Genomic DNA, 56,762 nt, shown 5'->3' with positions numbered 1-56,762 from the left:
CTGGTCGGCTTCGAGTGCGCCCCCTGGTACACCGCCGACATGCTCGCCGAGCTGCGCCGCATGGCCGAGGTACACGGCGGCTTCCCGGTGCTGGCGTCCTCCCACGTGCACGGCTACGGGGCGCTGTGGCAGCTGCAGCTGGAGCTGGAGCCGCGGGTGGTGTGCGTCAACGTGCACGACCTGCCCTGGACCAAGGCCTTCCGGGTGACCTGGCCGGCCGACGACGTCCTCACGCTGGCCCCCGACCTCACCCTGCACCGCACCGGCGGGCACTTCCCCGGGCACTCGGTGCTGCACGACTCCCGCCGCGGCATCCTGTTCTGCGGCGACTCCCTCAAGGTCGACCTGGACGAGGCCGGGGCACCGGTGGCGCTGTCCGCGCACAAGGCCTTCCACGCGCAGATCCCGCTGTCGCACGGCGAGCTGCGGGAGATGCTGGCCGTCGTCGGGGTGCTCGACTTCGGGACCGTGACCACGCCGTTCGAGATGGTCCCGGGGGTCACCACCGACCACGTCGTGCACCTGGTGCAGCGGCTGCTGTCCGGCCCGCCGGACGCCGCGCCCGTCCCGCTGGCCGAGCTGTGACCACCACGGAGGTCACGCCCTCGCAGCGGTACCGGGACTCCTTCCCCACCCCGGTCGACGAGTTCGCCATCGAGGGCCTCGACGTCCTCGACGTGCCGCTGCACAGCGCCGTCCTGGCCCCGACGCCGGCGCACCCCGGCGGCAGCGGGCTGGGCTACGGCGCCACCCGCGAGGAGGCGCGCACCGGCGCGCTGGGCGAGATGGCCGAGATGGCCCTGTCGCTGCGCGCCCACCAGGGCGTGCAGCGGGAGCAGGGCTCGTACACCGAGGTGGCCCGGCGGCACGGCCGCGACCGGGTGGCCGACCCGCGCACCCTGTGCCTGGAGGCCGGCAGCGCCTACGCCGACGACCGGCCGCTGCAGTGGCTGCCGATGACCCGGCAGCGCGACGGCGAGACGGTGCTGGTGCCCGCGGAACTGGTCGCGTCGGCGCCCGACGACCTGCCCGGCGCTCCGCCGCCCGGTGGCTGGCTCACCACGGTCATCACCAACGGGCAGGGCGCGGCGTTCGACGCCGACCGGGCGGTGGCGCACGCGCTGCTGGAGGTGCTGCAGCGCGACGGCAACGCGACGGCCTTCCGCGCGATGGACCGCGGCGTGGTCGTCGACCTGGCCGGCCTGCGCGACCCCGACGCGCTGGCCCTGCTCGACCGGCTGGACGCCGCCGGCATCGACGTGGTGGTGAAGCTCGCGGCGACGGACTTCGGCGTGGTCGACGTGTACGCGGTCGGCTGCTCGCGGGACCTCTCCGAGCCGGTGCCGGTGATGGCCACCGCATGCGGGGAGGCCGCGCACCCCGACCGGGACACCGCCGTCCGCAAGGCGCTGCACGAGTTCGCCTCCGCGCGCAGCCGCAAGGCGTTCATGCACGGCCCCTACGACGTCGTCCTCCCCGCCACGCCGGCCGGCTACCTGGAGCACTGGCGCGGCGGGCACCCGCCGGAACGGCTGGTCGAGGAGGACCGCGCGCTGCAGGCGATGCTCGAGTGGACCCGGATGGGCACCGCCGCGCTGGTCGACCTGCTGCAGGACTCGGTGCTGTCCCGGCGGTCGAGCGTGGCGCTCACCGACCTGCCCACCTGGTCCGGGGAGGACCTGCACGCCTCCGTCACCGGCGCGGTGCAGGCCGCCGGCCTCGACGTGCTGGTCGAGCTGCAGCCCTCGGCCGGCGACGCCGTGGCGGCCAAGGTGCTGGTGCCCGGCCTGGAGGTGGAGACGATGTCCTACGGACGGATCGGCGAGCGCGGGGTGCGGCGGCTGGTCGAGCACGACGAGGGGCTCGCCGTCGTGGGGGCCGACCCGGGCGGCTGGGCGCGGGTGCACCTGACCGCCGACGCCGAGGAGCGCCTCGGCGGCCCGGCCTGGTTCGACCGCGCCGGCGCCGCCCGGCGGGTGGGCGCGCTCTACGCGCTGTACCGCGAGCCCGGCCGGCACACCGTCGCCGAGGTGCTGGCCCGGTGACCGGCCTGCGGTACGCCTACAACACCAACGGGCTCACCTCGCACCGGCTCTCCGACGCGCTGCCGTTCCTGGCCGACACCGGCTACGCGGGGGTGGCGCTCACCCTGGACGTCGTCCACCTCGACCCGTTCGCGCCGGACGCCTTCGCCCGGGCGGAGGAGGTGCGGGCGCGCTGCGACGAGCTGGGCCTGGGCGTGGTCGTGGAGACCGGCGCGCGGTACCTGCTCGACCCGCGGGTCAAGCACGAGCCGACGCTGGTCACCGCCGACGCCGAGGGCCGGGCGCGGCGGCTGGCCTACCTGCGGCTGGCCTGCGACCTGGCCGAGGTGCTGGGCGCGGAGGCGGTGAGCTTCTGGGCCGGCGTGCCGAAGCCGGGGGTGGACCGCGACGCGGCGTGGGGCTGGGTGGTCGACGGGGTGCGCGCGCTGGTCGACAGCCACGGCGGGCGGTCCTACGCGCTGGCCGTGGAGCCGGAGCCGGGCATGCTGGTCGAGGACTGCGACGGCTGGGCCGCCCTCGCCGCCGAGGCCCCCGGCATCTCGCTGGCCCTGGACACCGGGCACTGCGTCGTCGCCGGCGGGTACGAGCCGCAGGAGGCGGTGACGGCGTTCGCGCCGCGCCTGGGCACGGTCGCCGTCGAGGGCATGCGCCGCGGCGTGCACGACCACCTGCCGCTGGACGAGGGGGACGTCGACCTGCCGGCCGTGCTGCGGGCGCTGCGGGACGTCGGGTACGAGCGGCTGGTCACCCTGGAGCTGTCCCGCGACGGGCACCGGGCGCACGAGATGGTGCCGCGGGCGATGGCCACGCTGCGGGATGCCGAGGCAGCGGCGGAGGCGGCGGCGTGAGGGTGTGCTTCGTCAGCCGGCGCTACTGGCCGGCGGTGAGCGGGATGAGCGTCTACGCGGAGAACCTGCTGCGCGAGCTGGTGGCCCTTGGCCACGAGGTGGTGCTGGTCAGCCAGTACCGGGACGACGAGGCCGGCACCCGGGTCTACGGCGGCGGCCCGCCCCCGCCGGCCCGGGTCCCGGCCGGCGTGCAGGTGCACGCGCTGCCCAGCCGCGGGGAGACCGTCGCCCCCGCCGACTGGGAGGGTGACATCGCGGAGATCGTCCGGACGGTGCTGGACCTGCACGCCGAGCGGCCCTTCGACGTGCTGCACGCCCAGTACGGCTACCCCCCGGGCCTGGCGGTGCTGGCCGCGGCGCGGGAGACCGGGCTGCCGGCGGTGGTGAGCATCCAGGGCGGCGACGGGCACTGGGTGGGCACCTGCTGCACCACCCACGCCGAGGCGATGCGCACAGTGGTGGACGCCTCCTCGGCAGTGCTGATCGGCAGCGCCAGCTTCCGCGACGAGGTGGTCGGCAACCTGGGGTCGGACCCGGCGCGGTTCACCATCGTCCCGGGCGCCACCGACACCCGGCGGTTCACCCCGGCCGAGCGGCCGCTGGGCGCGCTGCGCGAGCCGCCGGTGCTGCTGTTCCACGGCCGGGTGGACCGCCGCAAGGGCGTGCTGGACCTGCTGGAGGCCCTGCCCGACGGCGTCCGGCTGGTGGTCTCCGGCATCGGCCCGGACCTCGACGAGGCCCGCGCGCGGGCCGACGGGCGGACGACGTTCCTCGGCTACGTGCCGCCCGACGAGGCGCCGGAGGTCTACCGCTCGGCCGACGTGTTCGTCAGCCCCACCTACAGCGAGGGGTTCAGCAACACGCTGCTGGAGGCGATGGCCAGCGGGCTGCCGACGGTGAGCACCGACAGCGTCGGGGTCGTGGACTGCCTGCGGCACGACGAGAACGGGCTGCTGCACGCCCCGGGCGACGTCGCCGGGCTGCGGGCGGCGCTGCACCGGCTGCTCGCCGACGGCGACCTGCGCGCCCGGCTGGCGACCACCGCGCTGGAGGAGGTGCGCCGGCTCTACTCCTGGCCGGTGCTGGCGCGCTCCATCGACGCGGTCTACGGCGAGGTGGCCGGCAGCACGCCGTCCGCGGACTGGTCGATGCCGTCGGGGCCGGACCTGTCGTGCCGGTTCCGCTCGGCCGCGCACCTGCTGTGAGGGTGCTCGCGGTCAGCCCGCACCTGGACGACGCGGCGTTCAGCGTCGGCGGCACGCTGGCCGCGCTGGCCGACGCCGGGCACGAGGTCACCGTGCTCACCTGCTTCACCGCCACCGTGCCAAACCCGGCCGGCTTCGCGCTGGCCTGCCAGCTGGACAAGGGGCTGGGCCCCGACGTCGACTACCTGGCGCTGCGCCGCGCCGAGGACGCCGCCGCGATGGCCGTGCTCGGTGCGACCCCGGTGCACCTGGGGCTGCTGGAGGCGCCGCACCGGGGCTACACCAGCGCGCCGGACCTGTTCGCCGGCGTGCACCCCGGGGACGACGTCTGGCGCTCGGTGGCCGAGGAGCTCACCCGGCAGGACGCCGACCTGTGGCTGGCCCCGCAGGCGCTCGGGGGGCACGTCGACCACCTGCAGGTGCTGCGGGCGGTGGCGGGGCTGGACCGGCCGGTGCTGTGGTGGCGCGACAGCCCCTACGTGCTGCGCGACCCGGCCGCCGTCCCCGGACCCGACCTGCCGGCGGGGCTGGCCCAGGTCCGACTGCCGCAGGACCTCGAGCGGCGCGGCGAGGCGTGCGCCCGCTACGCCACCCAGCTCGGCTTCCAGTTCGGCGGCGCGACGCAGATGCGGGCGGCGCTGGCCGGGCTGCCCGAGGTGCTGCTGGGCGGGGCGCGGGCGCGGGCAGTGGTGGCCGGTGCGGCGGACGGGGCGGCCCGGTGAGCTGGCTGGTCACCGGCGGCGCCGGGTACGTCGGGGCGCACGTCGTGCGCGCCATGGCCGCGGCCGGCGAGCGGGTCGTCGTCCTCGACGACCTGTCCACCGGCGACCCGGCGCGGCTGGTGGCGGTGCCGCTGGTCGTCGGCTCGGTCCGGGACCGCGGGCTGGTCCGCCGGGTGCTGCGCGAGCACGCCGTGCAGGGCGTCGTCCACCTGGCCGGGCGGGCGGGGGCCGAGGAGTCCGGAGCCGACCCGCTGCCGTACTGGACGGAGAACGTCGAGGGCACCGTCGCGCTGCTGGAGGGCTGCCGCGCCAAGGGAGTGGCGCGCGTCGTGCTGTCCTCGACCGCGGCCGCGTACCCGGAGGCCGACGGGACCCCGCGCTCCCCCTACGGCCGCACGGCGCTGGCCGCGGAGTGGGCGGTGCGCGACGGCGCGGCGTGGGGCTGCGCCGCCGTCGTGCTGCGCTGCTGCGAGGTGGCCGGGGCCGCGACGCCGGAGCTCGGTGACCGGAGCCCGACCGGTCCCCTCGCACCGGTCTTCCGGGCGGTGGACGAGGGCCGGCGGCCGGTGCTGCACGGCGACGGCCACCCGACCCCCGACGGCAGCCCGGTGCGCGACCTGGTGCACGTCGCCGACGTCGCCGACGCCCACCTGGCCGCGGTGCGCGCGCTGACCGCCGGCTCTCCGGGCGGCACCCACGACGTCGGCCGCGGCGAGCCCAGCAGCGACCGGGAGGTGCTGCGCCTGGTCGGTGAGGTCACCGGCGCCGACACCGAGCCCGAGGTCGTCGCCGCGCGCCCCGGCGCGCCGGGGCGGCTGGCCGCGGCCGACCGGACCGCCCGCGAGCTGGGGTTCCGCGCCCGCCGCGACCTGCGGTCGGTGGTCGCGAGCGCGTGGGCCGCCTGGCGGGCGCAGCAACCGTTCTGACCGGCCGTCCACGCACGACGGAGGCGGGCCACCCCCTGCGGCCCGGTCCGCTCTAGCCTCGCCGGGTGGCCCACGACCTGCAGCGGCTGGTGCAGCTGCGCCTGCTGGAGCTGTCCTCGACCGCCCAGGCGGCGTCGCGGAGGGCCCAGTGGGCGATCGCGCCGGAGACCATCACCCGCATCGCCGACGGCCGGCACTCGGGGATGGTCAGCGAACGCCTGGCGGCCGCGCTGGCCCGCGCCCTCGACGTCCCGGAGAACCGGGTCCGCCGGCTGGCCGGCCTGCCCCTCCTGGAGGACCCGCGCGCCGACATCTGCACCGGCCCGCACCTGCGGGTCGTCCGCGACGACGGCCGGCCCGCCTAGCCTCCTGGGCCGTGCCGTCGGCACGCTGCGTCCCGTCACGGTGACGGGACGCTGCGGGCGGGCGGGGTGTCGGGCGGACGCACCGTTCCGTCACGCGGCGGTCACCCGCCGCAGTCCAGCATCCGGGGGTCACGTCCGCCCCGCCGAGGAGCGCCATGCCGAACGCCGTGCCCGACGCCCGCCGCACCCTCCCCCGACCGCTGACCGGCCGGGTCGCGCTGACCGCCGCCCTGGCCGGCGCGCTGGTCGTGCCCGCGGCCGTGGCCGCCGCCGACACGGGCGCCCCGGCTCCGGCCCCCGCGGTGGACGCCGCCGGCTCGGGCACCCTGCCGGTGCGCGGGCTGGACCTCGACGCGCTCACCATCCCGGAGCTGCAGGAGCGGATGGACGGCGGGCAGCTCCGCGCCGTCGAGCTGGTGCGGGCCTACCTGGACCGCATCGCCGCGGTCGACGGGGAGCTGGGCGCGGTGCTCGCGGTCAACCCGCACGCGCTGGAGGAGGCCGCGGCCAGCGACCGGGTGCGCGGCGGGCACGGCGCGCGCAGCGCCCTGGAGGGCATCCCGGTGCTGCTCAAGGACAACGTGGACACCGCCGACCTGCCGACCACCGTCGGCTCGCGCGCCATGCTCGGCAGCGCGCCCGACGACGCCACCATCACCCGCCGGCTGCGGGAGGCCGGCGCCATCGTGATCGGCAAGGCCAACCTCTGGGAGTGGGCCAACTTCCGCGGGACCACCTCCACCAGCGGGTGGAGCGGGGTCGGCGGGCAGACGGCCAACCCGTACGTGCTCGACCGCAACCCGTGCGGTTCGTCGTCCGGCTCGGCGGCCGGGGTGGCCGCCTCGCTGGCGCAGGTCTCCATCGGCACCGAGACCGACGGGTCGATCGTCTGCCCGGCCGGCAGCACCGGCATCGTCGGGCACAAGCCCACCCTCGGGCTGGTCAGCCGCGACGGCATCGCGCCGATCTCCGCCGAGCAGGACACCGCCGGCCCGATGGCCCGGCACGCGGTCGACGCCGCGCTGCTGCTGGAGGTCGTCGCCGGCCAGGACGACGCCGACGCCGCGACCGCGGAGATCCCCGAGGACCTGTCCGGTGACCTCGCCGACCTGGACGCCGACGCCCTCGACGGCGCGCGGATCGGGGTGTGGACGCTGACCGCCGAGCAGGCCGAGGCCGTGGACGACGGCACCGAGGCGGTGTTCGCCAACGCGGTCAAGGCCGTCGAGGCCGCCGGGGCCACCCCGGTGCCGCTGGAGCTGGCCTACCAGGCCGAGATCGGCGCGGGCGAGTTCCCGGCGCTGCTGGCGGAGTTCGAGCGGGACCTCGACGCCTACCTGGCCGCCACGCCCGGCGAGCACCCCGAGGACCTCGCCGGCCTCATCGCGTTCAACGAGCAGGACCCGGTGGAGCTGGCCTACTTCGGCCAGGAGCTCCTCGAGCAGGCGCAGGCGGCCACCGTGCCGGAGGAGGACCCGGCGATCCGGGCGACCCGCGAGGAGATCCGCCGGCTGGCCCGGGCCGCGATCGACGAGGCCCTCGCCCAGGGCCCCGGGCACGAGAACGACCTGGACGCGGTGATGGCGCTGACCAACACCCCCGGCTGGGTCACCCGCTACGAGCACCTCGACGGCGTCGGCGACGCGTTCGTCTACGCCTCCTCCACCCCGGCCGCGGTGGCCGGGTACCCGAACGTCACCGTGCCCGCCGGGTTCGCCGGCCCGCAGGAGGCGCTGCCGGTGGGCGTCAACTTCATCGGCACCCGCTGGGACGACGCCGACGTCCTGGACCTGGCGTACTCCTTCGAGACGGAGGTCGACGCCCGCCGGGCGCCGGGCTACCTGCCCACCGTCGGGGACTGACGGTCAGCTGGTCCTCCCCCGATGACCACGACCGTGCGGAGGTGACCGGCGTGCGGACGACGCTCGCGCTGGACGACGACCTGCTGGCCGAGGCCCAGCGCCTCACCGGCACGACGGACACGAGCGCGCTCGTGCGCGGCGCTGCGGGCGCTGATCGAACGGGAGAGCGCCCGTCGACTGGCCCGACCGGGCGGCACCGAACGGAGCTGACCGCCGCGCCCCGCCGCCGGTGAACCTGGTCGACCATCTGCGGGAGAGCCACGCCACCCTGGCCGCCACCCGGCTCACCCCGGACGTCCGGCTGTGGACCCGCCACCGGCGACTGGCCACCGCGGCGGCCCGGCTGGACCTGCTGGTCGAGCCGTCCGCGCCGGCGGGCACCGGCCCGGACGGCGGCTGACCCCGTCCGGACGGCGTGTCCGGAAACCGCCGGTCCGGGCTCCCTGGCGCTGTCATGCTCAGGACGTGACCTCCTCGCTGGACCCCGAGCGCTGCTACCGGGCGGTGGCCAGCCGCGACGCGCGCTTCGACGGCTGGTTCGTCACCGCGGTCGCCACCACCGGCATCTACTGCCGCCCGTCCTGCCCGGCCCGCACGCCGCTGCCCGGCAACGTCTCCTTCTTCTCCACCGCGGCGGCCGCGCAGGGCGCCGGCTACCGCGCCTGCCGCCGCTGCCGGCCCGACGCGGTCCCGGGGTCGCCGGAGTGGGACGTGCGCGCCGACGTCGTCGCCCGCGCCGTCCGGCTGATCGGCGACGGCGAGGTCGAGCGCTCCGGCGTCCCGGGGCTGGCCGCGCGGCTGGGCTACTCCGAGCGCCAGCTGCACCGGCTCCTGGTCGGCGAGCTCGGTGTCGGTCCGCTCGCGCTGGCCCGCGCCCAGCGCGCGCAGACCGCCCGGCTGCTGCTGGAGACCACCGACCTGCCGGTGTCCGACGTCGCCTTCGCCGCGGGGTTCGCCAGCATCCGGCAGTTCAACGACACCGTGCGCGAGGTCTTCGCCACCACCCCGACCGGGCTGCGCCGCACCCGCGCCACGGCCCCGGCCGGCACACCGGGCCGGCTGACCCTGCGGCTGGCCGCCCGCGCCCCGTACGAGGCCGCCGAGGTGCTGCTCTTCCTCGGCGCGCACGCCGTCCCCGGCCTGGAGGAGTGGGACGGGACGACGTTCTCCCGCGTGCTGGACCTGCCGCACGGCCCCGGCGTCGTGCACCTCTCCCCCGCCGCGGACGGCGGCCCTGCGGTGACCGCCCGGCTGCAGCTCACCGCCCTGCGCGACCTCGGGACGGCGGTGGCCCGCTGCCGCCGGACGCTGGACCTCGACGCCGACCCGGCCGCGGTCGACGGCGTCCTCGGCGACGACCCGGCGCTGGCCGCGTCGGTCGCCGCCGCACCCGGCCGCCGGGTGCCCGCCGCGCCGGACGCCGCAGAGCTCGCCGTCCGCGCCGTCCTGGGCCAGCAGGTCTCGGTGGCCGGCGCTCGCACCCTCACCGCCCGGCTGCTGCGCGCCGCCGGCACCCCGCTGCCGGAGCCGGTCGGCACGCTGACCCACGCCTTCCCCTGGCCGGCCGCCCTCGTCGACGCCGACCTGACCGCCGTGGGCCTGACCGGCGCGCGCCGGCGCACCGTGCACGCGCTGGCCGAGGCACTGGACACCGGGGCGGTGACGCTGGACCCGGGCGCCGACCGCGCGGAGGCCGGCCGCTCGTTGCTCGCCGTCCGCGGCATCGGCCCGTGGACGGCCGCGGTGGTCGCGATGCGCGGGCTGGGCGACCCCGACGTGTGGCTGCCCGGCGACCTGGCGCTGCGCCGCTCCCTGGCCGCTCTCGGCAGCTCCGACGCCGACGCCGCGACCCGCTGGCGGCCGTGGCGGTCCTACGCCGTCATGCACCTGTGGGCCCTGGCCGCACCGGCCCTGTTCACCCGCCCGCTCGCCACCACCCCCGATCGGAGTGCCTCGTGACCGCACCCGCCCGCACCGCCACCCTGGACACGCCGCCAGGACCGTTCACCGTGGTCGTCGACCCGGACGGCACCGTGCTCGCCAGCGGCTGGACCGCCGACGTCGGCGAGCTGCTGCCCGTCGTCCACCGCTCGCTGCGCCCGGCGGAGGTGCAGCCGGCCGGGCACCTGCCCGTGCTCGACGCGGTCGCCGCGTTCGTCGCCGGGGACGTGTCCGCCGTCGACGGCGTGCCGGTGCGCCAGCGCTCCGGGCCCTTCCTCGAGGACGCCTGGCAGGTCCTGCGCACCGTCCCGGCCGGCACGCCGGACACCTACGCCGCCTTCGCCGCGCGCTGCGGCCGGCCGGCGGCGGTGCGCGCGGCGGCCAACGCCTGCGCCCGCAACGCCGCGGCGCTGTTCGTCCCCTGCCACCGGGTGCTCGGCTCCGACGGCGGCCTGGGCGGCTTCCGCTGGGGGACGCCGGTCAAGCGCTGGCTGCTCGACCACGAGGCGGCGCACGCCCCCGAGAAGGACCCCCGTGCCCCCCACCACTCGCATGCTCGCGGTGGGCCCCTGCACGGGGGCCGACCGCTGGTCGCGCCATCCGCAGGATCGTCTCTCCCCTGAGGCACCCTCTGCGTGTGGACGCCGTCTCGCTGCTCACCGGCCTCGTCCTCGGCGCGCTGCTGGCCACCGCGGTCACCCTCGGCGTCGTCGCGCTGGTCGCCCGCACCCGGCCGGCCGACGAGGGCCTGGAGCCGGTGCACGAGTCGCTGGACCACCTGCACCGGCTGCTGGCCGGCATCGAGCGGGACCGCGCCACCGCACACGGCGAGCTGCGCGAGCAGATGGGCACTGTCGGGCAGACCTCGGCGATGCTCCGGCAGGAGACCGCCGCGCTGGTGACCGCGCTGCGCACCCCGCACGTGCGCGGCCGCTGGGGCGAGGTGCAGCTGCGCCGGGTGGTCGAGGTCGCCGGGCTGCTGGAGCACTGCGACTTCGTCGAGCAGCCCTCCGGCACCAACGACGCCGGCGCGGGGGTGCGCCCGGACCTCGTGGTGACCCTGTCCGACGGCCGGCAGGTGGTGGTCGACGCCAAGGTGCCGTTCACCGGCTACATCGAGGCGGTGCAGGCCGAGGACGCCGGCGTGCGCGCGGAGCGGGTGGCCGCGCACGCCCGCCAGCTGCGCACCCACGTCGACGCCCTCGCCGCCCGCCGCTACCCCACCGCGTTCCGCCCGGCAGCACCGTTCACCGTGCTGTTCGTGCCCTCCGACGGGTTCCTCACCACCGCGCTGGAGGCCGAGCCCGGCCTGCTGGAGCACGGGTTCGCCCGCGACGTCGTGCTGGCCACCCCCAGCACGCTGCTCGCGCTGCTGCGCACCGTCGCCCACTCCTGGCGGCAGGAGCGGCTGGCCCGCGACGCCGACCAGGTGCTCGAGGTGGGCCGCCGGCTGCACGCCCGGCTCAGCACGCTGTCCGGGCACCTCACCCGGCTGGGGTCGGCGCTGTCCTCGACGCTGACCCGCTTCAACGAGACGGTCGGCTCCTACGAGAGCTCGGTGCTGGTCGCCGCCCGCCGGTTCGACGACCTGGGGGTCGCGGAGTCACCGGTGCCCACGCCCGAGCCGGTCGAGGCGACGGTGCGCACGCTGCGCCCGGCCGAGCTGCCCCGGCCCCCCGAGCTCTCCCCGCCGGCGGCTGCCCCTCGGCCCCCGGCGGTGGAGCGCGACGGCACCAGCGGCTGACCCGCACCGGGCGCCGCTCCGGTGCCGCCCCGTCACACCCGCCCCGCCGTCCCCGCCGTGGCGCGCGTCCCGGGTCGCGCTTTGGCACTTCTGCACAGCACGCACCGGCGCCGTCCTGCCCTGCGGGCGCCCCGGCCGTCGCTACCGTTGCCCCTCGGACGCGGCGACCTCCGGCGGGGTCGCCACGAGGGGACGGGAGGGCCACCATGGCCACGGTGAACAGCGCCAGCACCTGGCGTGAGCCCGGGGTGCGGTCCGACCGGCGCCCCGGTGCCCGCCCCGGGCCCGCCGACGCCGTCTCACGGATCGGGCGCCCGCCGGTCCCGCCGCCGCCGCCGCGGATGCGGTCGGCCGACCTGCCGCCCTTCCCCGAGGACACCGGCCGCGCCGCGCGCGGCCGGGACGTGGCGCGCGCCCGGGACGGCCGGCCGGCCCCCGGGAACCCCCGCGTCCCCCTCGAGCGGGCCGCGCCGCCCGCCCGGGACGCCGGACGCGGCACGCCCCCGGTGCCGCCCGCGGCCGACCGCCGGCGGCTGCACGAGGACCACCTCCGGACCGCACGCGACCGCGACGAGCCCGACGCCCGCACCCCCCGGCCCTCCGGGGCCCTCCGGCCGGCCGGTCGGGAGGCGGCCGAGCGCGGCAGCCGGCTGCGCGGCGCGGTCGCCGTCCTGGCCGTCTTCCTGGTCACCCTGGCCGGCGCGGCCGTCGAGTCCTGGATCAGCACCGGCCTCGGCCCGGGGACGCTGGCGCTGCTCACCCTGACCAGTGCCGCGGCCGCGGCCGTGGTGCGCCGCCGGGACCTGCTCACCACACTGGTCGCCCCGCCGCTGGTCTACGTGGTCGTGGCCGTGCTGAACACCGCGCTGGCGCCGTCGGCGTCGCTGAACCTGGCCTCGGTGGCCACGCTGCTCATCCGCGGCTTCCCCGCCATGGCGATCGCCACCGCCGCGGCCGCGGTGGTCGGGCTCGTCCGCTGGGCCGCCCGGCGCTGACGAAGGACCTCCCTGCCCCCCGCGAAGGACCCCCTCGCTCCCCGCCACTCACGAGCTCGCGGCGGGACCCGACGAGGGGGCCGTCCGACGCTCGCGGCGGGACCCTGCAGGAAGGCCGCGGCGGGTGCTGTCACGCGGGGTCGCCGGCCGGCCGGGACCGGTCCGTGCGCAACTCCCGCGGCAGCGCGAACACCAGGCGCTCCTCGGCGGCCTTGACCGTCTCCACGTCGGCGTACCCGCGCTCGGCCAGCCAGTCCAGGACCTCGCCGACCAGCACCTCGGGCACCGACGCGCCGCTGGTGACGCCGACGGTGCCGACCGCCTTGAGCCAGGCGGGGTCGATCTCGCTGGCGAAGTCGACCAGGTGCGCGGCGCGGGCGCCGGCCTCCAGTGCGACCTCGACCAGCCGGACGGAGTTCGACGAGTTGGTCGAGCCCACGACCACCACCAGGTCGCACTCGGCGGCCATCTGCTTGACGGCCTGCTGGCGGTTCTGGGTGGCGTAGCAGATGTCGTCGCTCGGCGGGGACTGCAGCCCGGGGAAGCGGGTCTTCAGCTGGTCCACCGTCGCCAGCGTCTCGTCGACCGACAGGGTGGTCTGGGACAGCCACACGACCCGGTCCGGGTCACGGACCTGCACGGCGGCCACGTCGTCGGCGCCGTCGACGAGCTGGATGCGCTCGGGGGCCTCGCCGGCGGTGCCCTCGACCTCCTCGTGGCCGCGGTGGCCGATGAGCAGGATGTCGTAGTCGTCGCGGGCGAACCGCCGGGCCTCCTGGTGCACCTTGGTCACCAACGGGCAGGTGGCGTCGATCGTCCGCAACTGGCGGGCGGCCGCCTCCTCGTGCACGGCCGGGGAGACGCCGTGCGCGCTGAAGACGACGACCGAACCCTCGGGCACCTCGTCGGTCTCGTCGACGAAGACCGCCCCGCGCCGCTCGAGGGTGGCCACCACGTGCTTGTTGTGGACGATCTGCTTGCGGACGTACACCGGTGCACCGTGGATCTCCAGGGCGCGCTCGACGGCCACCACCGCCCGGTCGACGCCGGCGCAGTACCCCCGGGGGTCGGCCAGCAGGACGCGTCCGCGGTGATCAGCCATGCCCCCATGGTATTGGAAGGACCTCCGTGTCCCCCGCCACTCGCGAGCTCGCAGCAGGACCCTGCACGGAGGCCAGGAGCCGGTGTCCGCAGGCTCACACCCGGACCCTGCGCGAGGGCCCACCCACCGGGCGAGACCTCTACCACCATCGGTGTGTCCTTCGCCAGGGCGCGGGTGTCGGGCGCGGCGTTTCGGGGCAGGGTGGGGCCATGTCGCGTGAGATCCCCTCGTCCGTCCGCGCCGCCGTGGGCCTGGCCGCCACCGTCCTGGACGACGCCGTCGCCCTGCCGCGGACCCTGACCGGCCTGCCCTTCCGCGTGATCGGGCTGGCCATGCAGGCCACGATGCGGGTGCAGCAGCACTATGCGGGTCTCGTCGCCCGCGGCGACGAGGTGCTCACCGGCCTGCGCGGTGAGGCCGAGCCGGGCATGGCGACCTTCGACGAGGAGCTGCCCGAGCCGTCCGCCGGTCGCACCTCCGCCTTCGACCGCGCCCCGGGCTTCGACCGGGAGACCCCCTTCGACCGGGCCGCCGTGGCGGTCGACGACGAGGAGGTGGCCGAGGAGGCCGCCGCCCTGGTGGACGACGAGCTGTCCGGCCTGCCCGCCGAGCCGTCGCCCGAGGAGGTCGTCGAGGCCCTCGCCGACATCACCGACGAGGTCGCCGTCGCTGGGCTGGACCTGGACCGCGCCGAGCCGGGCCTGTCCACCGAGGACGCGCTGGAGACCGCGCTGCTGGAGGCCGACGCCGTGCCCGACCACGCCCCGGCGGGCGGCAGCGGCGTCGTCGACACCGACGAGATCGCCGAGAGCCCGACGGCCCCGCTGCCGTCCCTGCAGGACACCGACGCCGGGGGCGCCGAGGCGACGGCGCCCGAGCAGCTGGGGACCCAGCCCCCCGCCCCCATGGACCCCGGTGGCTCGCCGGTGGGCGAGGAGGCCGGCGGCCCCGACGTGGGCGCCGACGCCCCGGACGCCGGGACCCCGGACGCGACCGAGGCCCCGGCGCCCAGCGACCCCGGCGGCTCGCCCGTCGGCGAGGAGGCCGGCGGCCCCGACGTGGGCGCCGACGCCCCGGACGCCGGGACGCCGGACACCGACCTCCTGCTCGGGGACGCCGACGCGGCCAACGACGTGAGTCCGGACGTGGCGACCGACGTCGACGTGCTCACCCCCGACGGGCGGATCGCCACCGTCGAGGGCACCGTCACCGACGAGGGCGTCGCCGCTCCCGAGGACGCCGCCGAGGACACCCCGGGCGAGCCCGCGCAGGCCGACTGGCGGGACACCGAGGTCGACGAGGCGGCGGGCAGCGGCGCCAGCGACGCGGACACCCGGCCCTCCACCGACGACACCCCGGCCGCCGACGACCGCGACGCCACCGGCAGCGGCGAGGAACTGGTCACCGCCGCGGGCGCCCAGGTCGAGGAGCAGATGGGCGCGGAGGAGGACACGTCGGCCGACGAGGCCGCCGCCGAACCCACGGGCTCCGACACCGCACCCGGCGACGGGGTCGCCACCGACGAGAGCGGCAGTGACGTGGCCGCGGCCACCGGGTCCGCCACCGCCGGGGAGGACGCCGCGGACGCCGACGGCGGCCCGGCGGCCGCCGACGCGCCGATCGACGGCTACGACGACTTCACCATCGCCCAGCTGCGCGGCCGGCTGCGCGGCTACCAGCTCTCCACGGTGCAGGACCTGGTCACCTACGAGGAGGCCACCCGGGCCCGGGAGCCCTACCTGCGGATGCTGCGCAACCGGCTGGAGAAGCTGGAGCGCCAGGCGGTCGAGTCCAGCCCGCTGGCTCCGCGCGGCGCCTGAAAGAGGACCCTCCTGCCCCCCGCCACTCGCTAGCTCGCGGCGGGACCCTGCAGGAGGGCCGCCGTCCTCCCCACCCCTCGCCCGCTCGGGGCGGGACCCGGAACGAGGCCATCCGCCTCGCCACCCGGGGCGTCGGTGCCGTCTGACACGCTCGGGCGGTGACCGCTCCCTCCTCTCCCGAGGCGCCCTGGCCGGTGCGCACGGTGGCCCGCAAGGTCGCCGAGTGGATCGGCCGGTTGGGTGAGGTGTGGGTGGAGGGGCAGGTCGCCCAGCTGTCCCGGCGGGGCGCGGCGACGGTGTTCCTCACCCTGCGCGACCCGGCCGCCGACCTGTCGGTACCGATCACCTGCGCCCGGGACGTCGCCGACCGCCCCGGCCTGGAGCTCGCCGAGGGTGCCCGCGTGGTCGTGCGGGCGCGGCCGGACTACTACGTCGCCCGCGGCTCGTTCTCGCTGCGGGCCACCGAGATCCGCGCCGTCGGCCTCGGCGAGCTGCTGGCCCGCATCGAGCGGATCCGCCGCCTGCTGGCCGCCGAGGGTCTGTTCGACGCCGCCCGCAAGCGGCCACTGCCGTTCGCGCCGGCCGTCGTCGGCCTGGTGACCGGCAGGGACTCCGCCGCCGAGCGTGACGTGCTGGTCACCGCCCGCCGGCGCTGGCCCGCGGTGCGCTTCGCCGTCCAGCACAGCCTGGTGCAGGGGGCCAACGCCGCCGCGTCGGTGATCGAGGCCCTGCAGCGGCTGGACCGCGACCCGGAGGTCCAGGTCATCGTCGTCGCCCGCGGCGGCGGCTCGGTGGAGGACCTGCTGCCCTTCTCCGACGAGGGCCTGGTGCGTGCGGTCGCCGCCTGCCGCACCCCGGTGGTCACCGCCGTCGGCCACGAGACCGACACCACCCTGGTCGACCACGCCGCCGACGTGCGGGCCGCCACGCCCACCGACGCCGCGCACCGGGTGGTGCCCGAGATCGGCGAGCAGCGCCGGCTGGTCGACGGGCTGCGCGCCCGGGCCCGGCACCTGGTCGCCGCCCGGCTGGACCAGCAGCAGCGGTGGCTCGAGGGCGTGCGGAGCCGGCCGGTGCTGGCCGACCCGCAGCGGCTGCTGCACGGCCGGGCCGAGGACGTCGGTCAGCTGCGCACCCGCGCGCGGCGCTCCCTGGTGCACCGGCTGGAGGGGGCCGAGCGCGACCTCGAGCACGCCCGCGCCCGGGTGGCCGCGCTCTCCCCCGCCGCGACGCTGCAGCGCGGCTACGCCGTCGTCCAGCGGGCCGACGGGTCCCTGGTGCGCGACCCCGCCGAGGTCGCCGACGACGAGCGGCTGGCGGTGCGGGTGGCCGGCGGCCGGCTGCCGGTGCGGGTGGCCAGGGAGGATGGGCAGCCGTGAGCGGACAGGGACGTGAGCATCGCAGCGAGGAACGAGCGAGGAGCGGAGCGTTCCGCGGGAGCGAACCGAGGGCATCGTGAGCCAGACCCCCGACGACCAGCCGACCACCACCTACGAGCAGGCCCGCGAGGAGCTGGCCGACGTCGTCCGGCGGCTGGAGGCCGGCGGGCTGACCCTCGAGGAGTCCCTGGGCCTGTGGGAGCGCGGGGAGCAGCTGGCCGAGCTGTGCCGGCACTGGCTGGACCGCGCCCGGGAACGCCTGGCCGCCGCGGGCGATCAGCCGGAGTAGGGCCGCACCGCCGCCGCGACGGTCGCCAGCTCCTCGTCCGTCGCGGAGCCGGTGACCAGCACGGTGACCCCGTCGGCCGCGCGGGACAGCACGGTCTCGCCGCGCTGCGTCGTCGCGCGGGTCCAGGCCTGTCCGCCGACGTCGACGGTCCCGCCGTCCTGCGCGCCGCCGAGCACCCCGTCGACGGCGTCGTCGCGGGCGTCGTCGCTGACGACGAACCCGGCGTACTCCGCCGACGGGGTGAGGTAGCCGATCTCCAGGGTGACCGGGTCACCGGCCTGCGCGCCACCGGCGTCGGTGCGCGCGCTGGTCGGGCGGTACCCCTCCGGCAGGTCCGCGGGCGCGACGACCGGGTAGTCCGCGCGGGCGGCGGCCAGCTGCACGGTGCTGGCCGGGTCGACCTCGCGGACGGAGTCCACGCCGGACTGCTGGAAGGTCATCCATCCCACCAGCGCCAGGCAGATCACCACCAGCGGGACCATCGAGCGCAGCATGTTCGCCGCGCTCATCCGGTTGGCCCGCTCGACGGCCGGGGAGGGTGCCGGCGGGGGCGGCTGAGGCGTCGGGCCGGTGGAGCTCACCCCCCTAGGATGACAGGACTCACCGCGCCGACCGCCCGTCCGACGGTCGCGGCCCCCTCCCCGGCGTCCCCGGGCACCGGAGGGGGTCCCTGAACAGGAGGTCCGCGTGTCCCTTCCCGTGCCCGAAGGCTCCGTGACCCACGGCGGGAGCGGTCTGCGGCCCGACCGGCCCCGGCCGGACCGCAACCTGGCCCTCGAGCTGGTCCGCGTCACCGAGGCCGGTGCCATGGCCGCCGGGCGCTGGGTCGGCCGCGGGGACAAGAACGGCGGTGACGGTGCCGCCGTCGACGCGATGCGCGCCCTCATCGGCACGGTGAGCATGCGCGGCGTCGTCGTGATCGGCGAGGGCGAGAAGGACCAGGCGCCGATGCTCTACAACGGCGAGCAGGTCGGCGACGGGCGGGGGCCGGAGTGCGACGTCGCCGTCGACCCCGTCGACGGCACCACGTTGATGGCCAAGGGCATGTCCAACGCGATCGCGGTCATGGCGGTGGCCGACCGCGGGGCCATGTACGACCCGTCGGCGGTCTTCTACATGGAGAAGATCGCCGTCGGCCCGGCCGCGGCCGACGTCGTCGACATCACCGCGCCGGTCGCGGAGAACATCCGCCGGGTGGCCCGGGCCAAGCACAGCTCCCCCGGCGACGTCACCGTCTGCATCCTCGACCGGCCCCGGCACGAGCAGCTGGTGCACGAGGTGCGGGAGGCCGGCGCGCGGATCAAGTTCATCACCGACGGCGACGTGGCCGGCGCGATCGCCGCCGCCCGGGAGGGCACCGGCGTCGACATGCTCATGGGCATCGGCGGCACGCCGGAGGGCATCATCACCGCCTGCGCGCTCAAGTGCATGGGCGGTGCGCTGCAGGGCCGGCTGTGGCCCAAGGACGACGAGGAGCGGCAGAAGGCCATCGACGCCGGCCACGACCTCGACCGGGTGCTGCACATCGACGACCTGGTGCGCGGCGACGTCTTCTTCGTGGCCACCGGCATCACCGACGGCGAGCTGCTGCGCGGCGTGCAGTACCGGTCCGGTGGGTGCACCACGCAGTCGCTGGTCATGCGGTCGCGCTCGGGCACCATCCGGTCGATCGAGAGCCTGCACTCCCTGGAGAAGCTGCGCGCCTACGCCGCGGCACCCCTGGACCACCCCGACCAGCTCAGCTGATCGCGGTCGGCCCGTTCCGCGGGGCGAGGCGGTCGACCAGCGCCCGCCAGCGGCTGGCCGGCTCCCCCGGCGCGAGGCTGCGCAGCCGCAGGTCACCGAAGACGCTGCGCGCGTGGACGACCACCCGCGGGGTGCCGGGGACCCTCGGCACCGGCGCCAGCCGGGTCGTGCGGTCCCCGAAGACCGTCCGGCCGTGCAGCTCGGCGTCCACCCCCTCGGCGACCACCACGTCGACGTCGCCGAACCAGGTCGTCAGGTGCACCTCCACCCGGTCCTCGCGGGTCCGCAGGCCGCGCAGGTCCAGCCGGACGTCGCCGAAGACGGTCGACACCCGGCGCGGGGCCTGCGGCTCACCGGCGATCCGGACGTCACCGAAGACGGTGGACACCTCCTCCGCGCGGCGCGTGCCGACCAGCTCCCCCGCGGTCGGCTCGTCCGCCGACGGCAGGTCGGCGACCAGTGCGGCCAGGTCGGCGAGGGTGCCGGCGGCGTAGGCGGCTCCGGCCCGCTCGTCGAACTCCCACGTCTCCAGCCGGCCCTCGGCGAGCGCCCGCTGCAGGTGGGCGACCGTGGCCTGGCGGTCGGTGTCCGAGGCGCGCAGCGCCGGCGGGCGGGCGGGGACGGGCTCGGTGTCCACGGCGCCGACGGTAGCGGGACCGGACCCCGCGGGGGACGACCCGCGCGATCCGGTCCCCCACCGGAGCGGTCCCGGCGGGCGCCCGCGGGCCCTCTAGGGTCCTGGGTCGGAGCACTGACACCGACCACCACACCGGGAGCCGCAGCCATGTCCGCTCAGGCCACGCCGTCCGAAGACCAGGCCGCCGCGCAGGACGGCACGGACTTCCGCACCGAGCACGACTCCATGGGCGAGGTCCGGGTCCCCGCCTGGGCGAAGTGGCGGGCGCAGACGCAGCGCGCCGTCGAGAACTTCCCGATCTCCGGCACGCCGATCGAGCGCGAGCTGATCGCCGCCCTGGCCGCCATCAAGGGCGCGGCCGCGCAGATCAACGCCTCCCTCGGCGTCCTGCCGCAGGAGACCGCCGACGCGATCGGCACCGCCGCCGCGGCCGTGGCCCGCGGCGAGTGGGACGCCCACTTCCCCATCGACGTCTTCCAGACCGGCTCGGGGACGTCGAGCAACATGAACACCAACGAGGTGATCGCGACCCTCGCGACCGAGGCGCTGGGCAGCCCGGTGCACCCCAACGACCACGTGAACGCCTCGCAGTCGTCCAACGACGTCTTCCCGTCGGCCATCCACATCGCCGCGACCCGCGCGATCGTGCGGACGCTGATCCCGGCGCTGGAGCACCTGGCGGCGTCGCTGGAACAGAAGGCCACCGAGTTCGCCGAGGTCGTCAAGAGCGGGCGCACCCACCTGATGGACGCCACCCCGGTCACCCTCGGCCAGGAGTTCGGCGGGTACGCCGCGGCGGTGCGCTACGGCGTCGAGCGGCTGCAGGCCTCGCTGCCGCGGATCGGGGAGCTGCCCCTGGGCGGTACCGCGGTGGGCACCGGCATCAACACCCCGCCCGGCTTCGCCGCCGCCATCATCGAGCGGCTGGCCGCCGAGCTGGACCTGCCGCTGACCGAGGCCCGCGACCACTTCGAGGCGCAGAGCTCCCGCGACGGGCTGGTGGAGGCCTCCGGCCAGCTCAAGACGATCGCCGTCGGCCTGGTGAAGATCGCCAACGACCTGCGCTGGATGGGCTCGGGGCCGCGCACGGGGCTGGGTGAGATCCAGCTGCCCGACCTGCAGCCGGGCAGCTCGATCATGCCGGGCAAGGTGAACCCGGTGATCCCGGAGGCGACCATCCAGGTGGCCGCCCAGGTGATCGGCAACGACGCCGCGGTGACCTTCGCCGGCACCACCGGCGTCTTCGAGCTCAACGTCACGCTGCCGCTGATGGCCCGCAACGTGCTGGAGTCGATCCGGCTGCTGGCCAACGTCAGCCGGATCCTGGCCGACCGCTGCGTCGACGGGATCATCGCCGACGTCGAGCAGTGCCGGACCTACGCGGAGTCCTCCCCCTCGATCGTGACGCCGCTGAACAAGTACATCGGCTACGAGGAGGCCGCGATCGTGGCCAAGCAGTCGCTCAAGGAGCAGAAGACGATCCGGCAGGTCGTGGTGGAGCGCGGCTACGTCGAGCAGGGCAAGCTCACCGAGCAGCAGCTCGATCAGGCCCTCGACGTGCTGTCGATGACCCACCCCTGACACCCTCGTCGGCCCCGCCCCGCGGCTCGGGGGCGACACCCCCACCCGTGATCGGCGCCGGCGCCGCGAGGGCCCGGCACCTCACGCGCCCGAGGTCCCGCCGTCCACCCCCGGACGACGGGGCCTCGGCGTCTCGGGCAGCATGGGCGCCGCCGCCTGCGCGCCACCGTCCCGGGAGGGAGTCCCATGACGCAGTCCCCACCCGAGGACGACCTGGTGCTGCCCCCCGTACCGCTGGTCACGGGCAGCACGGTGCGGGTGGGGGGCACCGGGCGGCGGGTCAGCCGGGTGGAGCTGGTCGTCTCCACCGAGGACGGCGAGGAGCTGCGCATCCCGCTGGACCACCACCACGGAGGCTGGTGGCCACCGGCGGCGCGCACCTCCGCACCCGACGGGGGTCCGCCGATCGGGTGACACCCGCGGATCATCCCCACCCGGAGGGGTGAGGTCGCCACTCCCGTCACACCCGTCACTTCAGCAACTCCTGCACCACGTCGATACGAGGTCTGAGCACACCGCGACACCGCGGAGCCGGCCACGCACGACGACACGCAGGGGGACCCGCAGTGCCCGCACCACGCACCCCGGTCCCCACCCGGACGGCGTCCCCCTCCGGAGCCCGGCGTCAGGGCCGCGCCCGCAGCGCCGCGGGCCGCACCGCGCCGGCCCGCACGACGGCACCCCGGTCCACCGCCACCCGTCCCCCGTTGACCGCCGAGGAGGCGCGGGCGCTGCGCGCGGTGCTCGCCGCCCGCGCGGCCGCCGCCCCCGCCGGCGGTGCCGCAGCCACGACCCGCCGCCCCTCGACTCCCGCTCGCCCCGCGGCGCGGCGGCGGCCGGCACCCCGGGGCAGGCGCCGGGGCCGCAGGTCCGGGGCACCCGCCCGCCGGGTCGCCCTGCGCAGCTGGCTGCCCGCCGCCGACGGCCGGCGCTGGCGGGTGCGGCTGTCGCTGGCCGCCCTCGGCCTGGTGCTGCCGGTCCTCGCCGGGGTGGTGTCCCCCACGACGCAGCCGAGCGGGACCACCGCCGGTCCCACCGACGCCACCGGTCTGGCCCTGGCCGCGCAGGGCACGATGCTCGACGCCGCGACCCGCTACCGCGGGCTGCAGCAGGACCTCACCGCCCGCCAGGTCGAGTTGGCGGCGGCGCGCGCCGCCGAGCAGGCCGCCGAGCAGCAGCTGGCGCTCGCCCGGGAGACGGTCGGGACCGGCGCCGCCGACCTCTACCGCTCACCGGCCGAGGTGCGCACCCCGGTCGTGGGCCTGGACGTGCACGTGCCGTCTGCCACTCCCGACGTCCTGCACGTCGCCGCGCTCAGCGAGCAGGTGGCGCGGGAGCTCTCCCTCGACGTCGTGCACGCCGAACGCGCCGCAGCCGCGGTGGCCCAGGCCGCCCGGCGGGTGGCGGTGGCCGAGGCCGCCGCCGCGACCGTCGTGCAGCAGGCCGCCGCCGTCCTCGAGCAGGTGCGCACCGAGGTCGGGGGCCTGCGCAGCGACGTCGCCGCCCAGCTGGCCGCGCTCGGCACCGGCCGGGCCGCGGCGGCGCAGCACGAGACCAACCAGCAGGCGCTGCGCCGCTGGCAGGACCACCTCGGTGCGCTGGCGCTGGCCGGCATCGTGTCCCCGCCCGCGGCCGCGCTCGCCGACCCGACGGCGCTGCCGGACGGCCTGTCCCCCGCGCTGGACGCCGCGGGGCAGCCGGTGCCGGGGATCGCCCTCGGCGTGGCCGGCAACCGCCCGGTCACCGTGCTCCCCGCCGAGACGGTGGCCGCGGTCAGCTCCGCGCTGGCCCAGCTCGGCAAGCCCTACGCCCCGGGCGGCGCCGGCCCCGACGCCTACGACTGCGGCGGGCTGGCGGCCACCTCGTGGCTGCTCGCCGGCCACGCCGTCCCCGGCACGCCGGGTGAGCAGTGGTCGCGCGGTGCCGCCGTCCCCCTGTCGCAGCTGCAGGTCGGCGACCTCGTCTTCACCGACGGCGGCAGCGACGTGGGCATCCACCTGGGTGAGGGTCAGGTGGTCACCGCCTCGGCCGCCGGCTACCAGGTCGGCGTCCGCCCGCTCGCGGACGCCGCGGGCGCTGTCCGGGTCACCCTGCCGGCTCCGGCGCAGCCCAACCCGGCACTGCCGGCCGGCACCGCCGGTCGCGGGCCGTGCGGCGCGCCGCCCGCCCCGGTCGGTCTGGTCAGCCCCGCGTGGGGCGGCTGGTCCAACGGCAGGATCCCGGCGACCGCGCTGTGCCCCGTCGCCCGCGGCCACGCGCTGCGCTGTGACGCCGCCGCCGGCTACACGGCGCTGGCCGACGCCTACCGGGCCGCCTTCGGCAGCCCGCTGTGCATCACCGACTCCTACCGGTCCCTGGGCGCGCAGGTCACCGCCTTCCGCACCAAGCCGGAGCTGGCCGCGGTGCCGGGGACGTCGAACCACGGGTGGGCGCTGGCCGTCGACCTGTGCGGCGGCATCCACACCGGCGGTAACGCGCAGTCGGCGTGGATGGCGGCCAACGCGGGCCGCTTCGGGTTCGTCCAGCCAGACTGGGCTCGCCCCGGGGGCGAGAAGCCCGAGCCCTGGCACTGGGAGTTCGGCCACCTCGCCTGAAGGACGCGCCGATGATCAGGTGAGCTGATCCCACAAGGTCCTGGCTCACTGCCGGTGGTGAGCCAGGACCCTCAACCGCGAGCTCAGCTGATCACCGAGGGGCGGGCTACACCCAGCGGAGGCGGGCCAGCTGGCGCCACGGCAGCCGCTGGCAGGCCTCCCCGGTCTCCCCGGCGAGGCGGGCGGCCACCGCGGCACCGGCACAGGCCAGGGGCGAGGCCGGCGTGACGACGACGTGCGGATCGTGCAGCTCCAGGCCCGCGGCGGCGACCCGGTCGAGCAGCAGCTGCGGGGTCATCAGCACGGCGGAGGCCAGCAGCGGCACCTCGGGGTGCGACCACAGCACGACCGGACCCTCGAGGCGCAGGCAGCCCCCGACGTCGGCCGCCCGCTCCCCCGCCGCGGACCGCACCTGCTCCACGACGCGGCGCTCCAGCCCTGCTGACGGCACCCAGGGCAGTGCCCGGTCACCACGGCGGACGACGACCCGCCAGCCGACCGAGGTCTCGGTCCGGTCGGTCCAGTCCAGCACCGCGACCCCCGCCTCGGCGGCCACCGCGTCGGGGACCGGCCGGGCGTCCACCCAGGCCGTCAGCGCGGCCGCCAGCTCCTCGGGGGTCGAGCCGACGCGGGCGTCGGTCATGTCCTCGGCCAGGTCGCGCAGCGGGGTGCGCACCCGCCGCTCGTCCTCCTCGAGCACGACGACGGGGCCGTCGGCGCGGTCGTCGACGAGCGAGAGCCCCAGCCGCCCGGCCGCCATCGCCGGCAGCGCCTCCTCGGCCACCCGGCGCAGGCCGTCCACCGACACGGGGACCGCACGCAGCCGTGGCAGCAGGCCGGAGCCGCTGAACAGGCCGCCGCTCACGAGCGGTCCCGCCCCAGCGCGGCCCGCAGCGCCGGGGCCAACCCGGCCAGCACCAGCACGCTGGCGAGCTCCCGCGCGGACAACCGCACCGGCAGCACGTCGGCGCCCCAGCCGGTCACCCGGCGCACCCGGGCGGCCGACGCCGGCCACACGGCGTCGCGGGCCGTGGCCACGTGCAGCTCGGTGAGCACGTCGGCGAGGTGGACGGCGGCCACGGGGTGCACCTCCGGGTCCTGCAGGACGCGTCGCACGAGGGTCGCCAGGTCCTCCCGCTGGACCGCCGTCAGCCAGTGCGGCACCAGGACGTCGGGTGCGGGACCGCCCGCTGCCAGGGCGCTCACCGCGCGCCCGCCCCGGCCGGGACGGACCCGGCAGCGCGGCGGCGGCGGGCTCCGGTGCGCACTGTCACGCTCTGGGTATCGGCAGGTCGACACGTCGATCGACCCGGGTCCGGACGAATCCCCGCGAGCGCACGGGTCAGTCGACGAGCTCGGCCAACCGGGACCGCAGCGCCCGCTCCACGCGGTCGGCGTGCACGTTCATGTTGCGCACCGACGTGCCGAGGTCGGCCGACAGCTGGGTCTTGGTCTGCCCGCCCCAGGTGGTCAGGTACCAGGTGGCCCAGCCCAGGACGTTGGGCTGGCCGGCCCGCTGGTCGGGGCGGGCCCCCGGCTCGGGCGCGCAGGCGGCGGTCAGGGCGTGGGACAGCAGGGTCTGCTCGGCCTCGCCCATGATCTCGTCCGGCGCCTCGGCGGTGTCCGGCAGCATGACCTCGGTGGCGTCCGGCCCGCCGTCCAGGGACTGCAGGTTGCGCAGCCCGTTGAGCGTGGCGACCGTCTGGGAGTTGCGCCGCAGCGTGGCCACGCTCTGCCCCATGTAGGCGGCGAGCTCCTTCTCGGTGGGCCGCCGCTGGTGCTCGGCGAGGAACGCGGCGACGGCCTTCTGCTGGCGGTGCTCGGTGTCGGCGGCGGTGCGGCCGTGGGCGTTGCGGCCCAGGTCGTGCACCCACTTGGACAGCTGGGTGGCCAGGAACGCCCCGAACGGGACGCCCTTGCCCTCGTCGAACTGGCCGACCGCCTTGAGGATCCACTCGCTCACCTGCTGGGTGAGGTCGTCGGGGTCGGGCACGTGCAACCGCAGCGTGCTCGCGTTGCGGTGCAGCCGCTTGAGGCTGACCGGCAGGTAGTGGCGGCACAGGTCGTCGAGGAAGGCCGGCGGCAGGTCCCGCGGCGCCCGGCGGCGGACGTCGGTCTCCGCCCGGAGCCCCACGGTGGTCGTCCCGTGCCCGGCGCACCAGGTCCGGACCCAGTCGGCGAGCACCGGGGCGGTCCCCGGGACCCCGTCGACGCGGTACAGGCCCTCGCCCTGGTCGTAGCTGACCGTCACGCCGTCGGGCAGGTCACGGCGCAGCTCGGCGAGGGGCAGCTCGCGGTCGGTGCGGAAGTGCACCCGGTCCCGCGAGGTGATGGGCGCGAGGGCCCAGCCCTCGGCCTCGGGCAGGCCGCCGAAGACCAGCGGGGCGCGGCCTCGGGCGGCGGTGTCGTCGACGGGGGTGGCGGAACGGTGGGTCACCGGGACTCCTCGGCGCTGTGGGGAAGACGGCGCTGCACGGGCGACGGCTGGGGAGGACGAGCGGGCCCGTCCGGGAGCTCGCTGCGGCTAGCGGGTGGTGAGCAGGACGGGGTCCGTGGCGTACCCGGTCGCGTCGGACCGGCGGGGAGCCGGGACGACGAGGTCCTCCGCCGGGCCGGACTCCAGGCGCGCCACGAGGTCCGCGGCCGCGGCCCGCTCGGCCGGACCCGGCTGCACCGTGTAGACCGGCATGTGGTCGTACAGGGAGGTGAAGACGGCGCTGACGAACGCGTACGCGGCCTGCGCCTGCGGCGAGAACCGGGCGACGGCGGCCCGCGGGCCGAGCTCGACCCCGACGGTCACCCGCACGACCCGGTCGTCCTTGCTCAGACCGGTGATCGTGAAGGACACCTCCGGGTGGTCGCCGGCCAGCTCGGCCAGCGCCGCGAGGCAGCGCCGCGTGGAGCCGCGGCGCGGCCGCAGCTGGACGTGCACGACGACGGTGTCGGACTCCGCGCCGGGACCGGCGACCGCGGCGACCTGGTCGCCGGGCTCAGTGATTGCGCTGTGTTGCATCGTGATCGCCCCCTGTGACGTGCGTGGGGGCAACTCTGGCGCATCACCGACCGGCGGACCGCCACAACTCTCGCTGTGCCGTACGCAACCTCAGGACATCTCTTCGGCAGTTCTTGCCCGTGTCGATGCCCGGCGTCGCTCGAGCGGTGCGGTTCCCGGCAGGAGTGCACAAGGACCGGGGGCCGGTCCCGTCAGTGGGCTCACCCGGCGGTGTCCCGGGTGGGCCGCCGGCTGCCCGCTGCGCGCGCGACCGTCGCCGGGGTCACCGGGGTCGCCGGCACCGGGCCGGCCTCCGGCGTGGTGGCCACGTCCGGCGTGGCGGTGACCTCCGGCTCCGGCCGGCCGGCCGGTGCGGGGGCGAAGGCGGCGAGTGCGCCCAGCGTGTCGGCGGTGACCTGGGCGGCGAGCAGGTTGGCCTCAGCGATCTGCCGGTAGACCTCCTCGCGGTGGATGGTCACCTCTCGGGGAGCGGTGAAGCCGAGCCGGACGGTGCCGCCGCGGACCTCGACGACGTGGACCTCGATGTCGTCGCCGATGCGGATCGTCTCGCCGACGCTGCGGGTGAGAGTGAGCACGTGGAACCCCTCCGTGGGTGTGGTGTGGCCGTCCGTGGCTGTGGTGGGTGGAACGGGAACGGCGTGGTGTCGGCCCGCGCGGGCCGGGACGGGCGGCGCGCCGCCGCCCCAGGGGTTATCGGCGCAGAGGACGTCGGATGGGATGGGAGCCGTCGGCCAGCACGACCTGGGTGGCCCGCCAGGTGGCCGGGTCGACCACCAGCGGGGCCCGCAGGTTCGCCGTGGCCGCGGCGGGGCCCCCGGTCGGCACCGTCACCAGGCAGTACAGCCGCACCTGCGCCGGGTCCTGCAGACCGAGGCCGGCGCACACCGCGGCGGGCAGCTGCGGCGCGTAGTCCGGGAAGTAGGCGGCCGGGTCGATCGCGAGGAACCGGGGACCGTCGGGCGCCATCGACTGCAGCCAGAACAGCCGCCCGTCGCCGTCCGCGGTGACCAGCACGTAGTCCCGGTGGCCGGGGAACCCGGGCAGCGGCTCGGTCATGGACAGCAGGGGCAGGGTCGCGACCGCGGAGAGCGTCACGACAGGAAGTCCACGAGAGTGGGCTGCAGGGCCTTGGCCGTGGCCGCCAGCGCCGCCTCGTACCCGACCTTCTGCATCTCCAGTTCCATGATGGTCCTCGGCAGGTCGATGTTCTCCGTGCGGGCCAGCCGGTCGGTGAGCGACAGGGAGCGGTCGACCGCCAGCCCCTGGGCGTCGTCCACCCGCTTGGCCCGCGCGCCGACGTCGGCGGCCGCGGTGATCATCTGGTCGCGGACGGCGTCCAGGTCGGTCAGCCCGTCGGCCAGGTCGATGTCCACGCCGCTGCGGATGGCGACGGCGAGGTCGTCGAGCACCGTGAAGAGGTTGCGACCGCCCGGCCCGGGCAGCTCGAAGGCCTCCGCGCCGGTGACGTCGGCGCGGACCCGCTCGGTGTCCGACAGCCGGCGCATGACCTGGGTGGCCTCGTCGGCGGGGTCGACAGCGGCACCGACGTAGGCGCCGGCCCCGTCGTAGGCGACGGGGCTCGACGTCGTGCCGCCGAAGACCGGCCGGCCGTTGACGGTCTGGTTGGCCAGCCCGAGCAGGCTCTCGCGCAGCTGCTCCACCTCCACGGCGATGCCCTCGCGCGAGGTGGCCGACAGCGCACCGGTGTTGCTCGCGTACACCGTCTGGTCCCGGACGCGCCGCACCTGGGTGAGCATCGAGCTGAGCGTGGTGTCGGTGGCGGCGAGCCGGCTCTGGGCGTCGGTGATGCTGCGCACGTGCCGCTCGTTGGCCGACTGCTCCCCGCGGGTGCGCATCGCCGTGTTGGTGCCGGTCGGTGAGTCCGACGGCTTGCTGATGCTCCGTCCGGAGGTCAGCTGCTGCTGCAGCCGCCCGACGGCGTCGAGGTTGCGGTTGAGACCCTGCAGGCTGGTCAGCGCGACGGCGCGCTGGGTGATGCGCACTCAGGTCACCGCCCCACGAGGCCGGTGCGGTTGATCAGCACGTCGAGGGCCTCGTCGACCGCGCTGACCATCCGGGCTGCCGCCGAGTAGGCGTGCTGGAACTGCAGCATGTTGGACATCTCCTCGTCGAGGTTCACGCCGGCCACGGACTCGCGCGCGGCGTCGACGTTCGTGGTGACCACGTCCTGGATCTCGAGGTTGCGCGAGCTCACCGAGGCCTGCACCCCCAGCTCGACGATCATGGCGCGGTAGCGCACGGCGGCGCCGTCGGGGGCCAGTCGCAGCTGGCTGATCGCGTCGGCCACCTCGTTGTCCGTGGACGGGCCGGTCGGCGGCGTGGTCGCCGGGTCGACCGGGCCCGTCCTGGCGGCGGCGATCCGGTCCGGTCCGGTGATGTCCGCGTCGAGCACGATCCGCTTGCTCACCGGGTCGATGGCCAGCAGGTCCCCGGGCTGCTCGCCGGCCCGGTCGTAGCCGGTCGCGTGCAGGGCGTTGGTGTCGGCCACGTACCGGGCGGCCACGTCGTCCAGTGCGTCGCGCTGGCGGGGGACGACGTCGGTGAGGACAGTGAGCTGCCCGCCCGCCGTCCCCCCCACGGTCACCTGCGTGCCGCCCGGGGTGGTGACCAGTCGCGGCTGCACACCGGTGGCGGCCATGTCGTCCAGGCTCGCCGGCCCGTCGGCGACCAGCCGGGTGGCGGTCGAGCCGGCGACGAGCGTGACACCGCCCAGGACGACGTCGAGGACGCCGTCCTCCCGGGGGCGGACGGTGGCCCCGGTCGCCTTGGCGAGGTCCAGGACCAGCGCGTCACGCCGGTCGGCCAGCTCGTTGGTCGGCAGCTCGGCGCGGGTGGCGCGCTGGATCGCCCGGTTGAGCGAGGCGACCTCGGTGGCGTCGGCGTTCACCTGGTCGACGAGCACGCCGAGGTTCTGCCGGCTCTGCGTCCACTGCCCGTCCAGCGTGCTGCGGGTGGCGTAGACGCCGTCGGCGAAGGTGTCGAGGTCCTGCAGGAGCTGGCTCCGGGCGGCCAGGTCGGTCGGGTGGTCGGCGACGTTGCCCCAGCTGTTCGACACGTCGTCCATCAGCCGCTGGATGCCGGTGCTGCCGGGCTCGCGGAAGGCCTGCTCCACCTGCTCGAAGGCGGTGGACTCCACCGTGAGCTGCGCGGACCTGGCCGACTCGGTGTGCGCCCGGCTCTCCAGGAAGGCGTCCCGGATGCGGATGACCTGCTCGACGCTGACGCCCTGACCCGTCCCGGAGGAGACGGAGTGGAAGGCGGGGACGGCGCTGCCGCCCATGGCCTCCAGGTCCACCCGTTGGCGGGAGTAGCCCTCGGTGTTGACGTTGGCGATGTTGTGACCTGTGACGTCCAGGCCGCGACGCTGCGCCCACAGCGCCGTGGAGGCGGTGTTGAGACCGGAGAACGAGCTCACAGGGCGCCGTCCAGGGTCACCGCGCGGTGCGCCCGCACGTCGCTGCGGCCGGTGGCCCCGTAGGTGCCGGCCGAGGGGGCCTTGACCGTGAGCAGGGCGTCGCCGAGGGCGGCAAGCCCGCCCTCGATCAGCTCGCGGTTGGTGTCGGAGAGGCCACGCAGGTCGGTCACCAGGACCAGCAGCGTCTCGTGGTGCTTGGCGTAGAGGTCGTTCCACGGCGCCGGGGCCGCCTCGGCGAGCTTCTTCAGCGACGGGTTGCTGCCCACGCCCAGCTGCTCGGCGAGCGCCTCGGTGGTCGCCGCCCGCTCCACCTCGATGGTGCGCAGCTGGTCGAGCACGACCTCGATCTCGTGCGCGATCCGCGCCAGCCAGCGGGTCTTGCCCGTGACGATGAGGTACTGCTTCTCCTCCGCCTTGAACAGCAGCAGGTCCAGCAGCTCCTGCTCCCGCCACAGCAACGTCGACAGGTGCTGGTAGTCCACGCCCCCACCGTCCTCCCGGTGCCGCCCGCGACAGGCATCGGTGCTGTCGGCGGGTCCTCGGAGTTGGCTTCGGCAGCCGCCGGGAGGGCCTTGAGCCGAGGCGGGCAAGTGCGGACGGCACCGCGCCCGCAGCCCGGGGTGCCACCCGGGTCCGGCCCTGCCGAGAAGGGGGACGTGAGCCCATCGCGTGCCCCGGCGACCCTGCGGTCCCGTGTCCCTGCCCCGCGCGCCGTCGCTGCCGGCACCGGCGCCGACGTCCGTGACCGCTCGACCGAGCAGGCGGCGGCACGCGACACCGACTCCCTGGTGACCCAGCACCTGCCGCTGGCCGCGTTCGCCGTCAACGCGGTGGCCTCGCGCATCTCGCTGCCCGCCCACGTCAGCCGCGAGGACCTGCTGTCCTGCGCACGGGTGGCGCTGGTCGAGGTGGCCCGGCGGTTCGACCCGACCGCGGGTGCCTCCTTCGCGACCTACGCCCTGCCCCGGCTGCAGGGCGCCGTCCTGGACGAGTTGCGCTCGGGCGACTGGGCCAGCCGGTCGGTGCGGGCCGCCGCCCGGCGCACCGAGGCCGCCGCCGACGCCCTCGCCATCCGGCTCGGCCGGCCGCCGACACGGGCGGAGCTCGCCGCCAGCCTCGGGATGGCCACCGGCGACCTGGACTCGCTGCAGGTCGACGTCCACCGCGCCGTGATGGTGAGCATCGACGCCGAGACCGGCCCGGACGGCGCCTCCCTGGACCTGCCGGACACCGGGGAGTCACCCGAGCGGGCCCTGCTGCGCAGCGAGCGGTCCCGGCACCTGCAGGAGGCGATCCGCCAGCTGCCCGACCGGCTCGACGAGGTCGTGGAGCGCAACTTCTTCGGCGGCGAGTCGCTGACCGACATCGCCGCCGACCTCGGCGTCACCCTCTCCCGCGTCTCGCAGATGCGGGCCCGGGCGCTGACCCTGCTGCACGCGGCGATGAGCGAGGTGTGGGAGGGCCGGGCCGTCGCAGCGGACGGCGGCGTGCGGGCCCGCAACCAGCAGCGCTCCTACGTCGACCGGGTCGCCGGGCGCAACGCACCCCCAGCGGCGGCTCCCCCTTCTCCCCGCGCGGCACCGCACTCGCGCCCGGCGTGGGCGGCCGCCCAGCGCTACGGCGTCCCCCGACCCGCCTGAGTGAGAACTCGGCGAGAAGCCGTCCGGTTCGCCTCAAGTCCCGGCCGGCCCTGGCCGTACATGCACCTGCAAGGCCCGCAGCACGGATGCAGCGGGATCTGATCCGCCCCGACTTCCACGGAGGAACACCATGGGCATGAGCGTCAACACCAACATCGGTGCGCTGAACTCGTACCGCAACCTGTCGGTCACCAACGACCAGATGGGCAAGTCGCTCGAGCGGCTGTCCTCCGGTTTCCGCATCAACCGCGCTGCCGACGACGCCGCGGGCCTGGCCATCTCCGAGGGCCTCCGCTCGCAGATCGGCGGCATGAAGCAGGCCGTGCGCAACACCCAGGACGCCATCTCGGTCGTGCAGACCGCCGAGGGCGCGCTGGGCACCACCACGACCATCCTGCAGCGCATGCGCGACCTGTCGGTCCAGGCCTCCAACTCCGGCAGCCTGAACGACGACGCCAAGTCGAGCATCCAGAAGGAGATGGGCGAGCTCAAGTCCGAGCTCTCCCGCATCGCCGAGGTCACCAACTTCAACGGCACCAAGCTGCTGGACGGCAACTTCACCGGCAAGTCCTTCCAGGTCGGCGCGAACGCCAGCGAGTCCATCCAGGTCAACATCGGCACCGCGATGGGCGCCGCCGGCCTGAACGTGGACGGCGTCGACGTGACCGGCGAGGGCGCCTACACCAACGGCACGGGCGCCGGCACCGTCTCCACGGCCAACGCGACCGACGCTGCCGCGGCCGTCCTGACGTTCACCGCCGCCACCGGTGACGACTTCTCCGCCGCCGGCACCGTGGCGTCCTACGAGAACCTCGAGGGCACCGTGTCCTTCGGCGGCAAGTCCTTCGACCTCGGCACCGTCGACTACGGTGCCGCCGCGGACGCGGACAACAGCGGCACGACCACCAACGCCGAGGCGCTGGTGGCTCTCAACGCGGCCGCCACGTCCGCCCTCGGGCTGACCACCAACCCGTTCGCCCTGGCCACCACGAACCTGACCTTCACGGTCGGGGACGCGGTCGAGGGGTACACGGACGGCACGGGCACCGCCATCGGTACCACGGCGGAGGCCATCTCCAAGGCGACCCCGACGTTCGCCGCGGCCAGCGGTGCGACGCAGGCGATCAAGGACATCGACGCGGCCATCAAGACCGTCTCCTCGGTCCGCGCCGACCTGGGTGCCAAGCAGAACCGGTTCGAGCACACGATCAACAACCTGAACGTCGCGGTGGAGAACACCACGGCCTCGGAGTCGCGGATCCGTGACACGGACATGGCCCAGGAGATGACCAACTTCACCCGGACCCAGATCCTGGCCCAGGCCGGCACCGCCATGCTGGCGCAGGCCAACCAGTCGTCGCAGGGCCTCCTGCGTCTGCTGGGCTGATCAACCGCACCACCCAGCACCACCCGGTGAGGGGGGAGGCCCCGGCCTCCCCCCTCACTGCTGAACCCCCATCCCGCCGGACCTGACCGGCCGACCCGCTCCCGGAGGTCCCCGCGTGGCAGGCTTCAACATCAGCGGCCTGGCCTCCGGCCTGGACACCACCTCGATCATCTCCCAGCTGATGCAGCTGGAGCGGCAGCCGCAGACGCTGCTGCGGACCAAGCTGACCGACACGAAAGCCGACGCGTCGGCCTACCGCACGGTCAACAGCACGGTCAGCACGCTGCAGTCGGCCGCGGAGAAGCTCACCCAGGCCGCCACCTGGACGCCGGTCAAGGCCAGCAGTTCCCACACGTCGGTGTCGGCCAGCGCGAGTGCCGGCGCCGCCACGGGTCAGATCAGCTTCTCGGTCACCACCCTCGCGGCCAGCCACACGGTCATCGACAACTCCACGTGGAGTGACCCGACCAGCGACGTCACACTCACCGTGACCGACGCCGACGGCGACACCGCCGCCAAGGACATCACGATCACGGCCGGCAGCACGCTGGACCAGGCGGTCACCACCATCAACGCGGCCAAGGCCGGCGTCACCGCCACCGCCGTCAACACCGGTGCCGGCTTCAGGCTGCAGCTCACCTCGACCGCCTCGGGCCTCGACGGGAAGTTCACCACCAGCGGCGGGATCACCTTCGGTGCGGTGACCGACGGCACCGACGCGCAGCTCAGCGTGGCCGGCGGCGCCTACACGGCCACCTCGGCCACCAACACGTTCAGCGACCTCATGCCCGGCACGACCTTCACCGTCAGCGAGAAGGGCGCCACGGCCACCGTCACCGTGGCGAGCGACCCGGCTGCCCTCGCTTCCGCCGTGCAGGCCATGGTCGACGCCGCGAACACCGTGCTGACCACCATCAACGAGCGCGCGAACAACAGCCCCGGCAGCACCGCGGTGCTCCGCGGCGACAGTTCGCTGCGGGCCCTGGCCGGCCAGCTCGTCGACGCGGTCACCCACGCCGTCGGTGCGGACGGCACGCTGCTCACGGCCGACGCCGCTTCCAAGGCCGGGATCACCGTCGAACGGGACGGCAAGCTGAAGTTCGACTCCGCGAAGTTCACCGCCCTCCTCACGGAGGACCCGGCGCTGGCCCGCAGGCTGGTGGACGGCGACACGAGCGGGACCACCGCCGTCCCCGGCGTGGCCCAGCGGCTGCTCACCCTCGCGAAGTCCGCCACGGACGCGACCACCGGCTCGCTGGTGACGCTGGCCAACGGCAAGGACAGCGAGGTCAGCGACATCCAGAAGCGGATCGACGCCTGGGACCAGCGCCTGGAGCTGCGCCAGCAGACCCTCACCCGGCAGTTCACCGCTCTGGAGTCGGCCCTGTCCAGCCTGCAGAGCCAGTCGTCCTGGCTGTCCGGCCAGCTCGCGTCGCTGCCCGGCTGGTCCAGCTCGTCCTAGGCCCGCCCCCGTCGGTCCCACCGCACCCCCGTCGCACCTCCCGAGGAGTCCCCCCCATGAGTGCCGCCGCCCTGCGCGCCCGCTACCTCGGCGACAGCGTCGCCACCGCCTCCCCCCAGCAGCTGCTGGTCATGCTGTACGACCGGCTGGCCCTGGACCTGGAGCGGGCCGACACCGCCCTGCGCGCCGGTGACCGGCAGGCGGCCGGCAACCAGCTCACCCACGCCCAGGACATCGTCGTGGAGCTGCAGGAGAGCTTGCGGGTGGACGCGTGGGAGGGCGGCCCGCGGCTGGCCGCCCTGTACACCTGGCTGTTCGGCGAGCTCGTGCAGGCCAACGTCAAGGCCGACCGCAACCGGGTGGCGTCCTGCCGACAGGTCGTGGAGCCGCTGCGCGAGGCGTGGCGGCAGGCCGCCGCCTCGATCGCGTGACGCCCGGTCCCGACGGCGGGGCCCGCGGGTGGGCCACCGTGCTCGACGCGCTCGAGGGTGAGGTGCTGGCCGCCGAGTCCACCCTCCGCTCCGACCGGCACGAGGAGATCGCCGCCTGGGGCCGCCGCGCCGAGGACTGGGTGCCGCCCTCGAGCCTCGGTCCCGTCCCGGAGGACCTGCGCGAGCGCGCCGCCCGGCTGCTGCAGCACCAGCTGGCCGTCGCCGAGGAGCTCGTCGAGCGGATCATCCAGTCCCGCCGGCAGCGCGACGTCGCCGCCCGGATGTCCTACGGCCCGACCCGTCCGGTCGCCTCCTACGTCGACCGGGCCCTCTAACCAGACCGCCAATATCGCGATATTGGCGACCTCCGCCCCCCGTGGTGCCGACCAGCCGGCGCTCCGGGGGGCGTTGTCGTCTCCGGGGCTGACCGGTCACGCACCGCGAGTCACAGTCGACTCGTTCACCCCTCCCGGGGACTGCGGCCACTCCCGTGGGGAGCACCCGTCCGGCGCGCCCCACCAGGTGCCGATGAGTCCAGAGCACGGAAAGCGCACCTCTCGCCACGGATCGGCGGACCCCGCACTCGCTCGCGAGTGCCTCTCCCGCGTACCCGGAGGCCGATCGTGTCCTGCCGCCCTGCCCGAGGAACAGCCCCGTGATCGGGGACGTCACCTCGTCGGCCCTGCACGCCGCGCTGGGCGGGCTCGCCCAGCGGCAGCGGGTCACCGCCGACAACATCGCGAATCTGCAGACGCCGGGCTTCCTGGCCGGCCGGGTGGACTTCGAGTCCGGCCTGCGCGGCGCGCTGGCCGCCGGCGCCACGCCGACGGACTCCGCCGGTGCGGTGCGCCGCTCCCTGGAGCCGACCCGCACCGACGGCAACAACGTCAACCTGGACGCCGAGACCGTCATCGCCACCGAGACCGGGCTGCGCTACCAGCTGGCCCTGGGCGCCCTCGACGGGAAGTACACCGTCATGCGCACGTCACTGAGGACGACGGGCTGATGTTCGACGCCCTCGGCATCTCCGGGTCCGGGCTGCTCGTCCACCGCAAGTGGCTGGACGCCGTCTCGGACAACATCGCCAACATCAACAGCGTCAGCTCCACCGACGGCCCCGCCTTCCAGGAGCGGCTGATCGTGGCCCAGTCCGTCGACTACGGCTCCGGTGAGGGCGGCGTCCGCGTGGCCCGCGCCGAGTACGGCAGCGCGGAGGGCCGGCTGGTGCACGAACCGGACCACCCGCTCGCCGACGCCGACGGCTACGTCCGCTACCCCGACATCGACCTCGGTGACCAGATGACCCAGATGATCATGGCCCAGCGCGGCTACCAGGCGAACCTCGCCGTGGTCGAGCGGGCCACCAACGCCTACCAGGCCGCGCTCCAGCTCGGGAGGGGCTGACCATGACCTCGCCGATCGGCGCCGTCGCCTTCCCCTCCGCGGTCACCGGGCTCGCCGGGCTCACCGGCGCGGGTGCCGCCCCCGACGTCGCCGGGACCACCGCGGCCGGCGGCGGCGGGTTCGCCGCCGTCCTCACGCAGTCGATCGAGCAGCTGCAGGCCAAGCAGGCGACCTCGGACGGGCTGGCCGTGCAGGCCGCCACCGGCGACCTGCGTGACGTGCACGACTACATGATCGCGGCGAACGAGGCCAAGCTCGCCACCGAGATGGTCGTGACGCTCAAGAACAAGGCCGTCGAGGCCTTCACCGAGGTCATGAGGATGCCGGTCTGATGCCCACCGCCCTCGCCGGTCCGCTGGAGCGCATGCGGTCCGCACTGTCCACGATCGGCCTCGGCCAGAAGGTCGTCATCGGCCTGCTCGCCGCCGGGCTGGTCCTCGGCGGGCTGGTCTTCTACCGCTGGATCACCGCCCCCACCTACGCGCCGCTGTTCTCCAACCTGGCCTCCACGGACGCCTCGGCGATCGCCGACGAACTCGACGCGGCCGGCGTCGAGTACGAGCTGGCCGACGGCGGCGGGACGATCATGGTGGCCAAGGACGCCGTGTACGACCTGCGCCTGGACATGAGCGGCCTGGGCCTGCCCGCCGGCGACGACACCGGCTACGCGCTGATGGAGGAGCAGGGCATCACCACCAGCGAGTTCCAGCAGCAGAAGACCTACCAGCGCGCGCTGGAGGGTGAGCTGGCCGCGACGCTGGAGTCGCTGGAGGGCGTCCGGCAGGCCACGGTGCACCTGGCCCTGCCCGAGGAGGAGGTGTTCGCCTCCGACGAGGCCGAGCCCACCGCCTCGGTGCTGCTGGACCTGGCCGCGGGCACCTCCCTGGACAGCGGCCAGGTGCAGGCCGTCACCAACCTGGTCTCCTCCAGCATCGAGGGGATGGACGCCGAGCAAGTCACGGTGGCCGACTCCTCGGGTGCGGTGCTCTCCGCACCCGGCCAGGGCGTCACGTCGGCCGCCGGCGACGCCCGCTCGCAGATGGAACAGGACTACGAGGCCCGGCTGGCGTCCAACGCCCAGGTGATCCTCGACCGGGTGTTCGGCCCCGGCCGCGCACAGGTGTCGGTCCGCGCCGACCTCGACCTCGACCAGCGCAGCACCACCTCGGAGACGCACACCTACGAGCAGGGCACCCCGCCGATCTCGGAGAGCACCACCACCGAGGACTACGCCGGCACCGGCGCCGCCGTCGGCGGCGTCCTCGGCCCGGAGAACCAGCCCGACGCGGGCGCCGGCGGGGACTCCACCTACACCAAGGAGTCCACGACCTCGAACAACGCGGTCGGGACGACGGTGGAGACCGTCGAGGCCGCGCCGGGGACGGTCAACCGGCTGACCGTCTCCGTCGTCATGGACGACGCGGTGGCCGGCGGCGCCAACCAGGCGCAGATCCAGGACCTCATCGGCAACGCCGTCGGCCTGGACGTCGCCCGCGGCGACGACATCACCGTCGCCGCGATGGCCTTCGACACCACCGCCGCCGACCGCGCCGCCGAGGAGCTGGCGGCGGCCCAGGAGGCCGAGGAGCAGGCGCAGCTGTGGTCGATGGTCCGCACCGGCGGCATCGCCCTGGGCATCGCGCTGCTCGTGCTCATCGTGTGGCTGCGCTCCCGCCGCCGGTCCGGCGACGAGGACGAGGAGGACTACGAGGCCCTCGAGCTCACCGACGACGTGATGGCCGAGCTGGACCGCATCCGCGTCGCCAGCGCGCGGGCGGTGCCGGCGGTCGACGATGCCGCCCTGGAGCTGGAGGCCGCCGAGCGGGCCAAGGTCCGCGGGGAGATCGCCACGATGGTCAGCGAGAAGCCCGACGAGGTGGCCGCCATGCTGCGCGGCTGGCTCAGTGAGAGTGGTGTGAAGTGACGCTGGCATCCGTCGAACCGGTCTCGGCGACCGCGCCCACCGCCGCCCTGCCGGCGGTGCGGCAGCGCCCGGACATGCCGGGCCTGCGCAAGGCCGCGGTGTTCATCGCCCAGCTGTCCAAGGAGGAGGCCGGTGCGCTGCTGTCCAAGATGCGACCGCGCGAGGTCGAGGCGGTCACCCGCGAGCTGATGAAGCTCGGCGCGGTGGAGTCCGGCGACGTGGACGGCGTCCTGGAGGAGTTCCACCACCTCATGACCGCCCAGCGGTTCGTGGGGCGCGGCGGCGTGGAGTTCGCCCGCGAGATCCTCGCGGCCGGTCTCGGCGAGGACAAGGCCGACGGCATCCTGTCCCGGCTGAACGTCGTCTACACCGAGGTGCCCTTCGCCTCGCTGCGCAACGCCGACGTCCGCCAGCTGGTGACCTTCCTCAAGGACGAGCACCCGCAGGTCATCGCCCTGGTGCTGGCACACCTCACCCCGGCCCAGTCCGCCGAGGTGCTCTCCGGGTTCGCCCCGGACCAGCAGGCCGCGGTCGCGCACCGCATCGCCACGATGGACCGCACCACGCCGGACATGGTCCGGCTGGTCGAGGAGGAGCTCGGCCGGCGGATGGGCTCGCTGCTGGCGCACCAGGACATGAGCACCGTCGGCGGTGTGGAGACCCTCGTCGAGATCATCAACCGCTCGCCGCGGCCCACGGAGCGCTCCATCCTCGAGTGGCTGGACACCACCGACCCCGAGCTCGCCGACCAGGTGCGCTCGCAGATGTTCGTGTTCGAGGACATCGTCACCATCGACGACCGCTCGCTGCAGCTGGTGCTGCGCGAGGTGGAGGCCAACGACCTGGCGACCGCGCTCAAGGGCGTGCGCCCCGACGTCCGCGACAAGGTCGTCCGGAACCTGTCCGAGCGGGCCGCGGAGAACCTCGCCGAGGAGATCGAGCTGCTCGGCCCGGTCCGCACCCGGACGGTCGAGGAGGCCCAGGCCAAGGTCGTCGGCGTCATCCGCACGCTCGAGGAGCAGGGCGTGCTGACGATCAACCGGGGCGGTGAGGACGATTTCGTCGCGTGAAGGACCCTCCTGCCCCCCGCCACTCGCAGGCTCGCGGCGGGCCCCTGCAGGAGGGCCGGTCGCGAGTCGCGACGAGCCTCTGGGCGGGGCCGCCGCTGGTCCCGTCGCCAGCCCGGGCGCCGGCCGTGTACTGCGGGAGTCGGCGCTGCTGCGCGGGGGGACCGCGCAGGCCGCGCCGCGCGCGGCGTACACCCGCACGGTGCCGGTCCCGCCCCAGGCGACCGGCGAGCGGCGGACGACGGTGCGCCGCGCGGCCGACGTCCCGGTGCCCGGCGGCCGGCACGCGGTGCGCCTCGGCGACGTCTACGCCGAGGAGCTGGCCCGGCTGCGCGAGCACGCCCGGCAGGAGGGCTACGCCGCCGGTCACGCCGAGGGGGTGCGGGGCGCCGAGCCCGTGGTCGCGGAGGCCGAGCGGGCCGCGCAGGCCCGGCTGGCCGAGGTGCAGGCCCGCTGGGAGCGGCGGATGGTCTCGGCCACCGCCGCGCTCGGGGCCGCGGTGACCCAGCTGGAGGCCGCCGCCGTCCCGGTGGCCGAGGACGTCCGCGACTCCGTCGTCACGATCGTGCTGACCCTCGTCGAGGACCTGCTGTGCCGCGAGCTCGCCCTCGCCGAGGACCCGGTCATGGACGCCGTCCGCCGGGCGCTCACGCTGTGCCCGGCCGACGAGCCCACCGTCGTCCGCCTGCACCCCGACGACCTCGCCGAGCTGCCGGCCGAGGCGCTGGCCGAGCTGCCCGACGCGGTGCGGGTCGTCGGTGACCGCGCGGTCGAGCGCGCCGGCGCCGTCGCCGAGACCGGCCCCACCCGCGTCGACGCCCAGCTGGGTGCCGCGCTCGACCGGGTCCGCGCGGTGCTGGCCCCGTGAGCGCCGGTCTGCTCGACCGCGCCCGAGCCGCAGCCCGCCCGCTGGTCACCGGCTCGGTCGTCGGCGCGATGGGGCTGACCCTCACGGTCGAGGGCGTCCCGGCCGCCGTGGGCGACCTCGTGGAGATCGACCCGACACCGGACGGCGGCCTGCTCGCCGAGGTGGTCGCCGTCTCCCGCGAGCGGCTGACCTGCATGCCGCTGGGCGAGCTGTCCGGCGTGCAGGCCGGCGCGCGGGTGCGCGCCACCGGCCGGCCGCTGCAGGTGCCGGTCGGCGAGGCGCTGCTCGGGCGGGTGCTCGACGGCCTGGGCCGGCCGGTGGACGGCGGCCCGCCGCTGGACGCCGGGCTGGAGTTCGTCGACCTGGCCAGCGAGACGCCGCACGCCCTCTCCCGGACCCGCGTGCAGGAGCCGCTGACCTCCGGCGTCCGGGTGCTGGACACGATGGTCCCGCTGGGGAAGGGCCAGCGGCTGGGCATCTTCGCCGGCTCCGGCGTGGGCAAGTCCACGCTGCTGGCGCAGATCACCCGGGGCACCGACGCCGACGTCCGGGTCATCGGCCTGATCGGCGAGCGTGGCCGCGAGGTGCGCGAGTTCCTCGAGGAGAACCTCGGGGCCGAGGGCATGGCGCGCACCGTCGTCGTCGTCGCCACCTCCGACGAGCCGCCGCTGGTGCGGCTCAAGGCCGCCTTCGTCGCCACCCGCATCGCCGAGGGGTTCCGCGACCAGGGCCGCGACGTGCTGCTGATGATGGACTCGATCACCCGCACCGCCATGGCCCAGCGCGAGGTCGGGCTGTCCGCCGGCGAGCCGCCGGCCACCCGCGGCTACCCGCCCAGCGTCTTCGCGATGATGCCCCGGCTCCTGGAGAAGGCCGGGACGGCGGCCGTCGGCTCGATCACCGGCCTCTACACCGTGCTGGTGGACGGCGACGACCACAACGAGCCGATCGCCGACACCGCCCGCTCCATCCTCGACGGGCACGTGGTGCTCACCCGCGCGCTGGCCACCCAGGGCCACTTCCCCGCGATCGACGTGCTCGAGTCCATCTCCCGGGTGGCCACCGCGGTCGTCGCGCCCCCGCAGATGGCCGACGCCCGCGAGGTGCGCCGGTTGCTCGGCGCGCTGCGCGACGTCAAGGAGCTCATCGAGATCGGCGCCTACTCCGCCGGCACCGACGCCCTGGTCGACCGGGCCCGCCAGCTGGCCCCGCAGATCGAGGCGTTCCTGCAGCAGCCGACCGGCGAGCTGACCCCCGCCGGGGAGTCGTGGGCGTGGCTCAACCGCATCGTGCGGTCAGCGTGAGGCAGCTCGCGGAGTCGCGCCGAGGTGACCGGTGAAGCGGGCACCCTTCCGCCTGCAGCCGGTCCTGGAGGTCCGCCGCACCGAGGAGCGCGCGGCCGCGCTGGCCGCGGCCGAGGCCGCCCGCGCCGCCGCCGAGGCCGACCGGCGCGCCACCGAGGCGGAGGGCGCGGCGACCGCTCCCCCGCCGTCGGGCCCCACGGACCCCCGCGCCTTCGTCGCGATGTTGGCGATGGGACGGCTGGCCGCCGAGGACGCCGCCGCGGCCCGGTCGCTGGCCACCGCGTCGGCCGAGCAGGCCGAGCTGGTGCGCGCCGCGTGGACCGCGGCCGCCCAGCGGACCAAGGGGCTGGAGCGGCTGCGGGAACGCCACCTGCAGGCGGTGCGACTGGCCGAGCAGGCTGCCGAGGAGAAGGCCGTGGACGACCTCGTCACCGGCCGCTCCGGCCGCCGTGCCCGCACCGACGGGGAGGCGGCGTGGACGGACTGAGCGCGGTGCAGTCGCGGATCAGCGAGATCCAGTCGCGCTTCCTCACCGCCCCCCGCCCCGCCACGTCCGCCGCGTGGACGGCGGCCGCCACGGCCGCCGGCCTCACCGGGACCGGCGCCGCCTCCGCGACCTCCGCCACGGGGACGGCGGGCAGCGCCTCGGAGAGTGCCGTCGTCGCCGAGGCGCGCCGGCACCTCGGCGTCCCCTACCTGTGGGGCGGCACCGACCCGGCCAAGGGCCTGGACTGCTCGGGGTTCACCCAGCTGGTCTACGGCGACCTCGGCATCGACCTGCCGCGCACCTCCTCCCAGCAGGCCACCGCGGGCCGGCCGGTGGCGGGCCTGGCCGACGCCCGCCCCGGCGACCTGGTGTTCTTCGACCACTCCTCCGGCCGCCCCGGCATCGACCACGTCGGCATCTACGTCGGCGACGGGAAGATGATCGCCGCGCCGCAGGCCGGTGAGGTCGTCAAGGTGCAGGACGTCGGCAACCCGTCGGTCATCCGGCGGGTGCTGCCCGCGGAGCCGGCGGCGCGCCCGACGGCCGCGGCGTCGACCGCGTCGCTGTCCGGGGTCCCCTACGCCGACCTGTTCACCCGCGCCGGCGCCCGGCACGGCGTCGACCCCGCGCTGCTGGCCGCCGTCGCCCAGCAGGAGTCCGGCTTCGACGCCTCCGCGGTCTCCCCCGCCGGCGCCCAGGGCCTCATGCAGTTCATGCCCGCCACCGCCCGCGGCCTGGGCGTGGCCCCGTTCGACCCCGCCTCCGCCGTCGACGGCGCGGCCCGCTACCTGGCCGACCTGACCGGGCAGTTCGGCTCCACCGAGCTGGGCCTGGCCGCCTACAACGCCGGGCCCGGCACCGTGCGCCGTCACGGCGGCATCCCGCCCTACCCCGAGACCCAGGACTACGTGCGCTCCGTGATGAGCAAGGCAGAGGCCCTCCGATGACCGCTCCCCTCGCCCCGGCGGCACCCGCACCCACCCCGGGCGCCGGCCCGGCGGCTCCGGACTCCCCGGGTGGCGGCGAGCGCTTCGCCAGCGCCCTGGACGGCGCCCTGGACGACGCGGTCACGAGCGGATCCGGGGCACCCCGCGACCAGGAGCCGGCCGCCGACGGCGAGGACCCTCCTGCGGCGCCGGCCGCCGAGGTCGTGCTGGCGACCACCCAGCCGGCGGTCCCCGGCGTCTCCCCGGCGGGCATGCCGCCGGCCCTGTGGGCGCTGCTCACCGGTCTCGGGCCCGGTGCGGTCCCCGGCACGACGGGCCCGGCCACCGCCGGCACCTCTGCTCCGGTCACCCCGGTCGCGCCGACCGGCTCGGTCGCCCCGACCGCCGCCGTCGGCGCGGTCGGCGCGGTCGGCGACCCCGCCGTCGTCGTCGCCGGGCCCGCCACGGGAGCCGCCGCCGGGGCGCCCTCCCCGTCCGCCGTCCCGGGTGCCGGTGCGCCCGCCGTCCCGCCGGGCGCACCGACCGGCCCGGTCCCCGGCCCGGCCGTCGCCGGGGTGTCCACGCCGGCCCCGCCCGCCGCGACCACCGCCGCGCCGGGCACCGGCCCGCTGCCCGGGCTGACCGTGGTGCTCGCCGGCCCGCAGACCGCCGCCCGGGCGGCAGGGGACGGCGCCCCGGTCGCGGGCCCGCCGACGTCGACCCCGGCCGTGGCCGTGGCCGCACCGGCTCCCGGCGAGGGCGCGGGTGCCGACACCGGGACCGCCCCCGAGGGGGAGCCGCCGGCGCCGGTCCCGGCCACGCCGGCGACGGCCCCGACGTCCGCACCCGCCGCACCCGCCGCCGCCTCGGCGCCTGCTCCGGCGGCCGCGGCGACCAGCCCGGCCGCACCGGCGCCGCCGGTCTCCGGCCAGGTCGCGCAGCAGGTCGCCGTCCTGCGCAGCGCCCCCGACGGCACGCACACGATGACCGTGGTGCTCACCCCGGAGACCCTCGGGCCGGTCGAGGTGCAGGTGACCGTGGCCCAGGGTGCGGTCGACCTCAGCCTGCGCAGCGCCACCGAGGCCGGCCGCGCCGCGCTGACCGAGGCCCTGCCCGACCTGCGCCGCGACCTGGCCGGGGCCGGGCTGACCTGCACCGGCGCCTCGGTCGACCGCGAGACCGGCGGGTCCTGGACCTCGGCCCAGCAGCAGGCGGCCGGCGACCGCGCCGGCCAGCAGGGGCAGCCCGACGGCCGCGGCCGGCCCTGGCTGCGCGGCTCCGACGCCGACCAGACCCGTACGACCCCCGCCCGCCCGTCCACCGTCCCGTCGTCCGGCCTCGACGTCCGAGTCTGAGACGTCCGGGGCCGAGAGGAGCAACGACCGATGCCCGATGCCGTCGCCGGGGTGGTGGGCGCCACCACCCCGCCCGCCACCAGCACCGTCACCCGCACCGACCAGATGGGCAAGGACGTGTTCCTGCAGCTGCTGGTCGCCCAGATGCGCTACCAGGACCCGAACAGCCCGACCAGCACCACCGAGTTCATGTCGCAGACCGCGACGTTCACCCAGGTGGAGAAGCTGGAGCAGATCGCCGCGCAGAACTCCGCCATGGCGACCCTGCAGCGCTCGCTGGGCGCCGGCGCCCTCGTCGGGCAGACCGTCAGCTACACCGACGAGTCCGGCGGGACCGTCACCGGCACGGTCGGCTCGGTGAAGATCAGCGGCGACGAGCCGAGCGCCGTCGTGGGCGGCGTGGACGTCCCCCTCGGCCGGCTCACCGAGATCTCCGTGCCCGGCACCAGCTGAAGAAGGACCCCCTCGCCCCCCACCGTTCGCACGCTCACGGCGGGGCCCTGCGAGGGGGCCACTCCATCCCCTCCCCCCACCCTCAGGAGCACCCCGTGCTGCGTTCCATGAACTCCGCGATCTCCGGGCTGCGCGCCCACCAGACGAAGCTCGACGTGACCGGCAACAACATCGCCAACGTCAACACGGTGGGCTTCAAGGCCTCGCAGACCGTGTTCGAGGACACCCTGTCGCAGGCCGTGCGCAACGGCTCGGCCCCTCGCGCGGAGGTCGGCGGCACCAACCCCGCCCAGGTCGGGCTGGGCGTCAAGGTCGCCGGCATCACCACCAACTTCGGCCAGGGCTCGACCCAGAACACCGGTCGCTCGACGGACTTCATGATCGAGGGCGACGGCTTCTTCGTCGTGCAGACCGGCGCCCAGCAGCTCTACACCCGCGCCGGCTCCTTCAACTTCGACGCCGCCGGCAACCTGGTCACCCCCAGCGGGGCCAAGCTGCAGGGCTGGGCGGCCGACGCCACCGGGGTGGTGAACACGAACGGCCCCATCGGTGCGCTCTCCGTCCCCGCCGGTCAGACGATCGCACCGCGAGCCACCACGACCGGTGTGGTCGCCGGCAACCTCCCGGCGGACGCCACCCCGGCCACCACCACTCCCCCGGCTCCTGCGACGACGATCGAGACCCCGCTCACCGTCTTCGACGACCTCGGCAACGAGGTGCCGGTCACGTTCACCTTCACCAAGACCGGGGCCGTCGGGGACGGGGCCTGGAACGTCGTCGCCGCCATCCCGAACCCGGCGTTCGACCCCACTGCGCCGGTCAGTCCCACCAACCAGCCCCGGACCCCGGTGAACGGCGCGACGGGTCAGGACATCACCTTCGACGCGGCCACCGGCAGGCTCACGGCCACGAGCATCGACGAGCTGGCGCTGACCATCGACGGCCGGGCCGTGGCGATCGACATCAGCACCATGACCCAGTACGGCAGCCCGGGCACGGTGACGGCACCGGAGCAGGACGGCTACGCCGCCGGGACGCTGGAGTCCTTCGCCCTGGGCAACGACGGGACGATCACCGGCTCCTTCTCCAACGGGGAGCGGCAGACGCTGGGCCGGCTGGCCATGGCCTCCTTCGCCAACCCCGGTGGGCTGGAGAAGGCCGGCGGCAGCACCTTCCGCGCCGCCAACAACTCCGGCGTCCCGAACATCGGCGAGGCCGGTACCGGCGGACGCGGCTCCCTGGTGGCCGGCGCGCTGGAGATGTCCAACGTCGACCTCGCCGAGGAGTTCACCGGGCTGATCGTGGCCCAGCGCGGCTTCCAGGCCAACAGCCGCGTCATCACCAGCTCCGACGAGGTGCTCCAGGACCTGGTCAACCTCAAGCGGTAGCCGTCGCTCCCGTCGAGATCGCCGATCTCGCACGTTCCCGCCCGTGGAAGCGTGCGAGATCGGCGATCTCGTCGTCTCGGCACCCGGTGTCGGTGCAGGTCACCGCCGCTCACCCGGAGGGGTGAGGCGGCCCGTTCGGCTCAAGGCGCGCCCGCGCGGGGCCGATGACAACCGGAGACCGGCGGCCCCGTGCGCGGGTGCTGCCACCCCTCCCCGAACGAGCGGAAGGACCGCCGTGATCCGTGTGACGCGCCTGAACGGTGAGCGGTTCGCGCTCAACCCCGACCTGGTGGAGCGCGTGGAGGGGCACCCCGACACCGTCGTGTTCCTCGTCGACGGCACCCGGTACATCGTCTCGGAGAGCGTGGACGACGTGCTCGTGGAGATCCGCGAGTACCGCGCCAGCATCCTCGCCACCGCCTACGAGATGGACCGCGGAACGTACCGCTCGCCGTCCCGTGCCGAGGAGGACGCGAGCGCCTCCGTCGTGCCCTTCCCGGCTCGCGAGGAGCGCTGACCCCGTGGACCCCGCCACCCTGATCGGGTTCGTCGTCTCCATGGTCGCCCTCCTGGTCTTCATGATCATGGAGGGGTCCGACCCGATGTCGCTGCTCTTCCTGCCGGCGATCATCCTCGTCCTCGTCGCCACCTTCGGTGCGGCGATGGCGCACCAGACGATGGACGACCTCAAGAAGATGCCCGGCTGGTTCAAGGCTGCCCTGATGCCGGCCAGGGTGCCGCCGGCCACCGAGCAGATCCAGACCCTGGTCAGCCTCGCGGAGAAGGCCCGCAAGGAGGGCCTGCTGGCGCTGGAGGCGCAGGTCAAGCAGATCGAGGACCCGTTCCTCAAGCGCGGCCTGCAGATGGGCATCGACGGCACCGACCCCGAGGAGCTGCGCACCGTCCTGGAGAGCGAGATCGCCGCCCGCAAGACCGAGGACAAGGTCGCCGCCAAGTTCATGACCGCGATGGGCGGCTACGCACCGACCATCGGCATCGTCGGCTGCATCGTCGGCCTGATGAACGTGATGGCCAACCTCAGCAACCCCGAGGCGCTGGGCCCGATGATCGCCGCGGCGTTCGTCGCCACCCTGTGGGGCGTCATGGCCGCGAACTTCTGGTTCCTGCCCATGGGCGCCAAGATCCTGCGGGTCAGCGAGCTCAAGGCCGCCCAGATGGAGCTGCTCGTCGAGGGCATCGCGGAGATCCAGGCCGGCACCAGCCCGCGCGCCGTCCGGCTCAAGCTCAACTCCCTCATCCCGCCCAGCGAACTGGCCCGGGAGGCGGCGTGACCGCCCCCCGCCGCACCCGCCGAGCGGCCCGGTGAGCGCCGGGCACGGCGGGAGTCGGCGCGGCAAGAAGCACGAGGAGGAGGAGCACGAGAACCACGAGCGGTGGCTGGTCTCCTACGCCGACATGGTGACCCTGCTGCTGGTGACCTTCGTGGTGCTCTACGCGATGAGCCAGGTGGACCAGACGAAGTTCGCCGCCCTGGCCAAGGGCCTGTCCGCGAGCCTCGGCGGGCCCATCACCGTGCAGCCCGGGCCCACCCCGGAGGGCTCGGTGCTCGACGGGCTGCCCGGGGCCATCGACATCGCCTCGGCCATCGCGCCGGAGGAGACCGTCGCCCAGGCGGAGGTGGACGCCGCCGCCGCGGCCGCCGCGCTCGCCGAGGCCCGGCAGGTCGCCGCCGAGGCGCAGGCCCAGTACGAGGACCTCGCCGCGATCCGGGACCGGATCGACGCCGCCCTGACCGCCGCCGGGTACGCCGGCGCGGCCCGCTACGAGATCGACGAGCGCGGGCTGGTGGTGCACATCGTCGCCGACCAGGTGCTCTTCGACGCCGAGCAGGCCGTGCTGCGCCCGGAGGGCCGGGCCATCCTCGACGCCGTGGCGCCCACGCTGGCCGGGCTGCCCAACTCCCTGGGCGTCGAGGGGCACGCCAACCACCTGCCGGTCACCCCCGGCGGGGTGTGGCCGTCGAACTGGGAGCTGTCGGCCTACCGCGCGACGACCGTCGTCCGGTACCTGGCGGCCACCGGCATCCCGGGGCCCCGGATGGTCGCCAACGGCTACGCCGACACCGCCCCGCTGGTCCCCCCGTCGGACCCGACGGCGATCGGCGTGAACCGCCGCGTCGACGTCGTCGTCCAGTCCACCGCCTCCGCGGAGGCCAACGAACTGCTCCCCGGCCTGGACGCCGGGCTGACCCAGGAAGGCACCGATGGCTGACAAGAAGAAGGACGAGACCCCCGCGGACGGCGAGGCGACCGGCGGCGGCAAGAAGAAGCTGCTGCTGATCGGCGTCGTGGCGCTGCTCGCGGTCGCCGGCGCGGCGTACTTCTTCCTCTTCGCCGGCAGCGGGGAGGCCGAGGCCGCCGCCGAGCCCGAGCACGCCGGGTACGCGGCGCTGGAGCCGATCGCGGTGAACCTCGCCGGCGGCGGCTACCTCAAGATCGGCATCACCCTGGACTACACCGTCGCGGCCGCCGGGGACGGGCACGGCGGCGGCGGGGTCGACGGCGCCAAGGCCCTCGACCTGGTCATCTCCACCTACTCCCAGGCCCAGCCGGCCGACGTGGTGGGTGCCCGGGACGCGCTCAAGGAGGCCCTCGAGCAGAAGATCGTCGAGGCCTACACGGAGGACGGCGTCCCGTTCGTGAAGGGCATCTACCTCACGGAGTACGTCACCCAGTGACCACCGGGGCGCACCCCGAGGTGAGCCCCGCCGGCACCACCCGTCACACCCGCCCGCCCTGACCGGCAGCGCCCCCCGCCGCTGGTCAGGGCGGTCGCGTCCCCCGCCGATGAACCCAGGCGTGACCCGCCCCGACACCGGACCCGCCCCCACCGGGCGCAGCCGCCGCGGCGAGCCCCGGACCTACGACTTCCGCCGCCCCACCAAGCTCTCCCGCGAGCACGTGCGGGTGCTGCAGATCGCCCAGGAGGCGTTCTCCCGGCAGGCCACGACGGTGCTCACCTCGATGCTGCGGGCCGGTGCGCGCCTGGAGCTGCTGGGCATCGAGCAGCAGTCCTACGACGACTACGTCGCGACGCTGCCCGACCCGTGCTTCATCGTCACCTTCACCATCGAGCCGCTGGCCGGCAAGGGCGTGCTGGCCTACCCGCTGGACGTCGCGATGGCCGCCGTCGACCACATGCTCGGCGGCTCCGGCGCCGCGGAGCAGCCCGCGCGGCCGATGACGATCATGGAGACGTCGATCACCCGGCACCTGATCGGCCGGCTGCTGCAGGAGTTCACCGCCTCCTTCGCGCACATCCTCGAGCTGCAGCCCGAGCTCAGCGAGGTCGAGTACAACCCGCAGCTGGCCCAGGCCGCGGCCGGGTCGGACACGGTGATGGTGGCCTCCTTCACCATGGGCATCGGCGCCCGCAGCGGGGTGGCCACGCTGGTGCTGCCGTTCTCCTCCTTCCAGACCCCGCTGAACAACGCCGCCTCCCCGCAGCTGTCGGAGTCCGCGCAGGCCAAGCGGCGGCGCGCCCTGGAGGCGCTGACCGAGCGGCTCACCCAGGTGCCCGTGGACGTCGGCGTGCGGTTCAGCGCGCTCGAGGTGTCCTCCGAGGACCTGCTCTCCCTCGCGATCGGCGACGTGCTGCTGCTGCGCCACCCGCAGGACGCCCCGCTCGAGGTCACCACCAACGACGTGACCTTCGCCCACGCCATCGCCAGCAACCACCGCCGCCGGCTCGCCGCGGCCATCGTCCCCACGCCGGCCGCCGGCCAGCGCGCTGCCCACAGCTCCGTCCCCCCGGCCCAGAAGGACTCCGCATGACCTCCTCCGTGGACCACTCCCAGGCCTCCGAGACCGTGATCGCCGTCGTGGCGTCGGCGGCCCGCGCCGCGGCCGCGCTGGTGCCGGCGACGGCCGAGCTCGTCCCCGGCGCGCCGGTCAGCGACCCCGACGCCGTCCTCGTCCCGGCGACGGCCACCACCGCGGTGGCCGCGCGGTTGTCCGGGGAGGTGAGCGGGGACGTCGTGCTGGTGGTGTCCGCCGAGGTCGTCGACGCCCTCGCCAACTCCCCCGTGGGCCCGATGGACGTCGCCACCGCGCTGCGCCCGGCCCTGGAGGCCGCCGCGGCCACCCTGGGCCGGGTGCGGGTGGACGCCGAGCGCACCGAGGAGCCCGACGCCGCGCTGGACGGTCTGCGGGACAAGGGCATGTTCGTCGCCGTCCCGCTGATGGCCGCCGGCGGCACCGTCGAGGCGGTCCTCGCCCTGCAGGTGACCCTGCCCCAGCCGCGCACCCAGCGCGGCAGCCTGGACCTGCTGCGGCACGTGGCCATGGAGGTCACCGTCGAGATCGGCCGCACCCGGATGACCGTCGGCGAGCTGCTCTCCCTGCACCCCGGCGAGGTCGTCGAGCTCGACCGCGCCGCCAGCGCACCGGCCGACCTGCTGGTCAACGGCACGCTGATCGCCCGCGGCGAGGTGGTCGTCGTCGACGAGGACTTCGGCCTGCGGATCAGCGAGATCATCACCGACGCCGCCGCCTCCGAGATCGGCTCCCGGGCATGACGTGGATGGTCATCCGGCTGGTGCTCTCCTTGGCCCTGATCGCCGGCGTGCTGTGGTTCGCGGCAGGGGTGGCGCGCAAGCGCGGCCTCGGCCAGGGCAACGGGCTGATCGAGGTCGTCGCCCGGCAGCGCATGGGCCGGGCCAGCAGCGTCAGCGTCGTCCGGATCGCCGGGCGCGTGCTGGTCGTCGGCTCCACCGAGGAGCAGGTCACCCTGCTGGCCGAGGTGGACGGCGACGCGGTCGCCGAGGCCGTCGCCGAGCAGCGGGCCGCGCAGCCGGCGATGGCCGGGGCGCCCGGCGCGCTGGCCGGTTCGGTGTTCGACCGCGACGGCTGGACGACCTTCGTCTCGCAGCTGCGGGACCGGACGGTTCGCCGCTGATGACCGCCTCCCCCGCCCCGGTCCGGGGCGTCCCGGTCGCGCGGCGCGTGGGGCTGGTCCTGCTGCTCGCGGCGCTGCTCGGCGTCCTGCTCGCGCTGCTGGCGGGGCCGGCGTCCGCCGTCGAGGCGCCGGTCGCCCCGACGGCCCCGGTCGCGCCGGTGGTTCCCGGCGTCGAGGGCGGCGTGGACATCTCCATCGGCGGCGGCAGCCCGAGCACCTCGATCACGCTGATCCTGGCCATCACGGTGCTGTCGGTCGCCCCGGCGGTGCTGCTGCTCGCCACGTCCTTCACCAAGATCATCGTGGTGCTGTCGCTGACCCGGAACGCGCTGGGCATGCAGATGTCCCCGCCGAACACCGTGCTCACCGGCATCGCGCTGTTCCTGACCCTGTTCGTCATGGGCCCGGTGCTCACCGAGATCAACGACACCGCCGTGCAGCCCTACCTCGCCGGCGCCATGACCGTGTCGCAGTCCTACGACGTCGGCGTCGTCCCGCTGCGGGCGTTCCTGCTGGACAACACCCGCGAGGACGAGCTGGCGCTGATGGTCGGGCTGTCCGGCGAGGAGGCCCCGGCCGACGCCGCCGCGGTGAGCATGACGACGCTGGTGCCCGCGTTCGTGCTCTCGGAGCTCAAGAGTGCCTTCATCATCGGGCTGGTCGTGTTCATCCCGTTCCTGGTGCTGGACATGCTGGTCAGCGCCGCGCTCATGTCGATGGGCATGATGATGGTGCCGCCGGTGATCGTCTCCCTGCCGTTCAAGCTGCTGCTGTTCGTGGTGGTCGACGGCTGGGCGCTGATCACCACGGCGCTGGTGGGGAGCTACGGGTGAGCGCCACGAGGACGACGCGCGAGCGAGCACCGCTGTGGGCGCCAGGGAGCCGACGGGTCGTGAGCATCGCAGCGAGCGCCAGCGAGCGAGGAGCGGAGCGACCGCGGAGGCGACCCGTGCGGTCGACCGAGGAGCGGAACGAGCACGGAGTCGAGTCATGAGTGACGCCGACGTCACCGAGATCGCCGTGGCGACGATGCTGGTCGGGGCCAAGGTCGCCGCGCCCGTGCTGCTGACCGCGCTGCTGGTCGGGTTCCTCATCTCGCTGTTCCAGGCGGCGACGCAGATCCAGGAACCGACGCTGTCGTTCGTGCCGAAGATGATCGCGGTCGCGATCGCGCTGCTGGTCACGGGCAACTGGGTGCTCGCCGAGCTGGTGAGCTTCACCCAGTCCCTGTTCGACTCGCTGCCCCGGCTGCTCGACCGGACGTAGCGGCCGTGGACCTCGAGGTCCCGGCGGGCACCCTGGCGGCCCTGCTGCTCGGCACCGCCCGCGCCACCGGGTTCATCCTGCTGGCCCCGCCGTTCACCTCCAAGAGCATCCCCGCCCCGGTGAAGGGCGCGCTGGCGCTGGCCCTGTCGGTCGCGCTGATGACCCGCATCGCCGCGGACATGCCGGCCCCGACCACCGGGTTCCTCGTCGTCGGCGCCCTCACCGAGGTGGTCATCGGCGCGGCGCTGGGCTTCGTCGTGCACGTGCTGTTCGCCGCCGTCCAGTACGCCGGTGACCTCATCGACCTCACCGGCGGCTTCTCGCTGCAGCCGGCCTACGACCCGCTGTCGATGACGACCGCCTCCTCGGTCGGCCGGCTGCACCACATGCTGGCCACCACGCTGCTGTTCACCAGCGGCGGGCACCTGCTGGTCGTGCGGGGGTTCGCCACCTCCTACGAGGGGATGCCGGTCGGGGGGTCGGTGCCCACCGAGCAGCTGGCCCCGGTGCTGATCACCGCGCTGTCGCTGATGTTCCTGGCGGCGCTGCAGATCGCCGGGCCGATGGTCGCGGTGCTGCTGCTCGCCGACGTCGCGCTCGCGCTGCTGTCCCGCGCCGCGCCCGCGCTCAACATCTTCGCCTTCGGCTTCCCGGTGAAGATCATGCTCACGCTGACCCTGCTGGGCCTGACCTTCCCGCTGCTGCCCCCCGCGCTGGACGCGCTGCTCGAGCACGCCGTCCGGGCCATGGTCTCCCTGCGGAGCGGGTGATGCGGGTGCCGCCCACCCGGCGAGATCGGCGGTCTCGCCCGGCTGCGGCCTCCCGAGCGTGCGAGATCGCCGATCTCGCCGGTCCCGGGAGGGGGTGAGCCGTGGCCAAGGACGGGCCGGGTGGGGAGAAGACCGAGGCCCCGACTCCCCAGCGCCTGAAGAAGGCGCGCAAGGAAGGGCAGATCCCGCGGACTCAGGAGCTCGGCACCTGGGCCGGCGCGGCGGCGGCCAGCTACCTGCTGCCGATGCTGGTCAGGAACGCCTACGACGAGGTCGGCCGGATGTTCGTGGCGGTCGAGGTGGTGGTCGAGGAGCCCGAGGTCGAGACCGTGACCGGGCTGCTCGGGCAGGCACTGGCCGCCTTCGTCACCGTGGTGCTGCCGATGGCGGTGGCGCTGATGGTCGTGGGCGTCGTCGCATCCGCCGCACAGGGCGGGGTCTCCGTCAGCGGCAAGCCGCTGAAGCCGACGTTGCAGAAGCTCAACCCGTTCCCGGGGATCAAGCGGATGTTCGGCGGCCACGGACTGTGGGAGGCCGCCAAGGCGATCATCAAGACCGCGGCGCTGGCCACCGTCGTCGTGGTCACCAGCGACCGGGCGCAGGAGCTGGTCTCCTCGGCCGGCGCGCTGCCGCTCTCGGCGGTCACCACGACCTTCACCGAGTCCGCCGTGCTGATGTTCCGCGTCGTCGCGGTCACCGGCCTGACGATCGCGATCGCCGACTACGTCATCGTCCGCCGCCAGATCATGCAGAAGCTCAAGATGAGCCGGTACGAGATCGAGCAGGAGCACAAGAACTCCGAGGGCGACCCGCACGTCAAGGCCCAGCGGCGGGCCACCCAGATGGCGATGTCGCGCAACCGGATGATGGCCGAGGTCGCCACCGCCGACGTGCTGCTGGTCAACCCCACCCACGTCGCCGTCGCGCTGCGCTACCAGCCCGACCGCGGCGCGCCCCGGGTCGTGGCCAAGGGCGCCGACGAGGTCGCCGCCAAGCTGCGCGAGCGCGCCGCCGAGGCACGGGTGCCCTTGGTCCACGACGTCCCGCTGGCCCGCGCCCTGCACGCCTCCTGCGACATCGGCCAGGAGGTGCCGGCCCAGCTGTTCACCGCGGTGGCCCGAGTGCTGGCCTTCGTCATGCAGCTGTCGGCGCGGGGCGTGCGCGGCGGCGTCCACCGCCCCGGCTTCGCCGCGCCGGACGTCGAGGACCTGCCCCGCGCCGGCGCCCGTCGCTGAAGAAGGACCCTCCTGCCCCCGCGCCTCGGCCCCCTTGCAGGGTCCCGCCGCGAGCTCGCGAGTGGCGGGGGGCAAGGGGGTCCTTCTACTGCAGGAGGGCCGACGTTGCGTCTGGGGTAGGCGGGACGGCCGGGGCGGACGGCGGTGTCCAGCGCGAGGCGTGCTGCCGATGAGACCCCCGTGCGAGGGATCTCGAAGGCCGCCGTCCCGATCGGCGTGGTGGCCATCGTCCTGATGCTCGTCGTCCCGCTGCCCGCCGCGGTCCTGGACCTGCTGCTGGGCCTGAACATCACCGCCTCGCTGCTGATCCTGCTGGTCGCCATGCAGATCCGGCGGCCGCTGGACTTCGCCGTCTTCCCGTCGCTGATCCTCATCGCGACGCTGTTCCGGCTGGCGCTCAACGTCTCCTCGACCCGGCTGGTGCTCACCGACGGCTACGCCGGCAAGGTCATCGAGGCGTTCGGGCACTTCGTCATCGGCGGCTCGCTGATCGTCGGCCTGGTGATCTTCGTGATCCTGACGATCATCCAGTTCGTCGTCATCACCAACGGTGCCGGCCGCGTGGCCGAGGTCGGCGCCCGCTTCACCCTCGACGCGATGCCCGGCAAGCAGATGGCCATCGACGCCGACCTCAACGCCGGGCTGATCAACGAGAAGCAGGCCCGCCGGCGGCGCACCGAGGTCACCGCCGAGGCCGACTTCTACGGCTCGATGGACGGCGCGTCGAAGTTCGTCAAGGGCGACGCCATCGCGGCCATCATCATCACACTGATCAACCTCATCGGTGGCATGGCGATCGGCGTCATGCAGCTGGGCATGGCGCCCGGTGACGCGGTCTCCACCTACTCGCTGCTGACCGTCGGCGACGGCCTGGTCTCCCAGATCCCCGCGCTGCTGCTGTCCACCGCGACCGGCATCATCGTCACCCGCTCGGCCTCCGACGGGGACATGGGCACCGACCTGCTGGCCCAGCTCGGCCGGTTCAAGTCCCCGGTGCGGATCACCGGCGGCGCGTCGCTCGCGCTGTGCCTGATCCCCGGGCTGCCCAAGCTGCCGTTCCTGCTCATCGGGGCGGCCTTCCTGCTCGCCGCCTCACGCATGCAGGAGACGACGGACGACGAGGAGGACACCGACCCGCAGGCCGCCGCGGACGACGAGCCCCGGCCGGACTCCCCCGAGGCGATCGCGGAGAAGATGCGGGTCGACCCGCTGGAGCTCGAGGTGGCCTACGACCTGGTCGACCTGGTCGACACCGCCCGCGGCGGTGACCTGCTGGACCGGGTCAAGGCGCTGCGCCGGAAGGTCGCGATGGAGACCGGCCTGGTCATCCCGCTGGTGCGCACCCGCGACAACCTGGACCTGCCGTCCTCGCAGTACGTCATCTGGCTCAACGGCGTCCCGGCGGCCAAGGGCACCTCGCCGCCCGGCACGGTGCTGGCGATCGGCGACGCGCTGGACGGGCTGCCCGGCCGGGCCACCCGCGAGCCGGTGTTCGGGCTGCCCGCCAAGTGGGTGCCGGCCGAGCTGCAGCGGCAGGCGGAGATGGCCGGCGCCACCGTCGTCGACCGCTCCTCGGTCATCACCACGCACCTGGCCGAGGTCGTCCGGCAGAACGCCGCGGACCTGCTCGGCCGGGAGGACGTGCGGCTGCTGGTCGAGATGGTCAAGCGCACCCACCCGGTCGTCGTCGACGAGCTCACCCCGGCGCTGCTCACCCTGGGCGAGGTGCAGCGGGTGCTGCACGGGCTGCTCGCCGAGAACGTGTCCATCCGCGACCTGGTGCGCATCTTCGAGGCGCTGTCGGTGCGGGCGAAGACCTCCACGGACGTCGACGGGCTGGTCGAGGCCGCCCGCTCCGCGCTCGGGGCGGCGATCAGCCACCCCTACGTCACCCCCGACGAGCAGCTGCACGTGCTGACCCTCGACCCGGCGTTCGAGCAGCGGCTGCTCGAGGCCGTGCGGCACAGCGAGGGCGGTCAGGTCCTCGCCCTGGACGCCGGCACGGTCGACGCGCTGGTCAACGGCTGCACCGGCCTGCTGACCGACGCCGAGCGCCTCGGCCTGGCCCCGGTGCTGGTGTGCTCCCCGCAGGTCCGGGCCGCACTGTCCCGCCTGATGCGTCAGATCCTCCCCCGCCTGCCGGTGATCTCCTACACGGAGGTCTCCCGGACGGCCCAGATCGAGTCACTGGGAGTGGTGAACGGTGCCTTTGCCGTCCGTTGAGGCCG

General features: G+C 75.3%; 62 protein-coding genes and 1 pseudogene (2 of these 63 only partly in view). 51 read left to right on the top strand and 12 right to left on the bottom strand.

Translation table 11 applies throughout. The annotated features are described in order from the left end of the window. The 14 genes from RTG05_RS04360 to RTG05_RS04295 all read left to right on the top strand — a co-directional run. A protein-coding gene (locus tag RTG05_RS04360) for an MBL fold metallo-hydrolase (protein ID WP_315912318.1) crosses the window boundary here: on the top strand, window positions 1-585 show its 3' portion. The gene continues 375 nt to the left of window position 1, outside the view; the window shows 585 of its 960 coding nt (coding positions 376-960); the start codon falls outside the window, past its left edge; its stop codon occupies window positions 583-585. Next, window positions 582-2,045 (top strand): YcaO-like family protein, encoded by a 1,464-nt coding sequence (locus RTG05_RS04355; RefSeq protein ID WP_166527613.1) that lies wholly within the window; start codon window positions 582-584, stop codon window positions 2,043-2,045. The genes RTG05_RS04360 and RTG05_RS04355 overlap by 4 nt, the downstream gene beginning before the upstream one ends. Further along, entirely contained in the window at window positions 2,042-2,893 is an 852-nt protein-coding gene (locus RTG05_RS04350) for a sugar phosphate isomerase/epimerase family protein (protein ID WP_315912317.1), read from the top strand. The genes RTG05_RS04355 and RTG05_RS04350 overlap by 4 nt, the downstream gene beginning before the upstream one ends. Then, a complete protein-coding gene (locus RTG05_RS04345) occupies window positions 2,890-4,098 on the top strand; it encodes a glycosyltransferase family 4 protein (RefSeq protein WP_166527612.1) in 1,209 nt (402 codons plus the stop codon). Before RTG05_RS04350 ends, RTG05_RS04345 begins: the two co-directional genes overlap by 4 nt. Next, window positions 4,095-4,820 (top strand): PIG-L deacetylase family protein, encoded by a 726-nt coding sequence (locus RTG05_RS04340; protein ID WP_166527611.1) that lies wholly within the window; start codon window positions 4,095-4,097, stop codon window positions 4,818-4,820. The genes RTG05_RS04345 and RTG05_RS04340 overlap by 4 nt, the downstream gene beginning before the upstream one ends. After that, on the top strand, window positions 4,817-5,746 hold the full coding sequence (locus tag RTG05_RS04335) for an NAD-dependent epimerase/dehydratase family protein (RefSeq protein WP_166527610.1): 930 nt from the start codon (window positions 4,817-4,819) through the stop codon (window positions 5,744-5,746). Before RTG05_RS04340 ends, RTG05_RS04335 begins: the two co-directional genes overlap by 4 nt. A gap of 65 nt (window positions 5,747-5,811) precedes the next feature. Continuing rightward, window positions 5,812-6,111 (top strand): hypothetical protein, encoded by a 300-nt coding sequence (locus RTG05_RS04330; protein WP_166527609.1) that lies wholly within the window; start codon window positions 5,812-5,814, stop codon window positions 6,109-6,111. A gap of 155 nt (window positions 6,112-6,266) precedes the next feature. Beyond that, window positions 6,267-7,973 carry an amidase family protein gene (locus RTG05_RS04325; RefSeq protein ID WP_166527608.1) on the top strand — a complete coding sequence of 569 codons (1,707 nt, stop codon included), beginning with the start codon at window positions 6,267-6,269 and terminating at the stop codon, window positions 7,971-7,973. 41 nt (window positions 7,974-8,014) lie between these two features. Beyond that, window positions 8,015-8,206, top strand: a complete 192-nt coding sequence (locus RTG05_RS04320; protein WP_208104785.1) for a type II toxin-antitoxin system VapB family antitoxin — start codon at window positions 8,015-8,017, stop codon at window positions 8,204-8,206. Beyond that, window positions 8,203-8,373 carry a hypothetical protein gene (locus RTG05_RS04315; RefSeq protein WP_166525605.1) on the top strand — a complete coding sequence of 57 codons (171 nt, stop codon included), beginning with the start codon at window positions 8,203-8,205 and terminating at the stop codon, window positions 8,371-8,373. The genes RTG05_RS04320 and RTG05_RS04315 overlap by 4 nt, the downstream gene beginning before the upstream one ends. A gap of 65 nt (window positions 8,374-8,438) precedes the next feature. Then, window positions 8,439-9,932, top strand: coding sequence for an AlkA N-terminal domain-containing protein (locus RTG05_RS04310; RefSeq protein WP_166527607.1), 1,494 nt, complete (start codon window positions 8,439-8,441; stop codon window positions 9,930-9,932). Then, entirely contained in the window at window positions 9,929-10,537 is a 609-nt protein-coding gene (locus tag RTG05_RS04305) for a methylated-DNA--[protein]-cysteine S-methyltransferase (RefSeq protein ID WP_166527606.1), read from the top strand. The genes RTG05_RS04310 and RTG05_RS04305 overlap by 4 nt, the downstream gene beginning before the upstream one ends. A gap of 14 nt (window positions 10,538-10,551) precedes the next feature. Beyond that, the gene (locus tag RTG05_RS04300) at window positions 10,552-11,658 is read left to right on the top strand and encodes a DNA recombination protein RmuC (protein WP_315912316.1); all 1,107 of its coding nucleotides are present in this window, start codon (window positions 10,552-10,554) and stop codon (window positions 11,656-11,658) included. Between the two features lie 206 nt (window positions 11,659-11,864). Then, window positions 11,865-12,653, top strand: a complete 789-nt coding sequence (locus RTG05_RS04295; RefSeq protein WP_315912315.1) for a DUF6542 domain-containing protein — start codon at window positions 11,865-11,867, stop codon at window positions 12,651-12,653. A 130-nt stretch (window positions 12,654-12,783) separates the two neighbouring features. On the opposite strand, the gene RTG05_RS04290 is transcribed toward RTG05_RS04295, so the two are convergent. Further along, a complete protein-coding gene (locus RTG05_RS04290; RefSeq protein WP_166527604.1) occupies window positions 12,784-13,755 on the bottom strand; it encodes a 4-hydroxy-3-methylbut-2-enyl diphosphate reductase in 972 nt (323 codons plus the stop codon). Between the two features lie 209 nt (window positions 13,756-13,964). Here RTG05_RS04290 and RTG05_RS04285 point away from each other — a divergent pair, with 209 nt between their 5' ends. The 3 genes from RTG05_RS04285 (at window position 13,965) to RTG05_RS04275 (ending at window position 17,243) form a co-directional block, all read left to right on the top strand. After that, window positions 13,965-15,575: a hypothetical protein gene (locus RTG05_RS04285; RefSeq protein ID WP_315912314.1), complete on the top strand. Its 1,611-nt coding sequence runs from the start codon at window positions 13,965-13,967 to the stop codon at window positions 15,573-15,575. A gap of 158 nt (window positions 15,576-15,733) precedes the next feature. Further along, the gene (gene xseA / locus RTG05_RS04280; protein WP_166527601.1) at window positions 15,734-16,954 is read left to right on the top strand and encodes an exodeoxyribonuclease VII large subunit; all 1,221 of its coding nucleotides are present in this window, start codon (window positions 15,734-15,736) and stop codon (window positions 16,952-16,954) included. A 76-nt stretch (window positions 16,955-17,030) separates the two neighbouring features. Beyond that, on the top strand, window positions 17,031-17,243 hold the full coding sequence (locus RTG05_RS04275; RefSeq protein ID WP_166527600.1) for an exodeoxyribonuclease VII small subunit: 213 nt from the start codon (window positions 17,031-17,033) through the stop codon (window positions 17,241-17,243). Here RTG05_RS04275 and RTG05_RS04270 read toward each other — a convergent pair. Then, a complete protein-coding gene (locus RTG05_RS04270; RefSeq protein ID WP_166527599.1) occupies window positions 17,231-17,824 on the bottom strand; it encodes a DUF4245 domain-containing protein in 594 nt (197 codons plus the stop codon). The genes RTG05_RS04275 and RTG05_RS04270 overlap by 13 nt on opposite strands. A 133-nt stretch (window positions 17,825-17,957) precedes the next feature. Between RTG05_RS04270 and glpX the strand changes: the two genes are divergently transcribed. Continuing rightward, complete coding sequence (gene glpX / locus RTG05_RS04265; protein ID WP_166529496.1) at window positions 17,958-18,989, top strand: class II fructose-bisphosphatase; 1,032 nt, start codon at window positions 17,958-17,960, stop codon at window positions 18,987-18,989. Here the strand turns inward: glpX and RTG05_RS04260 are convergent. After that, window positions 18,982-19,626, bottom strand: a complete 645-nt coding sequence (locus RTG05_RS04260) for a DUF1707 SHOCT-like domain-containing protein (RefSeq protein WP_166527598.1) — start codon at window positions 19,624-19,626, stop codon at window positions 18,982-18,984. The genes glpX and RTG05_RS04260 overlap by 8 nt on opposite strands. Window positions 19,627-19,773: 147 nt before the next feature. On the opposite strand from RTG05_RS04260, the gene RTG05_RS04255 reads away from it, so the two are divergent. The 3 genes from RTG05_RS04255 (at window position 19,774) to RTG05_RS04245 (ending at window position 23,801) form a co-directional block, all read left to right on the top strand. After that, entirely contained in the window at window positions 19,774-21,207 is a 1,434-nt protein-coding gene (locus tag RTG05_RS04255) for a class II fumarate hydratase (protein WP_166527597.1), read from the top strand. A 186-nt stretch (window positions 21,208-21,393) separates the two neighbouring features. After that, on the top strand, window positions 21,394-21,621 hold the full coding sequence (locus RTG05_RS04250) for a hypothetical protein (RefSeq protein WP_166527596.1): 228 nt from the start codon (window positions 21,394-21,396) through the stop codon (window positions 21,619-21,621). A 293-nt stretch (window positions 21,622-21,914) separates the two neighbouring features. Beyond that, window positions 21,915-23,801, top strand: coding sequence for an NlpC/P60 family protein (locus RTG05_RS04245; protein ID WP_315912312.1), 1,887 nt, complete (start codon window positions 21,915-21,917; stop codon window positions 23,799-23,801). Between the two features lie 106 nt (window positions 23,802-23,907). On the opposite strand, the gene RTG05_RS04240 is transcribed toward RTG05_RS04245, so the two are convergent. The 9 genes and pseudogenes from RTG05_RS04240 to RTG05_RS04200 form a co-directional block, all read right to left on the bottom strand. Beyond that, entirely contained in the window at window positions 23,908-24,666 is a 759-nt protein-coding gene (locus tag RTG05_RS04240) for a hypothetical protein (protein ID WP_166527594.1), read from the bottom strand. After that, a complete protein-coding gene (locus tag RTG05_RS04235; RefSeq protein ID WP_166527593.1) occupies window positions 24,663-25,007 on the bottom strand; it encodes a hypothetical protein in 345 nt (114 codons plus the stop codon). Before RTG05_RS04235 ends, RTG05_RS04240 begins: the two co-directional genes overlap by 4 nt. 136 nt (window positions 25,008-25,143) lie before the next feature. After that, window positions 25,144-26,238, bottom strand: a complete 1,095-nt coding sequence (locus RTG05_RS04230; protein ID WP_166527592.1) for a sigma-70 family RNA polymerase sigma factor — start codon at window positions 26,236-26,238, stop codon at window positions 25,144-25,146. Window positions 26,239-26,325: 87 nt separating this feature from the next. Then, window positions 26,326-26,814 carry a hypothetical protein gene (locus tag RTG05_RS04225; RefSeq protein ID WP_166527591.1) on the bottom strand — a complete coding sequence of 163 codons (489 nt, stop codon included), beginning with the start codon at window positions 26,812-26,814 and terminating at the stop codon, window positions 26,326-26,328. A 401-nt stretch (window positions 26,815-27,215) separates the two neighbouring features. After that, a pseudogene (gene csrA, locus RTG05_RS22295) lies at window positions 27,216-27,389 on the bottom strand (carbon storage regulator CsrA); the annotation flags it as partial. Between the two features lie 115 nt (window positions 27,390-27,504). After that, a complete protein-coding gene (gene fliW / locus RTG05_RS04215) occupies window positions 27,505-27,909 on the bottom strand; it encodes a flagellar assembly protein FliW (RefSeq protein WP_166527590.1) in 405 nt (134 codons plus the stop codon). Next, window positions 27,906-28,817, bottom strand: a complete 912-nt coding sequence (gene flgL / locus RTG05_RS04210; RefSeq protein ID WP_166527589.1) for a flagellar hook-associated protein FlgL — start codon at window positions 28,815-28,817, stop codon at window positions 27,906-27,908. Before flgL ends, fliW begins: the two co-directional genes overlap by 4 nt. A 5-nt stretch (window positions 28,818-28,822) precedes the next feature. Further along, on the bottom strand, window positions 28,823-30,250 hold the full coding sequence (gene flgK / locus RTG05_RS04205) for a flagellar hook-associated protein FlgK (RefSeq protein ID WP_166527588.1): 1,428 nt from the start codon (window positions 30,248-30,250) through the stop codon (window positions 28,823-28,825). Continuing rightward, window positions 30,247-30,732 (bottom strand): flagellar protein FlgN, encoded by a 486-nt coding sequence (locus RTG05_RS04200; protein WP_166527587.1) that lies wholly within the window; start codon window positions 30,730-30,732, stop codon window positions 30,247-30,249. The genes flgK and RTG05_RS04200 overlap by 4 nt, the downstream gene beginning before the upstream one ends. A 174-nt stretch (window positions 30,733-30,906) precedes the next feature. Between RTG05_RS04200 and RTG05_RS04195 the strand changes: the two genes are divergently transcribed. The 30 genes from RTG05_RS04195 to RTG05_RS04050 form a co-directional block, all read left to right on the top strand. Continuing rightward, window positions 30,907-31,890: a sigma-70 family RNA polymerase sigma factor gene (locus RTG05_RS04195; RefSeq protein WP_315912310.1), complete on the top strand. Its 984-nt coding sequence runs from the start codon at window positions 30,907-30,909 to the stop codon at window positions 31,888-31,890. Between the two features lie 136 nt (window positions 31,891-32,026). Beyond that, window positions 32,027-33,277, top strand: coding sequence for a flagellin N-terminal helical domain-containing protein (locus RTG05_RS04190; RefSeq protein WP_315912309.1), 1,251 nt, complete (start codon window positions 32,027-32,029; stop codon window positions 33,275-33,277). A 115-nt stretch (window positions 33,278-33,392) separates the two neighbouring features. After that, window positions 33,393-34,739 (top strand): flagellar filament capping protein FliD, encoded by a 1,347-nt coding sequence (fliD, locus tag RTG05_RS04185; RefSeq protein WP_166527585.1) that lies wholly within the window; start codon window positions 33,393-33,395, stop codon window positions 34,737-34,739. Window positions 34,740-34,795: 56 nt separating this feature from the next. After that, the gene (gene fliS / locus RTG05_RS04180) at window positions 34,796-35,170 is read left to right on the top strand and encodes a flagellar export chaperone FliS (RefSeq protein WP_166527584.1); all 375 of its coding nucleotides are present in this window, start codon (window positions 34,796-34,798) and stop codon (window positions 35,168-35,170) included. Beyond that, complete coding sequence (locus RTG05_RS04175; protein WP_166527583.1) at window positions 35,167-35,505, top strand: hypothetical protein; 339 nt, start codon at window positions 35,167-35,169, stop codon at window positions 35,503-35,505. The genes fliS and RTG05_RS04175 overlap by 4 nt, the downstream gene beginning before the upstream one ends. Window positions 35,506-35,825: 320 nt before the next feature. Beyond that, the gene (locus RTG05_RS04170) at window positions 35,826-36,176 is read left to right on the top strand and encodes a flagellar basal body rod protein FlgB (RefSeq protein WP_166527582.1); all 351 of its coding nucleotides are present in this window, start codon (window positions 35,826-35,828) and stop codon (window positions 36,174-36,176) included. After that, complete coding sequence (locus RTG05_RS04165) at window positions 36,176-36,574, top strand: flagellar basal body rod protein FlgC (protein WP_208104784.1); 399 nt, start codon at window positions 36,176-36,178, stop codon at window positions 36,572-36,574. The genes RTG05_RS04170 and RTG05_RS04165 overlap by 1 nt, the downstream gene beginning before the upstream one ends. A gap of 2 nt (window positions 36,575-36,576) precedes the next feature. Then, complete coding sequence (fliE, locus tag RTG05_RS04160) at window positions 36,577-36,906, top strand: flagellar hook-basal body complex protein FliE (protein WP_166527581.1); 330 nt, start codon at window positions 36,577-36,579, stop codon at window positions 36,904-36,906. Further along, window positions 36,906-38,498: a flagellar basal-body MS-ring/collar protein FliF gene (fliF, locus tag RTG05_RS04155; protein WP_166527580.1), complete on the top strand. Its 1,593-nt coding sequence runs from the start codon at window positions 36,906-36,908 to the stop codon at window positions 38,496-38,498. The genes fliE and fliF overlap by 1 nt, the downstream gene beginning before the upstream one ends. Next, complete coding sequence (fliG, locus tag RTG05_RS04150; protein ID WP_166527579.1) at window positions 38,495-39,568, top strand: flagellar motor switch protein FliG; 1,074 nt, start codon at window positions 38,495-38,497, stop codon at window positions 39,566-39,568. Before fliF ends, fliG begins: the two co-directional genes overlap by 4 nt. 199 nt (window positions 39,569-39,767) lie before the next feature. Then, window positions 39,768-40,433 carry a FliH/SctL family protein gene (locus RTG05_RS04145; RefSeq protein ID WP_166527578.1) on the top strand — a complete coding sequence of 222 codons (666 nt, stop codon included), beginning with the start codon at window positions 39,768-39,770 and terminating at the stop codon, window positions 40,431-40,433. After that, the gene (locus RTG05_RS04140) at window positions 40,430-41,737 is read left to right on the top strand and encodes a FliI/YscN family ATPase (RefSeq protein WP_166527577.1); all 1,308 of its coding nucleotides are present in this window, start codon (window positions 40,430-40,432) and stop codon (window positions 41,735-41,737) included. Before RTG05_RS04145 ends, RTG05_RS04140 begins: the two co-directional genes overlap by 4 nt. Before the next feature lie 31 nt (window positions 41,738-41,768). Continuing rightward, a complete protein-coding gene (locus tag RTG05_RS04135; protein WP_166527576.1) occupies window positions 41,769-42,224 on the top strand; it encodes a flagellar export protein FliJ in 456 nt (151 codons plus the stop codon). Continuing rightward, window positions 42,212-43,171: a transglycosylase SLT domain-containing protein gene (locus RTG05_RS04130; protein ID WP_166527575.1), complete on the top strand. Its 960-nt coding sequence runs from the start codon at window positions 42,212-42,214 to the stop codon at window positions 43,169-43,171. The genes RTG05_RS04135 and RTG05_RS04130 overlap by 13 nt, the downstream gene beginning before the upstream one ends. Beyond that, on the top strand, window positions 43,168-44,505 hold the full coding sequence (locus tag RTG05_RS04125) for a flagellar hook-length control protein FliK (RefSeq protein WP_166527574.1): 1,338 nt from the start codon (window positions 43,168-43,170) through the stop codon (window positions 44,503-44,505). Before RTG05_RS04130 ends, RTG05_RS04125 begins: the two co-directional genes overlap by 4 nt. A gap of 30 nt (window positions 44,506-44,535) precedes the next feature. Continuing rightward, a complete protein-coding gene (locus RTG05_RS04120; protein WP_166527573.1) occupies window positions 44,536-44,958 on the top strand; it encodes a flagellar hook capping FlgD N-terminal domain-containing protein in 423 nt (140 codons plus the stop codon). Window positions 44,959-45,053: 95 nt separating this feature from the next. Then, window positions 45,054-46,346, top strand: coding sequence for a flagellar hook protein FlgE (locus RTG05_RS04115; RefSeq protein WP_166527572.1), 1,293 nt, complete (start codon window positions 45,054-45,056; stop codon window positions 46,344-46,346). A 235-nt stretch (window positions 46,347-46,581) separates the two neighbouring features. Next, window positions 46,582-46,863: a flagellar FlbD family protein gene (locus tag RTG05_RS04110; RefSeq protein WP_166527571.1), complete on the top strand. Its 282-nt coding sequence runs from the start codon at window positions 46,582-46,584 to the stop codon at window positions 46,861-46,863. A gap of 4 nt (window positions 46,864-46,867) precedes the next feature. Beyond that, window positions 46,868-47,638 carry a motility protein A gene (locus RTG05_RS04105; RefSeq protein ID WP_166527570.1) on the top strand — a complete coding sequence of 257 codons (771 nt, stop codon included), beginning with the start codon at window positions 46,868-46,870 and terminating at the stop codon, window positions 47,636-47,638. A gap of 31 nt (window positions 47,639-47,669) precedes the next feature. After that, window positions 47,670-48,578 carry an OmpA/MotB family protein gene (locus RTG05_RS04100; RefSeq protein WP_166527569.1) on the top strand — a complete coding sequence of 303 codons (909 nt, stop codon included), beginning with the start codon at window positions 47,670-47,672 and terminating at the stop codon, window positions 48,576-48,578. Continuing rightward, window positions 48,571-49,044, top strand: coding sequence for a flagellar basal body-associated FliL family protein (fliL, locus tag RTG05_RS04095; protein WP_166527568.1), 474 nt, complete (start codon window positions 48,571-48,573; stop codon window positions 49,042-49,044). The genes RTG05_RS04100 and fliL overlap by 8 nt, the downstream gene beginning before the upstream one ends. A gap of 121 nt (window positions 49,045-49,165) precedes the next feature. Further along, window positions 49,166-50,140 carry a flagellar motor switch protein FliM gene (locus RTG05_RS04090; RefSeq protein ID WP_315912308.1) on the top strand — a complete coding sequence of 325 codons (975 nt, stop codon included), beginning with the start codon at window positions 49,166-49,168 and terminating at the stop codon, window positions 50,138-50,140. Further along, window positions 50,137-50,883 carry a flagellar motor switch protein FliN gene (gene fliN / locus RTG05_RS04085; RefSeq protein ID WP_166527566.1) on the top strand — a complete coding sequence of 249 codons (747 nt, stop codon included), beginning with the start codon at window positions 50,137-50,139 and terminating at the stop codon, window positions 50,881-50,883. The genes RTG05_RS04090 and fliN overlap by 4 nt, the downstream gene beginning before the upstream one ends. Then, window positions 50,880-51,263 (top strand): FliO/MopB family protein, encoded by a 384-nt coding sequence (locus tag RTG05_RS04080; RefSeq protein ID WP_166527565.1) that lies wholly within the window; start codon window positions 50,880-50,882, stop codon window positions 51,261-51,263. Before fliN ends, RTG05_RS04080 begins: the two co-directional genes overlap by 4 nt. Continuing rightward, window positions 51,263-52,096, top strand: coding sequence for a flagellar type III secretion system pore protein FliP (gene fliP / locus RTG05_RS04075; protein ID WP_166527564.1), 834 nt, complete (start codon window positions 51,263-51,265; stop codon window positions 52,094-52,096). The genes RTG05_RS04080 and fliP overlap by 1 nt, the downstream gene beginning before the upstream one ends. Window positions 52,097-52,253: 157 nt before the next feature. Continuing rightward, window positions 52,254-52,529 carry a flagellar biosynthesis protein FliQ gene (fliQ, locus tag RTG05_RS04070; protein WP_089306318.1) on the top strand — a complete coding sequence of 92 codons (276 nt, stop codon included), beginning with the start codon at window positions 52,254-52,256 and terminating at the stop codon, window positions 52,527-52,529. Between the two features lie 5 nt (window positions 52,530-52,534). Next, the gene (fliR, locus tag RTG05_RS04065; protein ID WP_166527563.1) at window positions 52,535-53,299 is read left to right on the top strand and encodes a flagellar biosynthetic protein FliR; all 765 of its coding nucleotides are present in this window, start codon (window positions 52,535-52,537) and stop codon (window positions 53,297-53,299) included. A 101-nt stretch (window positions 53,300-53,400) separates the two neighbouring features. Continuing rightward, complete coding sequence (locus RTG05_RS04060; protein WP_166527562.1) at window positions 53,401-54,534, top strand: EscU/YscU/HrcU family type III secretion system export apparatus switch protein; 1,134 nt, start codon at window positions 53,401-53,403, stop codon at window positions 54,532-54,534. A 180-nt stretch (window positions 54,535-54,714) separates the two neighbouring features. Further along, window positions 54,715-56,757, top strand: a complete 2,043-nt coding sequence (gene flhA, locus RTG05_RS04055; RefSeq protein ID WP_166527561.1) for a flagellar biosynthesis protein FlhA — start codon at window positions 54,715-54,717, stop codon at window positions 56,755-56,757. Continuing rightward, on the top strand, window positions 56,744-56,762 hold the start of the coding sequence (locus RTG05_RS04050) for a hypothetical protein (RefSeq protein WP_315912307.1). 2,150 nt of this gene lie beyond the right edge of the window; the window shows 19 of its 2,169 coding nt (coding positions 1-19); its start codon is at window positions 56,744-56,746; its stop codon lies beyond the right edge, outside the window. The genes flhA and RTG05_RS04050 overlap by 14 nt, the downstream gene beginning before the upstream one ends.

This window comes from Geodermatophilus sp. DSM 44513 (genome assembly GCF_032460525.1).
Classification (GTDB): Bacteria; Actinomycetota; Actinomycetes; order Mycobacteriales; family Geodermatophilaceae; genus Geodermatophilus.
This window is presented reverse-complemented; position numbering and strand designations above follow the sequence as displayed.

Bases quoted from the DNA above. Each gene is read 5' to 3' on its own strand.
- RTG05_RS04290 (WP_166527604.1), bottom strand. From the start codon at position 13,755: ATGGCTGATCACCGCGGACGCGTCCTGCTGGCCGACCCCCGGGGGTAC.
- RTG05_RS04165 (WP_208104784.1), top strand. From the start codon at position 36,176: ATGTTCGACGCCCTCGGCATCTCCGGGTCCGGGCTGCTCGTCCACCGC.
- fliN (WP_166527566.1), top strand. From the start codon at position 50,137: ATGACCTCCTCCGTGGACCACTCCCAGGCCTCCGAGACCGTGATCGCC.
- RTG05_RS04250 (WP_166527596.1), top strand. From the start codon at position 21,394: ATGACGCAGTCCCCACCCGAGGACGACCTGGTGCTGCCCCCCGTACCG.
- RTG05_RS04295 (WP_315912315.1), top strand. From the start codon at position 11,865: ATGGCCACGGTGAACAGCGCCAGCACCTGGCGTGAGCCCGGGGTGCGG.
- fliF (WP_166527580.1), top strand. From the start codon at position 36,906: ATGCCCACCGCCCTCGCCGGTCCGCTGGAGCGCATGCGGTCCGCACTG.
- RTG05_RS04225 (WP_166527591.1), bottom strand. From the start codon at position 26,814: ATGCAACACAGCGCAATCACTGAGCCCGGCGACCAGGTCGCCGCGGTC.
- RTG05_RS04285 (WP_315912314.1), top strand. From the start codon at position 13,965: ATGTCGCGTGAGATCCCCTCGTCCGTCCGCGCCGCCGTGGGCCTGGCC.
- fliE (WP_166527581.1), top strand. From the start codon at position 36,577: ATGACCTCGCCGATCGGCGCCGTCGCCTTCCCCTCCGCGGTCACCGGG.
- fliP (WP_166527564.1), top strand. From the start codon at position 51,263: ATGACCGCCTCCCCCGCCCCGGTCCGGGGCGTCCCGGTCGCGCGGCGC.
- RTG05_RS04255 (WP_166527597.1), top strand. From the start codon at position 19,774: ATGTCCGCTCAGGCCACGCCGTCCGAAGACCAGGCCGCCGCGCAGGAC.
- RTG05_RS04325 (WP_166527608.1), top strand. From the start codon at position 6,267: ATGCCGAACGCCGTGCCCGACGCCCGCCGCACCCTCCCCCGACCGCTG.
- fliS (WP_166527584.1), top strand. From the start codon at position 34,796: ATGAGTGCCGCCGCCCTGCGCGCCCGCTACCTCGGCGACAGCGTCGCC.
- fliQ (WP_089306318.1), top strand. From the start codon at position 52,254: ATGAGTGACGCCGACGTCACCGAGATCGCCGTGGCGACGATGCTGGTC.
- RTG05_RS04125 (WP_166527574.1), top strand. From the start codon at position 43,168: ATGACCGCTCCCCTCGCCCCGGCGGCACCCGCACCCACCCCGGGCGCC.
- RTG05_RS04080 (WP_166527565.1), top strand. From the start codon at position 50,880: ATGACGTGGATGGTCATCCGGCTGGTGCTCTCCTTGGCCCTGATCGCC.
- fliL (WP_166527568.1), top strand. From the start codon at position 48,571: ATGGCTGACAAGAAGAAGGACGAGACCCCCGCGGACGGCGAGGCGACC.
- RTG05_RS04190 (WP_315912309.1), top strand. From the start codon at position 32,027: ATGAGCGTCAACACCAACATCGGTGCGCTGAACTCGTACCGCAACCTG.
- RTG05_RS04120 (WP_166527573.1), top strand. From the start codon at position 44,536: ATGCCCGATGCCGTCGCCGGGGTGGTGGGCGCCACCACCCCGCCCGCC.